Consider the following 57,671-nt stretch of genomic DNA (forward strand, 5'->3'; position numbering starts at 1 on the left):
TTTTTATCGGCGGATGGATACATTATATCGGCGGATCAGCCCGGTATATCGGCGAAATGCCAAATATATCGGCGACCTGGCATTTGTTTGATTGCATTCGCCTTTTACTAAGCAGATTCACTAAATTTTTCAGCCCTCAGCACGGCTTTTCATTCAATAAGATCTTCTTATCGGCGGATGCAGCGCGTATATCGGCGGTTCCTCCACTGATATAAGCGACTTTTCCTTTATATCGGCGGATGGATACATTATATCGGCGAAATGCCGTATATATCGGCGACCTATAAAAACCGGCCTTTTATTAACAAAGGGCCGGTTTTCTGGTCCTCAGCCCTTCAATAAGAGCCGTCCCAACATCCTCAACTCCAAATTGCAAGTTTCAAAGCACAAAAAAACCGAACCCAAAAACAGGTTCGGTCCCCCGCCTTATACATGCGCTCTTCTGGCAAAATCCACGAAACGGAATTTATCGAGACGGTGCCTTGATTCGGTGTATTGAAACAGGCTTGTGTCGTCAAGGAAGATGTAGTTGCGGACAACAACGATGTGCTGGAAGCCGTTGATGTCCAGGTATTCATTATCTTCTTCCGTGCATTCCTCAACGACGATTTCTTTTCTTGCATAGCTGATGTTCAGCTGCAGTTCGTTTTCGATGTATTCAAAGATGCTGTTTTCGCAGATTGTTTTGGATAGGAATGGTACGTATTTTTTGTTCAGATAATCTTTGTCCAGGATGATCCGTTCGCCTTCAATTTCCCTGGCCCGGACTACCTTCCAAATCTCATCTGATGGTTCTGCCTTCATTTTTTCAAGAAGCATGCCATCGGGCTTCATCAGTCCGAATTGATAGACGATGGTTTTGGACGGGTTTCTCATTGCGCCTGACAGTTCTTTGAAGCTGATGAGTCCAGATACAGGGAAGTTAAGTTTTTGGGTTTCAAGAACAATGGATCCCTTCCCTTTCACCTTTTGAATCAGGCCGTTTTGCGACAGGAGATTGAGGGCTTTGCGGACCGTTTCTCTCGATGTTTCAAAGCGTTCGGCAAGGTCGTGCTCAGAGGGAAGCGTTTCTCTTGGAGCAATGCTCCCCTCTTTTATTTCCGCTGCAATTTTTTCATAAACAGATAAATATTTTTTTGTTGTCATGTTCATCACCTGCTAAGATTGTAGCATTATTTTTCAAGGTGATAAACGATCGATTCATAGGGACGAAGCTTGATTTCATTGGCCAATTCCTGAGAATCGCTGTAGTTTGACAGCAGTATTCCAGATTGATGCCCTTCAACTGCAGCCTCATATGGAACTTGGAACACCGTTTCATTGCCATAAAAGTTGCTGATTACAAGAAGTTTTTCATATTGTCCCTGTCTTGTATAAGCGAACACTTCCGGATGTTCTCCGGCAAGAAGCTGGTAGCTGCCTGTTGTGACAAGATCCAGTTCTTTTCTAATAGAAATCAGTTTTTTGTAATGATAAAAAATAGATTCCTGATCCTGAAGAGCGGCCTCAGCGTTAATAGTTGGATAGTTTGCTGCAGCTAAAATCCATGGCGTTCCTTTCGTAAACCCTGCATTCTCTGTGCTGTCCCACTGGACAGGTGTTCTAGAATTATCGCGGGAGCGGTTTTTCAGGATTTCCAGGATCTCTTCCTCGCTTTTCCCTGCCTGCAGGAGAATCTTGTGCATATTCAGAGACTCGACATCCCGGTAATCCTGAATGCGGTCGAATTTGGGATTCGTCATGCCAAATTCCTCGCCCTGGTAAATATAAGGCGTTCCCTGCATCATGTGAATCACTGTGGCAAGCATTTTCGCTGATTGTTTATGATATTTTCCGTCATCACCGTAACGCGAAACAATTCTTGGCTGATCATGGTTGCACCAGAACAAGGCATTCCAGCCGCCGCCTTTATTCATTTCTTTTTGCCACACAGAAAGAATTTGCTTTAAAGCCAGAAAATCAAAGTCAGCCAGCGTCCACTTGTCCCCATTTGGATAGTCAACCTTCAGGTGATGAAAATTGAACGTCATGCTCAGCTCGTTCCGATCAGGGTTTGAGTATTTAATGCAGTTGTCAATTGTTGTGGAAGACATCTCTCCAACAGTCATCGCATCATACTTCGCGAAAACCTCTTTGTTCATTTCCTGCAGGTATTCATGAACCCTCGGACCGTCTGTATAAAATTTTCTTCCGTCGCCAGGCGCAATGGACCCGTCATCATCAGGGAAATCCTGATCTTTTGAAATTAAATTGATTACATCAAGGCGAAAGCCGTCCACCCCTTTTTTAAACCAGTAGTGCATCATCTCATACACGCTGTTTCGGACAGATTCGTTTTCCCAATTCAAGTCTGCCTGTGTCACGTCAAACAGATGAAGATAATATTCGCCTGTTTTTTCATCAAGCTTCCAGGCGCTGCCTCCGAATTTCGAGATCCAGTTGGACGGCTCTCCGTTAGCGCCAGGCTCTTTCCAGATGTAATAATCCCTGTACGGATTGTCTTTGGAAGATGCGGATTCTTTGAACCACTTATGCTCTGTTGATGTATGGTTGACAACAAGGTCCATGATCAGCTTCAACCCTCGCTTATGAGCTTCATCAAGCAGCCGGTCAAAATCCTCCATTGTTCCATAAGGCTCATAAATGCTGTAATAGTCACAGATATCATAGCCGTTATCCTTTTGCGGAGAATCATAAATCGGAGTCAGCCAAATGACATCAATCCCAAGCTCTTTAATATAATCGAGCTTTTCAATGATCCCCTGAATGTCCCCGGTCCCGTTACCAGTTGTATCATTGAAGCTTTTCGGGTAAATCTGATAAACTGCAGATTTTTTCCACCATTGCGTTTCCATATGAGCACCACCATTAAAGTATTAGAAGAACAGCAAAGGGGACAATCACTTGTCCCTTTTGCATTGCTATTAAACCGTTTTTTCGCGTCTTGTTTTCGCCAGTATATACGTTAACACAAATGGCACAACGAGTACGATGGCCATTCCCATGAAGAAAGCAGGCCAGTAATGGCTGTCTATGGACAGGAAGCCAGGAATTCCGCCGACACCGATAGAGAATGCTTTAACGCCCTGAACGCTGATGACAAGACCTGCAATCGCAGAACTGATAATCGCCGCGATGAATGGGAAGCGGTAACGCAGATTCACACCGAACATCGCCGGCTCTGTCACGCCAAGGTAGGCAGAAATAGCTGATGTTAAAGCAAGGCCTTTTTGTTTTTCATCCTTCGCCACAAGCATCATTGCAAGGCTGGCAGAGCCCTGTGCAATGTTTGAAAGAGCAAGCATCGGCCAGAGGAAGGTGCCGCCTTTTGCCGCAAGCTGCAGGTCAACCGCAAGGAACGTATGGTGCATTCCTGTAATAACAAGAACGCCGTAAAGTCCTCCATAAATTAAGCCGCCAAGAGCTGCAAAGTGAGTGAACAGCCAGATCACACCGCCTGTCAGGACGTTGCTGATCGCAAATGTAATAGGTCCAATGACGATAAAGGCTGCAAATCCTGTTATAAGAAGAGTTACCGGCGGCACGATCAGCATTTGGATCGCATCCGGGATTCTCTTTGTTAAAAATACTTCAATTTTAGCAAGCAAATAGGAAGCAGCAAGGATCGGCAATACCTGTCCCTGGTAGCCTACTTTTTGTACAGTCAATCCAAAAATGTTCCATGTATCAGGCTTCGTTTTCCCGATATCCCATGCACTGAGCAATTCCGGGTGAACCAGCATCAATCCAAGAACAATCCCAAGCAGCGGGCTTCCGCCAAACCGCTTGACCGCTGACCAGCCGATTAAGCCGGGCAGGAAGGTAAAGGCTGTATTCGCGATAAGGTTAATAATTCCGGATAGGTCAGCCCATTGAGGATAAACCTCAATCAGCGGCTTTGCAAAAAAGATTCCCGGCCCTGTTAAAAGGTTGTTAATCCCCATCAAGAGACCGGCTGTTACGATAGCCGGCAGGATTGGAATAAAAATATCCGCAAGCATTTTGATCGCTTTTTGCAATGGATTCAAATGCGCTTCAGACGCCTTTTTCACGTCCTCTTTTGAAGCCTCGCCAATTCCTGTTTCAGCTGCCATTTCATTGTAAACCTTGTTGACTGTTCCCTGGCCGATTACAACCTGGAACTGGCCGTTAGTTGAAAAGGATCCTTTCACAAGGTCAATGTTCTCCAGTTTTTCTTTATCGACTTTTCCTTCATCTATAAGTGCAAAGCGAAGCCGTGTTACACAGTGTGTGGCAGCAGAAACATTTTCTTTGCCGCCGATCGCCTCGACTATTTCGCGCGCTGCATCTCTATATTGGCTCACAATTCTTCCCTCCTGATATCGTTTTCATCTAGCTGTAGCATTAATGAATCAGAAACGCTTTATGCCTAAACCGCTTTCAAAAATAAACTTGTCTATACATGTATGGTTATTATAGTACACATGTCTATACAAGTTTGCAAGCGTTTTTATATAAAAATTTAGAGGGTGATTTTGGGAAGCCGCTTATAACATTCAAATTCTGCAAGGAATCTTTTCAAGCTGCATATAAGCAGCTGAACCTGCAAATAAAATTTCAAAACCCGCATGTAAATTTCCAAAACCTGCATATAAAATTCGAAAAGCTGCAAATAAAAACCCGAAACCCGCATATAAAAGGGGTATTTCCCCTGCGTGGACAGCACTTTTTTCTCTCTTCTCTTTAAAAAGAACCAATAATGGAAAAAAATGATTATTTATTGTAAATTCGCCAAGTTTTAAGCGCAATTCAACAAAAAAACAGCCCCTTTTCAGAGACTGCATCAGCAGCAAAAATCATATGGATGATGCGGAAGGCTTTTCGGAATGAACAGCAAAGGGGTTTCCTTCACCAGATTCCAGCCGGCAAGCGCTGCTCCGCAGGCATCAATAGCATGGCTTGAAACTTCATCCCGCCACGGAATATTCATAAGCTTTTCCCGCTGCAGCCAGTTTAAAAGAAAGCGGGCTGCCTGCTCGTCTTTTTTATAAGATAGCCCGTACTTTTTATCATCAGGCTGAAGCCTTGCATACATAGCGGCTCCAGGATGAACCTCCACAATCTGTATCGGCAGGTTCAGCTGTTCAATCATTCTTGTGAGCGCAATGCCTCGCAGTGTAAGGTAAACCATTTTCGTCATGGTCGGCGCCATGATGGATCCGTGGTGCATTCCGATGCTGCTGATGAATTTCCGGAACTGTGCATCAGCAGATCTGTCCCCGCCGCCGTCCTGATAGGAGAGCGGCGCATCGATGGCAAGGACTGCTGGTTCCCTGATGCTGCTGATGATGTCGAGAAGATTCTTGTCCGATAACCCTTCCTCCAGCTGAAGGCACTCCAAATAATCATCTTTCATTTTAAAAAGGGCTGCCGCAGTATCTTTGTGATTAGCTGGCCCTGATAAATCTACACCAATAATTATCAAGCCTGTTCTCTCCCAGCCTTTGTTTCACGGGAAACATTTGTTTGACACTATTCCCCAGGAAATGACCTATTTCAGCTTTTTATACACTTGCTCCTTATAAAAGGCAGAAGGGGAAGAATGAAAGGTATTCCGTTTTTGAAAAAGCTTTTCCAGCTGATGCTCTTTTTCAACCAGCTTCCTCTCCAGGTTATCCCTTTCCTCGCCTGTACATATTTTAAGCAAATCTCTTATGCTCATCATTTCTTTTTTCAATGCGGGCTCATCTGACTGCATGCCTGCATTTTTCATCATCCGGTAAGCCATGCGAAGATTTTCCGGAACGCTTTCCAGTTCATCCTGTGGAAGCGGCTTGCCGGCACCAGGCAAATTATCAAACTCGCCCTCTTTTATGGCCTTTCTAATTCGATCCTCTGAGACAATGTAGGAAAAATCCATCTGTCTGCCTCCTTTAATCAGCTTTCTTCCATTATAGCATGCTTCACTTCTCATTCCGTTTATTGGAAAGCTCCAGGATATAATCCGGATAATTTGAGATCATTCCATCCACGCCGATGCTTTGCAGGTAACTGACTGTTTCCCTGTCATTTGCTGTATAGGGAATGGTTTTCATACCAAGGCGGTGAATTTGCTTGACCAGCTGTTCATTCATCAGTCCTTTGTTCGGATTGACAAAGTCAGCATAGCGGGCGATTTCCTTCAGCTGCCAGCCTGGTATGCCGAGCGGCCTGAATTTAACCAATACACCTGTGGAAACAGAAGGCATGATTTTATGAAAGTTTTTAACAGATCTCTTATCAAAGGATTGCACGATCACCGCATCCTTTGGCTGCCGGTCTAGGTGATATTTCTTCAGCATATCCGCCGTTTCTTCTTCAATGCCTGGATAAACCGCCGGATTTTTCAGCTCAATCAAGAGGTTCACCTTGCCAGCATACCGATTCAGAAGCTCCTCAAAGGAAGGAATCTTTTCATTTGAAAATTCTTCGGAAAACCAGCTGCCTGCATCAAGCTCCTGCAGTTCTTTTAAACTCTTTCCTGAAACAGGGCCTCTCCCGTTCGTGGTTCGGTCTACAGAAGGATCATGGATGACAACCAGCTTCCCGTCTCTTGAGCGCTGGATATCGAACTCTATATAGCCTGCTTTCATTCTAATGGCTTTGTCAAATGAGGCAAAGGTATTTTCGGGTGCATAACCGGATGCTCCCCTGTGCGCAATCGTCAGCAGTTCCTTTTCCTCCCCTTGCGTATATTTGGAGCTCGTGCCCCTTGCCTCATTTATACCCCATAAAAAGACACTGGCTGCTAGAACCAAGAAAATATACCGGTACAAAACGAACCTCTCCTTGCTGTTTTTCTTTCATCATAGCCAGTGTATTTTAATTGAGGATAAATGGGACATGAAGATTTATTAAGAGTTTCCCCTGAAGCCTTTACAGTTTATGAATATGCTGGACACCCTATGCCTGTTCATCCGTATATTCAGCCTCCACGCCGCATAGAATGCAATACATTTGCTGCTTTTAAGGAGGAATCAGTGCATGGACATGCTGGAGGAAATGGCTGCCCGTTTTTTTACGCTTTCAAAAGAGGCGAAAAAGGCTGAAGACGAGCTGAAGAAGCTGAAAAAAGAGTGGAATGATTACTTTGATTCTGAGGCAGGAGCCAATGAAAAAGGGGCCTTACAGGCAGGACCTTATCAAGTGCAGAGAATCATCCGGGTGACAGAATGCTATGAAGAAGAAAAAGCTGTGGCAAGACTTGAGGAAGAAAATTTAAGTGATTGCATTCTTACGATAAAGAAACCGGATAAAGAGAAAATAGAAGCAGCCGTCAAGCTCGGCCTTTTGGAAAAGGATGCGCTGAATGAGTGCACTGTGAGGAAAATCAGCAAAGTAGTGACGGTGAAAGAAAAATGACTCCTGGCTTCAGGAGTTTTTTTATTTCACAGGTTTTAATCTGCCGTAATTCGGTTAAAGAAGGATTACTAGAATATTATTTCAGCATAGAAAGGAACTTTGCGATGAATGAAGCAAACATCTGGTTTACCCTGCTGTCCTGTGCCTTTTTTATGGGACTGGTGGCTTTTATTTCTTATAAAAAATCGAAAGACAGCGTAAATGATTCGAACGGTTATTTTCTTGCCGGCCGCGGTTTGAACGGGACTTTTATTGCCGGCTCTCTCCTATTGACCAACCTTTCTGCTGAACAGCTTGTCGGGCTGAATGGACAAGCTTACAGAACCAACCTCTCCAATATGGCATGGGAGGTCACAGCCGCTCTCCCCATCATTATCATGGCCTTATATTTATTGCCAAAATATCTTGGCGGAAATTTTACAACCCTTCCGGAATTCTTAAGCAAACGTTTTGATCAAAGCGTCCGTTTTTACATCGTTCTCCTGTTTATGCTCGGATATATTTTCGTGACAAGTCCTTCTATGCTCTATTCAGGGGCCATTGCCGTCCTGCAAATGTTCGATGTACCAAGCCTGCTTGGCATCAGCTATGAACAGTCGATCTGGCTTGTTGTCTGGGTAGTCGGCATTATTGGCGCCATTTATGCCATTTTCGGAGGATTAAAAGCAGTAGCGATTTCGGATACGCTAAACGGTATCGGCCTTTTGATTATTGGAGCCCTTGTTCCGATTCTTGCGCTGATTGCTCTTGGCAACGGAAGCTTTCTTGGCGGAGTAACCGAGCTTACAACTGTTCATCCTGAAAAGCTGAACGCAATCGGCACGAACACGGATTCCGTTCCATTTGGGACAATTTTCACCGGCATGCTAATAGCCAATTTGTTTTATTGGGCCTCAAACCAATATGTGATCCAGCGCACGCTTGGAGCCAAAAACTTGGCTGAAGGGCAAAAAGGGGTCATTATATCGGGCTTTTATAAGCTGCTCATTCCCATGTTCATGATGATCCCCGGTGTTATCGCTTTTCACCAATACGGCGATTCCCTAAAATCCGTGGATTTAGCCTATCCGACGTTGATTTCAAATGTCCTGCCTATTTATCTTTCCGGCTTATTCCTGGCTGTTTTGCTTGGTGCGGTTTTCAGCTCCTTTAACTCCCTGCTGAACAGCGCGGCCACGATGTTCGCTCTTGATATTTACAAAGCAAAAATAAATCCAAATGCTGATGATAAAAAAGTGATTATGATCAGTCAGTGGTTCGGTACCGCCTTGGCGCTTATTACCCTTTTTGTGGCGCCGCTTCTTATGTACGCACAGGACGGCCTTTGGGATTTAATCAGGAAATTCACCGGGTTTTTCAATGTCCCGATCATTGCGATTCTGCTCGCAGGAGTTTTGACAAAACGGGTGCCCGCCATTGCCTGCAAAGCGGCTATCTTCTTCCACATTCCTGCTTACTATATGATCATCTGGGGCACTGATCAGCTGTTCAGTGTAAAGTGGGACATTAATTTCATCTATGTTTATGCCATTTTGTTCGTGATTGAAATGGTCATGATGCTCGCATTCGGTTATTTTAAACCAAAGACAGAACCTTTTGAGTTTAAGTCTCAATCAAATGTAGATATGGTGCCATGGAAGCTTGCCCTTCCAGCCTCCATTGTTTTGCTGGCACTTGTTGCGATGACTTATCTAGTCTTTTCCCCAGTTGGACTGGCTTACGAAAGGGCAGCAGTCTCGCCGTATTTCTGGCCAGGCGTCGGTTTGACAGCTCTTATGGCTGCTATTCTTATCTACCTGTCAATCAGGCATTGGAATAAGAAATATAAGAACTACCTGAAACGACAAGAGTTAAATATTGATCGCGTTAAGGGCAGAAAGCACAGGCTGTCTGATATGCAGCCATCCTATATTAAGTATAAGTTTGATTAGAAAAAAACCCGGGATTCCCGGGTTTTTTCTATATTATAAGGTGCTCTCCTTCTTCAGCTCATACAGGGAGTGAGCGACCGGCTTCCGCTTTTTGAATCTTATGCTTGCCACCCCTCTTCCGCCCAGTTATGATGGGATTGTTATGGAAAAAACGGGGGATTAGACATGAGAATTAGAGACTGGGACAGCAATTTAAAAGTTCGCCTTATGGGCGAATCATTGATGAACATAACATACTGGATGTTCTTCCCTTTTTTAGCCATTTATTTTTCAGAGGAGTTTGGAAAAGAACTGGCAGGGCTGCTGCTTATTGTATCACAGCTTTTCTCTGTAATGGCCAACCTGCTTGGCGGCTACAGTGCCGACCGGATCGGCAGAAAGAAAATGATGGTGCTCTCTTCCTGCGGACAGGGCATTGCCTTTTTTACCTTTGCGATGGCAAGCTCGCCATGGTTTGATTTGCCTGTTCTTGCTTTTATCGCCTTCGCTGTTGTCGGAGTGTTCGGTGCACTTTACTGGCCTGCCAGCCAGGCGATGGTGGCTGATGTGGTCGAAGAAAAAGACAGAAGCGATGTGTTTGCGATCTTTTATACCTCACTTAATATTGCTGTCGTGATCGGGCCGATATTGGGAGGCATTTTTTATGTACATTACCGGTTCCAGCTGCTCCTTGCCGCAACAGCTGTCTGCCTTCTGCTCTCTTTTGTTCTTTATAAATGGACACGGGAAACCTCTCCGGCTGTTCTGGCAAAAAGGACGATGCAAACAGAGAAAAAGGAAAAATGGTTTCATTTTCTGGCTGCACAAATTAAGGATTATGGCGTTATTTTCAAGGATACGCCCTTCCTCCTTTATATTCTCGCTGGTATTCTTGCCGGGCAGACATTTATGCAGCTTGACCTCTTGATCCCGGTTTACACGAAAGAAGTATTCGGCACCCAAACCTTTTTCACGTTTGGGGATTTCACTTCAAAGGTGAACGGCGAGCAGGCTTACGGGATTATCCTGTCTGAAAACGGGCTTCTTGTTGCTATTTTTACAATTGCCGTTACAAGGTGGATGAACAAATTCCGCGAACAGCGTGTATTCATGCTGTCTTCCATTCTTTATGGGGGAGCGATCTTCTGGTACGGCAGCGTAAACTCTCTTTGGGGAATGGCAGCTGCAATGGCTGTTTTTACGTTTGCCGAGCTTATGACTGCAGGCCTTCAGCAAAGCTTTATTTCAAGACTGGCGCCGGAAAAAATGCGCGGGCAGTATTTTGCCGCTTCAAGCCTGCGGTTTACATTCAGCAGGACGCTTGCTCCGATCTCCATTCCTTTTACAGTTTGGTTTGGCTACCAGACAACCTTTGCTCTGCTTGGCCTGCTTGCTCTTGGAAGCGCGTTTCTTTACTACATTATGTTCAAAAAGTATGAAACTGCCCGTTACAAGTCAATGCACGGGTAGTCTGAGGGATGTTTCGATTATAATATAAGAAAATGATGGGAGGCTTTAAAATGGCTGAGCTGGAAAAGTGGTTTGCAAAGGGGTTAACGCAGGAGGAATATATCAGGTCGATGGAGCAGCACAAGGAAAATCTTCTTGTTGTGTACAATTCATTCTACCTTGAGGAGGACGAAAGGGTTTATCTGCAGACCCTGCAATCGGAAGGCCTGAGGGCTGTTGTACTGACCGCAGACTGGTGCGGTGACGCGATGGTCAATTTGCCGATTTTCATGCGTATGGCACAGGAATCCTGCCTCGAAGCCCGCTACCTGATCAGGGATGAAAATCTTGAGCTGATGGATCAATATTTAACAAACGGCAGGGCAAGATCCATCCCGATTATCGTCTTTTTCAACCAGCAAGGGGATGAAATTGCCAAATGGGGACCGCGCGCACAGCAGGTAGAAGCCATCGTCGGAGAGATGAAGAAAAATCTCCCTCCAAAAGAATCCCCGGAATTTGAGGCAGCCTTCAAACAATTTGCCGGAGAAATTTCCTCACGCTTTACAACAGATCAAAGCATCTGGGATGCTGTAAAAGACAGCCTCATGGAAAGCTTGAAAAACAGAGTTCAGCAATAGGACAAGCCCCAAAGAGAAGGAGGCATATGCCCATGCATAAGCATATTCTCGTAAAAGGACGCGTTCAGGGAGTCGGTTTCAGATACTTTGTGCAGACGAAAGCCGCACAGCAGAACATCAAAGGCTGGGTAAAGAACCTGCAGGACGGAAATGTTGAAATTGAAGCAGAAGGCTCAGAAAAAGACCTGGAGCTGTTTACAGAAGAAATCCGCAAAGGGAGTCCTTTTTCACACGTGGACTCGCTTGAAACAGCTGAAAAGGAAACCCTTAAAGAATATTCCTCATTTGATATTGTCTATTGAGGGAAAAATCCGGCGAAATGCCGGATTTTTTTTGTTCTTAGGGGATTTAGGACTAGTCATGCAGCCAGATGTCATCAATTCTAAAATATGGTAATATACTCTAGGACAGGCTTTCTTCCGTTCTCTTGCCCCTCGTAAGTTTATAGCCTATTTCGAATGGGTATATTAAGGTGCAGGGATACGGAATAACAGCAAGTAATGCAAAATAAATTTGACGCATGCCGAAAAACGCAGTAAATTATGTAAGTGTATTTTTTTTGGCGGGCATTTTACAAAATGATTAAAAGTCCATTTTGTTTTTGTGTCTATTTTATTAAAACTTCTCTTAAGGGCTTTTACTGACCTGACAAACAAAATATATTTAGAGTCAGGATTAAAACTAAAATTCTTCATCATTACCCGGAATCGATGAAAGGTAAGGAAAAGGGAGAATTATGACAAAACTTAAATCCTTGATTAACAAAGAACTTATTACCAAATATCACATGGAAATCGGCATTATGCTGTGCTTTATGCTTCCTCCGCTCGGCATCCTTTGGCTGACTGTCATCGGGTGGCGGCATCTGAATAAAGTGGTTTACAACCGGGTACCGCTTCACTTTAACACAACAACGTTTTTCTTTATTTGTTTGCTGATTTCGAGCATAGGCGCAAGCATATCCCAGCACAACGGAAAATACCTGCTGATCGTCGCACTGATTGCCGGATATTTAGGGCTTTACCTGTACATCAAAGACATCACAAACTTTGCCAGCATCAAACGGTATAAGTATGTCATGATAGCAGGCGGATTTTATTTATTCCTTTCAGGCACCCTATTCCCGGGATTTTACGGAAAAAGCGAATGGATCGGGTATCTGACAGGCACGCAGTTTATCGGAGGCCCTCCCGGCACTGACGATCCGAGATTATTCGGCAGCGCCTATAATCCGAATTTCACTGCCTTCCTTCTGCTGATGACATTCACCTTTGTCCTCTCAAGCATTATGGAAAAAATGAAAAAAGGCGATAAAGGGTGGCAAAAATTTTACCTGCCTCTTTTACTGATCAATACGATCGGCATTTTTGAGACGGGCTCCCGTTCAGGTGTGGCAGCCATGTTTATTCTCGGTTTGTTTTTCGTTATTAAAAGCTACCCAAAAATCGGGCTTACTTCCATCGCTGCTCTCTTCCTTATTAAAGACCAGATCCTGATGCTGATTCCTAGAAATGACGCAATCAGCCAATCCACCTTTATGAGGAAGGAAATATGGGAAAACAGTATCCGCATCTGGCAGGATCACCCCTTCTTCGGAACAACGCCGATCGGATTTGCTGACGCATACGCGCACTTTGCAAGAGCTGTTCCGCATGCACATAACATCGTGCTTGCTTTCTTTGCGGAATACGGGACAATCGGTGGGCTTGCCTTCCTGCTTCTTGCTCTGTCCGTAATGTATAAATTCTGCTGCATGTACTTTTTAAAAGCCAAGCGGAAAAAGCTTCTGAACTTTTTCCTGCTGTCACTGCCGGTGCTTCTTTTGACGGGAATCTTCGACCACCCTCTCGTCTCGCCGCAGACTGCCCTGCTAACCATTATTCTGCTGGCAAGCTTTGATAAGTACACAGCAACTGTTCCGTTTGTGGAAAAATCTGTCCTTCACTTAAAGCGTGCTCTTCTATGGGTTAGCTTCTGGACAGGCAAGCCGCAGCACATGTCAAAAACACACAAAAATAAGACAAAATTATAAGAGCAAAGCTGGCCCTGATAACGGGGCCAGCTTTTTTATTCTTTGCTTTTTTGAGCAGCGAGCTCATACATATAATCCTCAAGCTTTTCAATGACACCCTTATAACTGAATCTCAGCGCCGTTTCCCGACCGGCGGCAGAGAATGTCCGCCTGAGCTCAGGATCATCCAAGAGCTTTGCAATGCTATCTGTCATCGGCAAAATATCCCGCGGCTCGACCAGAAGCGAATTGTAGCCATTCACTGCAAAATCGGCAATGCCGCCGCACTTTGTAGCCACTACCGGAACACCTGACGCCATCGCTTCAAGCGGAGGCATGCCAAACCCTTCATAATACGAAGGAAAAATCAGCAGATCACTTTTCCGGAAATGCTCCGCCAATGCCGGCTGCAAAGGATGCACAACAAAGTGAATCGGAAAAGGATACCACCTGTACCCCGGCTGGAACTGGCAGATCCAAGTCAGCGTAAACCGGTATCCCCTGTTCCATATATGCGTCAGCGCCATCAAAGCATCATCAAAGCCCTTGAACGTCAAACTCGGATTTCCAACAAGCAAAATGTTGAACTCCGTTTTCTCAAACACCTTATTTTCTTCAGGATAGAAGAAATCCGGATCAATCCCGTTTGGAATCACCTTTGTATCAAGCTGGTACTTAGCCTTCAGCACCTTTGCCACATAACTGGATACACTTGCAACAGGCACCCCTGACTTGTAGCAAACATTTAAGTAATTTCTCAAATTCATCCCTTCATGCAGATTCGGAATATCTCCAAAAAGATACTCATGACCCTGCTCCCAATAAAAAACAGGCTCCTTGCATTGCTTCAGCTCCTCCAGCTGATAAATCCAGCCTGCCACAAGCACATCACACTCATGCGTATAATTTGAAAACGGCTCATGAGCCGGCACTACGATCCCTTTGGTCACCTCCAGATCAAACCAGTTCGGAACCACATTATCTCCTTCAGCGCCCTTTATAAAGGCGTATACCTCATGCCCCTTCGCCCTGAGCTCCTTCATCTGATGAAGCAGCATCTTCAAACCGCCCGTCAAATTCAAATGCGGCAGCAAATAGCCGATCTTCAGCTTTTCCCGCTCCGGCACAGTCTCAATCACTGCAGGAGGAGCACTCGCAGCACCTTCTGCCTCCTGAGGCGGAAACAGCTTAAACAGATTTGCTCCATTGTCCCCGACGCTCATAAACTGATACAAGTAATCAAAATCGGCAAAATCCACAATCGTCCACCGGCTTTTATGCGCCTCAAGCGTATTCCCCAAATACTCCAGCTGCACATCAGGATTCAGCGGCGTTGATAAGATCAGCGACTTATTCGTCTTCTTCAGCAAATCCCGCAGCAGCTGCTTCCCTTCTTCCTTCTCAAAATGCTCCAGCACATCAATCAGCAGAATTGTATCGTAATTTTGCGGCAGCGTATGGACAATGGTCCGGATATCGCCGTAAAAAACCTCATTGTACACATAATCATGAATCGGGTTCTGGTATTTCCTGAACCCCTCCACCCCATCCAGCTTAATAACCCACTGATCCTTCTCATACCTTAAGTAAGGAATATCAAATACTTCCCTAAGCATCACTCCATACTTCCCAAAACCGACCCCAATATCCAGAATCGAACCAGGATGATCCGCTATAACCTGCTGAATAATATTCGGCATTGGATGATACCAGCTTGACGGCATGTCATCTCTCCTTTGTCTCTTCCCGCTTCTTTCAGGAAAACAGATAAATTCAGAATATATATATATAGTCGCCAAGCTGTTCATGCTTTTTTTTGGGTACGGGGGATTATTAGCCTCTGTCCACTTAAGTAAAGGGGAGCTTAGTATAGCGCAGAATTAAAGGGCTGACGCAATGACATTTAAGCTTAGTTCAGGAGATGGGCTCTTCATCCTGAGGCTCTGTCCCCTTTGTACTGGGGTGTCTGTCCCCCAGTACAGTGCACAAATAAAGGACTGACCCCATCTTCTTTAGTCTAAGCTGGACGCGGGTTCTGCTCCCTGAGCCTCTGTCCCCTGCTGCGTTAACGGAACGGGGGCCAGGTTATCAAACAGCTGCTCCTGTCCCCCTCTCCAATGCTTTATTAAAGACCTGTCCCCTTTATAAGAAAGCTTACTGCGGCAAAGGTTTTAAAGCTGCCGTCTATGTCCCCTTCTGCTTTAGCGCAGTTGGGGCCAGGTCACTAGATAAATAGGGGGACAGAGACTCCCCCCTTTAGGATCCCCTCTACAAAAAAAAGCCCCCTCCTCAATGAAAAGGGCACTTCTTCAGCTCCGCTCCATAAGCCTTTTCCTGATAAAAGAAGTTCGGCTTTACAATCCTGTTGTCATATTTGCTGTGAAAAATATGGGTGGAGGCTGGGGATATGGGCGGAATCAGCCATGTCCAGTCACCGGTGATGCTCCTGCCGCTTTCAGCTTCTTTTTCTTCAAAAAGCTGAAATTGGGAGGCTGCTGTGTGGTGGTCAACTATGCTGACGCCGGCTTTTTTGTAAGAATGGAGGACGGCTTCGTTCAGGTCGATGAGAGCTTTATCCTTCCACAGGCTGGCGCTGCGGGATGTGTCGTAGCCAAGCAGCTCAGCGGTTTTCGGCAGCAGGTTGTAGCGGCTGCTGTCTGCAAAGTTTCTGGCTCCGATTTCTGTTTCCATGTACCAGCCGTTAAAGGGAGCTGCATTGTAGCGGATGCCGCCGATTTCAAGCTTCATATCCGAAATGATCGGGACCGCATACCATTTGGCGTTCAGTTCTTCCAGTTCAGGGTGTGCTGGATGCTGAATCGGCACTTCCAGGATGAGGTCTTCCGGGATTTTGTACCATTTTGGTGTTTCTTCTTTATGCTGGATAACGAGCGGGAGAATGTCAAAGTTCCCCTCATTCCCTTTCCATCCAAGCTCCTGGCATGCTTTTGTAAAGGCTATGGATGCCGGGTCGCCGATTGTGCCGTGCGGGGTTTCGTAGCCGGCATAGCGGATGAGCTGATGATTCCAGATTCGGAAGCTGTTTTCAGGTCGGAAGATCGTAATGGCGGGCCGTATTTTGCCTCCGTTGGTTGCGTAGCTGATATGGCGGAACAAAGCCTCTTTTACTTTTTCCGCTTCATTCTCTTTTCTTTCATCAAAAACGGTGATCGAGCTCCAGAAAAGACGGCCGATGCATTTGTTGCTGTTGCGCCACGCCATTTTGGCTCCATGCTCCAGTTCTTCATATGTATGGGTGTAGGTGCCTCTTTTTTTGATTTCGCTATGTATTTCCTGAAGCCTGATATCTGCCTGCCCGGCTGATTTCCCCAATTCGCTAAAGCAAGTCTGAATAAAATCCGCTGCTTCCTGGAAAATTGATTCTTGATTCGTCACTTTGTGCCTCCTATACGCGTCATTCTTGATGCTACCTCTACAATAGAGGATACAAGTTCTTTTCGCAAAGAGAATCTGCTGACCCTGTTTTTCTGATTTTCGGGTAAGGTAAAGAAAAACCATTTTTAAAAAGGAGACGGAGGAATGGGAAAGAAGATTCTTGTGACCGGCTTTACTGGGAATGCCGGTCATCAAGTCGCACTGTCTCTCCTTGATCGGGGATCAGCCTTTCATGCCGCTGTCAGAAATGTGGGAAAAGCCAAGGCAGAGTATGGCGGCCAGTTCCAGTATGTGCCCTTTGATTTGATGGATCCCGCATCATTCGATAAAGCTCTGCAGGGGATAGACAGGGTATTTTTGATGTATCCGCCAAATGCCTGCGGTCCTGAATGGATTAAGGCGTTTGTGGACAACTGCCGGAATAAAGGCGTTCGGCACATTGTGTATCTGTCTGTAAAGGACGTGCAGTATATGCCCTTTCTTCCTCATTATCAAAATGAGAAAGCGATTCAAAAAAGCGGTATTTCTTATACGTTTCTCAGGGCAGGATATTTTATGCAGAATTTTAATCTATTTTTGCTTGATGAAATCCTAAAGAATAACCGCATTTATGTACCGGCTGGCAAAGGAAAAACCAGTTTTGTGGATGTAAGGGATGTGGCAGATGCTGCTGCTCTCGTTTTAAATGACCCGATCGTGCATCGGAATAAAAGCTATACACTGACCGGCAATGAAGCGCTGACGTTTTATGATGCAGCAAAGCTGTTAAGCGCCTATACGGGCCGCGAAATCACATATGCCAGCCCTTCCAGCAAAGAATTTCAGCACTATATGCGGCAGAAAGGCACTGACCCCGATTTTGTAAAAATAGCAGCCAGGCTCCACATGCTGACAAAGTACGGCTTTGCAAAAGGTATAGCAGAAGATTTTCAAAAGCTGATGAATAAAGCAGCAACTTCTCTTGAACAGTATTTTGAAGATTACCGGGAGGATTTTCAAAAGGATCAGGAGTGAAATGTTCCAGCTTAAAGTATATTCTTTGAACTCCTTTGTGCAGGATGATACGGTAGAGTTATCTTAAGCTGCTTAACTAGGAGGCAAAAATAATGGAACCTACTTCTCAAAAACAAATTCAGCTTGCTGAAAGGCCGAAAGGAATGCCTGACAGCAGCACCTTCAAATTTATCGAAACAGATGTGCCAAAGCCTGATCAGGGCCAGGTGATCGTGCGGACGCTTTATCTTTCCGTCGATCCTTACATGAGAGGCAGAATGCAGGATACGAAGTCTTATGTAGAGCCTTTCCCATTAAATGAAGTGATTCAGGGCGGCGTTGTCGGCGAAGTGGTTCAGTCGAATTCCGATTCCTTTGAAAGAGGCGACGTTGTCGTTGGAATGCTTGGCTGGCAGGAGTATTCAGCTGCTTCTGAAAAAGACATCCGGAAGATCGATCCAACGATTGCACCTGTTACTACAGCGCTTGGCATTCTCGGCATGCCCGGTTTGACGGCTTATTTCGGCTTGCTCCATATCGGCCAGCCAAAAGAAGGCGAAACAGTCGTTGTTTCCGGAGCAGCCGGTGCAGTAGGCTCCATTGTCGGCCAGATTGCCAAGATTAAAGGAGCGCGGGTTGTCGGAATCGCAGGCTCTGATGAAAAGATCAGCTATTTAAAAAATGAACTGGGCTTTGATGAAACCATTAATTACAAAACCGAAAATGTAGCAGAAGCTCTTGAAAAAGCATGCCCGAATGGCGTCGATGTATATTTTGACAACGTTGGCGGAGAAATTTCTGACGCTGTTTACAGCATCCTGAACAAATTTGCCCGTGTGCCGATCTGCGGCGCCATCTCTTCCTATAATAAAGAAGATGAAGACCTCGGACCGCGCGTACAGACCAAATTGATTAAATCAAGCGCCTTAATGAAAGGCTTTGTTGTCAGCGACTATGCCAGCCACTTCGGGGAAGGCGCCAAACAGCTTGGCCAATGGGTTCAGGAAGGCAAGCTGAAATATGAAGAAACAATCGTAGAAGGCTTTGACTCCATCCCGGATGCATTCCTTGGATTGTTTAAAGGTGAAAATAAAGGCAAGCAGCTTGTAAAAGTAGCATCACCGCTTTATGCCCAGCTGTAATTGCTAGAGAAAAAGCCAGCCCTAAGATTTTTAGGCTGGCTTTTTTTAATGCTTCTTTTTGTAATAGTCAATATCTCCGCTTTTTCTGGTAATGAAAAACAGAAAAATAGGGAATACAGTAGATATCATGACTAAAGAAAATTTTTGTGAATTTCACTATACGGCGGCACAAACATCCAATAAAATTAGATTGAAATAGCACATTGGGAGTGGAAAGAGTATGAACATGAAACTTGAGGAATTGCAGACACGCATCGGAGCGGAGCATCAGGATCTTTTAAAGTTTGTTCAGCACACATTTGATGAGCTTGACAGAAGAAGCGAGGAACACCGGAAGCTGACTTCTGTTAACGCCCTTGCTGGAATCAAGCCGGAAGGAACTGCAGAAGCAGATTTCTACCGCCATGTGAACGAAATGAAAAATCTTTTAATCGAAATGCTGGAGAAAACAACTCAGGATATTGAACATCTTGGCGATAAGAACTGGGATAAGAACTTCGTTGATGGTGTAGAAGACTAAGCAGCAGAAAGACTTTCCATTTATTGGGGAGTCTTTTTTCCTTTTCTGATCTAAAAAAAGAAACTCCCGTCTTTCCCTCTCAGTTTTCCTTCGTTATAATCGTAGATGTGCATAAAAAATTTCAAATGGATTTCCATTTTAAAAAAGGCTTTGCGATAGAGCCTAATAGAAAGATAAGGTGTTGGCAAATGAGTATCCTTAATGTTAAAAACCTGAGCCACGGTTTTGGCGACCGCGCGATTTTCAACGATGTTTCCTTCCGGCTGCTGAAAGGCGAGCATATCGGCCTGATCGGCGCGAACGGCGAAGGAAAATCAACGTTTATGAACATTATTACCGGAAAGCTTGAGCCTGATGAAGGAAAAGTTGAATGGTCAAGAAAGGTGCGCGTCGGCTACCTTGACCAGCATGCTGTTCTTGAGACAGGGATGACAATGCGTGATGTCCTGCAGGGCGCTTTTCAATATTTGTTTGATCTTGAAGCGGAAATGAATGCCTCATACGATAAAATGGGCAGCGCTGATCCTGATGAGCTTGAGAAGCTTCTCGAAGATGTCGGCATCATTCAAGATACATTAACAACAAACGATTTTTATGTTATTGACTCAAAGGTGGAGGAAATTGCCCGCGGCCTCGGACTGACTGATATCGGCCTTGACCGAGAAGTGCAGGATTTAAGCGGCGGACAGCGGACAAAAGTGCTTCTAGCCAAGCTGCTTCTTGAAAAGCCGGAAATCCTTCTGCTCGATGAGCCGACGAACTATCTGGACGAACAGCACATTGAATGGCTGAAGCGCTACCTGCAGGAATATGAAAATGCATTTATTCTTATTTCGCATGATATTCCCTTCCTGAACAGTGTGATCAACCTGATTTATCACATGGAAAACCAGGAGCTGAACCGCTATGTCGGCGACTATAACAACTTCATGCAAATCTATGAAGTGAAAAAGCAGCAGCTGGAGTCAGCTTATAAAAAGCAGCAGCAGGAAATTGCCGGACTGAAGGACTTTGTTGCCCGAAACAAAGCCCGGGTTTCCACAAGGAACATGGCGATGTCACGCCAGAAAAAGCTCGATAAAATGGATGTCATCGAAATGGCGAAAGAAAAGCCAAAGCCAGAATTCCATTTTAAAGAAGCAAGAGCAGCAGGCAAAGTGATTTTTGAAACAAAAGACCTTGTGATCGGCTATGATGAGCCGCTTTCAAGACCGCTGAACCTCCGCATGGAGCGCGGCCAGAAAATTGCTCTCTACGGTGCCAACGGAATCGGGAAAACGACGCTATTGCGCAGCATCCTTGGCGAAATTAAGCCTGTGTCAGGTGAGGCTATGCTCGGCGATTACCTGGAAATCGGCTATTTTGAACAGGAAATCAAAACAGCCAATCACAATACATGTATTGAAGAAGTATGGCAGGAGTTTCCTTCGCTTAACCAGGCTGAAGTGCGTGCAGCCCTTGCTAAATGCGGACTCACAACAAAGCATATCGAAAGCAAGGTCGAAGTATTGAGCGGCGGAGAGAAAGCGAAAGTCAGACTCTGCAAGCTCATTAACAACGAAAGCAACCTTCTCGTGCTTGACGAGCCGACAAACCATTTGGACGTGGATGCGAAAGAAGAATTGAAGCGCGCTTTGAAAGCCTACAAAGGCAGCGTCCTTCTCATCAGCCATGAACCGGAATTCTACCGCGAAGTCGCAACTGAAACATGGAACTGCGAATCTTGGACTACTAAGGTGTTTTAATGATAAAAAAGCTGGCTGTGCCTCTTGAGGAGGCTGCAGCCGGCTTTTTTTATATTTTTTTTTAAAATTTGGCTGTTGATTTCCGTTCCAGTCGGCCCCCTTCCACTCCAATCAACAGGTGTGTAAAAATCAGCATTCTTCTTTAATATCGCCTTTTACGGCATGCAGCGCACGTAAAGCATTTACTGCGTGCAAACCCCAATGGGTTTGAAAACTAAACTTCAAATGCCAAATTGCTTCGTTAGGCGTATTTTGCTCGAATAATATGATACCTTCTTTAAGGTCTTTATAAATGTCTAAAATATCGTCTGACAGGCTTCCGCACACTGGCTCTTCTAACTTATAGGGGTCAAATACTTCCCAGTAATATTCATATTTGGCGAAATCGGCCTTTGGAAAAGAAATTTCAAATTGTGGTGCTTCTGCATGATCAGGTTCAACTTCAGGAAGTCTTAGTGCCTTTATGTATAATTCTAGAAGTGCAGCAAGGAGTTCGTCCAAACTTTTTTCATTAAAACCATGTAGCGAATCAATCATAGTACAATAATGATTAGCTGAGGAAAGAAAACTCTTAACATCTTCATTTATCATACTTAAATCCTCCGATATTAAAGAATGCCTCTTGTAGAGGGTATTGTCGGATAGAGAATACAGAGCCGTGCTGGCTGGTTTTTGCACGCTATTGAGTGATTTGTTGGCGATTCTGAGCCAAAACGGACACTTTTTACTCCCAAATGCAAGATTTCGCTTTAACAGAGTAAAGAAAAACGCCGAATATATGCGGGTTTGCGAGTTTTATATGCAGGTTTGAGGATTTTATTTGCAGGTTTTGGAATTTTATTTGCGGGTTTTGAAATTTTATATGCAGGCTGCATCCTTTCCTTGCATGTTACAGCGTTTATGTGCGGGTTCAACCCTTTATGTGCAGGTTCAACCCTTTATGTGCTGGTTCAACCCTTTATGTGCAGGTTCAACCCTTTATGTGCTGGTTCAACCCTTTATGTGCAGGTTCAACCCTTTATGTGCAGGTTCAACCCTTTATGTGCGGGTTGAACCCTTTACGTGCGGGTTCTTAACCCTTTACGTGCAGGTTCAACCCTTTATATGCGGGTTCAGGCCTTTATATGCGGGTTCCCTGTTCACTGGTTTCAGAGACAAGGATCTCTCACCTCAAAGCACTCCCCCCAAAAAAACAAAAAAGCTCCTGCCCCAAAAAACAGAAGCTTCCCGTCAGAAGGAAAACAGTTTCTTTATCGCTTTTTTCAGGCTGCTTAACGCTTCGATGTCAAAACGGCTGCCGGTTCTGTGCAGGGCAAAGGCGTGGGCGGGTTTAAGGCCGGAAAAATACGGTTGGATTCCCATCAGCTTGCATTCAGTGAGGAAATCTGCTGCATGGCCAGCTCCTTCGTCCGTTACTTTGCCTACGGCACTGAAGTCAATGATTGCTTTTTCTGCACTGCTGCTGTTCAGGCTGCTGGCAATCCGGCTTCTGTTTTCACCTAGAAGCGCAGAATCAAGGTCGCCAAAAAGCGGAATGAGGACGAGTTTCTCAGAGAGATAGATGACCGGACCCGACAGCTCCGTAATCCGCAAAAGGGATTCTTCCAGCTCTTCCTTTTTGAACAGCAGCTCAAGATCGGTTTCAGCAAGTCTTTTTTGCTGCTGTTCAATTTTCCCAAGCAGATTCTCCATGTGGCTGTCCTGCGGGCTGCAGATCAGGCCAGCTTCAGCGCCATCCCATTTGAAGTTGATTCGAAAGGTGTTTAGGGAGCCGTCTTTCGTGACCATGGCAAGTTCTGTTTCCCCTTTTTGCCGTGTCTGAAGAACGTTTACTGCTTTTCTCCGGCTTCCAGCATCAAGAAGATCCATGAAGCTGCTCTGGATCTCAAACTGTTCTTCCGCTTCCCCTGAGTAGTCCACTATTTCAAATTCCTCTGTGATTTGAAAATAAGGAAGCGGAAAGTTTCTATTAATTTGGGATTTGTTCTTTTCTGCTGAAGCCATAATTTAACCACCCATTTAAATCCTCAAGTGAAGGTATCAATTTTGTATGTTCCGAGCATAGCATTTTAAAATCATGAAGCGGGACAAGCCTTCCGCCGAGCAGCACCGTTGGCCTGTGGTCCAATGCTTCCAGCTGTTCAATATATCCGGCAAGGGAGCTGACTCTGTAGGCGGTTGTAAAGGAGAGTCCAATCACATCCGGCTTCCACTTTTCAGCCGCGGACACGGCATATTCCAAGGGAAGATTGCACCCGAGAAATTTGGTTGTCCAGCCTTTTTCTTTAAACAGCAAATCAATCATTTTTAAGCCCAGGTAATGATTTTCATCCTGCACGCAGAGGAACAGGGCTTTGCGGCCGTTCTGCGGATCTTTCCGTTTTTGCGTCACATCATGCTGGTAGCGGGAAAGCACAAAGTCACATGTCGAGGTGGCCAGATGCTCATCAGCAACAGTAATGGAATTGTCTTCCCACATCTCTCCGATTACCCCCATTGCTGGTGTAAAAAGTTCTTCAAAAATTTCCATCGTGTTTTTGCCGGCTGCGAGATCTTCTTTGACAATTTCCCAGGCTGAGGCGTGGTCTCCGTCCAAAAAGAAAAAAGCCAGTTTTTTATGCACTTCTGTCATTTCTTTCACTCCCATCTTCTCTTCTGATGCAAGCTAAAAGGAGGGTTCTGTCCGGACTCAAGCCTTGGACTTTTCAATCTCTTCCACAAGGAGGGAAAGCTCTGTCCAGCGGTCCATCGTCCGTTCAAGCTCTGCTTCTGTTTCCTTTTGCTTTTCAAGAAGCTGATGAATTTCACCATAATCGCTGCCGGCTGCTTCAATTCCAGCCCCGATTTCAGCGAGTTTCTCTTCAAGCTCAGTAATCACTTCTTCAATGGTTTCCCATTCCTGCTGATCTTTGTATGACAGCTTTTTGCGGGGCTCCTTTACCTTTGAGGCCTGCTCCACTGCCTTAGAAGCTTCTTTCTTTTCCGCCGTCTCCTGTACCATCTTCGCTGCCATGTACTCGGAATAGCTGCCATTAAAGCGGGAAATAACGCCATTTCCTTTAAAAATAAACAGGTGGTCAATCACGCGGTCCAGAAAATACCTGTCATGGGATACGGTAATCACAACGCCTGGAAACTGATCAAGGTATTCCTCGAGCACTGAAAGCGTCTGCGTATCCAGATCATTTGTCGGCTCATCAAGGAAGAGGACATTCGGTTCTCCCATCAGTACACGAAGAAGATAAAGCCTTCTTCTCTCACCGCCTGAGAGCTTGCGGATCAGGTTCCATTGGGCTGATCTCGGGAACAAAAAGCGCTCCAGCATCTGCTCTGCCGTAATGGTGACACCTTCTGTCGTCTGGACAACCTCTGCAGCTTCTTTAATGTAATCAATGATTCTCAAGCTTTCGTTCATTTCCAGGTTTTCCTGCGTATAATAGCCGATCCGGACGGTTTCACCTGTTTCAATGATGCCGGCATCCGGTTGAACTCTCCCGGCCATCATATTTAAAAGGGTCGATTTCCCCGTACCGTTCGGCCCGATCATGCCAATTCGGTCGCCAGGAACAACGAGATAGCTGAAATCCTGAACAAGCTGCTTTTCCCCGTAGGATTTTGCAACACCCTCAAGCTCCATGACTTTTTTGCCAAGTCTGACAGAGCCCAGGGCAAAATCAAGCTCCCCGGCAGGGCCATCGAATGTTTGCTCCTGCAGTGCTTCAGCTCTTTGAATTCTTGCCTTTTGCTTTGTTGTTCTCGCTTTGGCGCCTCTTCTCAGCCACGCAAGCTCTCTGCGGAGCAGATTTTGCCTTTTAGATTCGCTTTGAACGGCCTGTTCTTCTCTTTCTGCCTTTTTTTCTAGAAAGCTCTCATAATTTCCTTCATAAAAGTAAAGTTTTCCCTTATCAAGCTCATACATCTGATTGGTTACTCTGTTCAGAAAATATCTGTCATGCGTCACAATCACAAAAGAGCCTTTGAACTGGGCAAGGAAGCCTTCCAGCCACTCAATTGTTTCCTGATCCAAATGGTTGGTCGGTTCGTCCAATATCAGGAGATCACTTGGCTGTATGAGGGCTTTTGCAATTGCGACCCGTTTTTTTTGGCCGCCAGAAAGCAATTTTACCTTATCTGAAAAACCTGTAATGCCAAGTTTAGTCAGTACGGTTTTGGCTGATGTACCGGCATCCCAGGCATCGTGCTCATCCATTTTCTGCTGCATGCTCATTAAGCGGGCAAGCTTTTTTTCATCTTCAGGAGCCGATTCCAAGTCAGCCTGCGCCTGTTCGTATTCGCGGAGAACGGTCATCACCTTTGAATCCCCGTAATAAATCTGCTCAAGCACAGTCAGGTCCTCATCTAAATCTGGCGACTGCGGCAAATACTCCAGCTGAAAATCATTGGCGTGCGTCACTTTGCCTGACTCTGCCGACTCGATGCCAGCTATAAATTTCAATAATGTGGATTTACCTGTGCCATTTACGCCGACAAGACCAATATGCTGCTTTTCGGCGATTGAAAAGGAGATATGATCAAACAGGACTTTTTCACCGTATGTTTTATATAAATCTTCAACTGATAATATGCTCATTTGCTTCCCAACCCTTATTCAGGTATTTACCCTCTTTTTCTATAAAAAGACATGGAAACATATACATGTCAAAAAAAAGAACATTTCCTTCTATTGTAATTCATTTTTGCAAACTAAATAAAGTGAACCGTATTGGCTCACTTTATTTACCCTTATTCTACAATATTTTGAGCTCCTAGTGGGAAATGACTGTTTTCTGGGAACTATTGGCAGGAACTGTGATTTCTGCTTCCATCTGTACCATGCCGTCATTCTCTTCTATCATTTTAAGCTCACCCGCTGTTGCCTGATAGGAGCCGGCTGTTAAGAAAAGGGGAACATGATACGTAACAGCCCTGTTCAGCCGGTTGGTCAGCGTTACGGTCTGTGAATCTCCCGTCCCGTCATTCGGCCCTGCATAATCTGCCTGCGCTGACATGACCCCTGCTGCCGTATCGCCATTTTGGTAGACGGGTACTGAATTCTCAGTTCCGCTGTAAATATAGGAAGGATCCATGCTGCCATTCTTCATCTGGAAAGTTCTGTAGCCAACCCATGGATCACCGGTCAGCTCAACAGAAGTCGTCGTCGCAAAAATGGAGCTGTCTCTTTCATCAATTCGATCTTCGTGTGTATGTCCATGAACGCCAAGCTTGATGCTGTACTGTTTCATCAAAACAAGGATCTCCTTGGAGCCTTCCCCGTGCCAGAGCTGATCATATTTAATTCCAAGTTTTTCGCCAAGCAGGAGGTTGGAAAGGGTCTGCGGGTTATGCTGCTCGTCATAGTTTTTCCAGTAGCGCACCACTTCAGGGTCTGAGGATGGCCAAATATCTCTGTCATGATGAAGCGGGTTGTTGTGGGACATCAGAATTTTCATTTGCTCCGGACTTGTCTTTTTCTCATTTTCAGCCAGATCATTTTTCAGCCAGTTCATCTGTTCTTCCCTGACCTGCCCTCCCCATGTTCTGACGGAAACCGTGCCGCTTCCGGTGCGGTCCTTCTTATCCCAGTCAAAGGAGTTCAATGCAGCGATGTGGGCATAAGGGCCGTAATCAAATGAAAAGTAAGTCGGACCGAACGTTTCATTCCAGTATTTTAATCCATCTGAGAGGGAAAGGTCCTGCGCATAGCCGTCATGATTGCCAGGTACTATGTAGACTGGTACCTGCAGCTGCTGCAGCACACGGAAGACCTCCTTGTATTCATAAGAGTATTCTCCGGGATTCAGCTGTCCAAAAACAAGGTCGCCTGATAAAAGAACAAAATCCGGTTTTTGCAGGTTAATTTCCTGAATTGTTTTGTTTAAGTAAAGCCAGCGCTTGCTCTCATCCGGATTCCAAATGCCAGCCTCTTTCGCATAGGAAAGCTTCACAAGGTTACGAGGCGAGCCGACATGGATATCCGTTAAATGAATAAAGGAAAAGTCCTTTTTAAACTCCTTTACAACCTTTACCGAATGATGCTGCACATCTGTTTGTTTTTCACCGTCTGCCTTATAGGAGACAGCAAGATCGTAAAGATTTTCGGGCACATCCTCTGGTATCTGAACGGTAACATCATAAACCGTCCCATCCTTTTTCCAGTAGGAAGATCCCTTTTCAGCTGAAACCGTCTGAAGGGAATAAGCTGCTTTGATCGGTGATTGTTCAGGACTCTGAATCTTGACCTGCCAATCTTCAGGGGCCTTGCCATGTGTATCCACTTTCACAGTCAGCGTTTGTCCCTGCTTCTTGATGGCAGGTGTTGAAAAAAGCGGATAGATAATATCATTGATTTCTTTCTTGTTAAGAATCGAAAATTCGCTGTGCTCTGCTGCTTCCCCGATTCCCCCGTCCTTTGCTTCAGGTGATGCAGCTTGAGTCTGAACAGGTAGAATCATCATAAAAGCGGCATACAAAACAATTAAACCGGCATTTATAGGATGTTTCTTCATTACTTTCCCCTCGCTTTCCTGCTTGCTTCAGCTTCAGTATAGCGAGTAAACGTTAAGGGCTGGTGAAGAAATGATGTCAACCATTTCATTCCAGAAACGTTCATTTATTGATTGTGTTAAGAAGGATTTTACATATACCTTTTTCTGCTGGGTTTCCAATAAAAAAAGCGAACCAGGATCCTCACCCGGTTCGCTTTCCCATTATTTATCCATTTTCAGCTTTGCGAGTGCCTCTGCAAGAGCCGGATTGGAGAAGTCGTCGTTTTGCTTATTCATGTAGCTTGCGACTTCACGCTTGGAAACATTTTTGTTTTTGCTGTTTTTGCGTCTTTCGTTAAACGAGGACATTTTTTCCCTGTGCCCGCATTTGCAGACAAAGATCTGGCCCTCTCCTTCGCCGCGAAGCTCAAGCTTTTTATGGCAGTTTGGACATCTGGCGTTTGTGACCTTTGCAATGTTTTTGCGGTGGCCGCATTCCCTGTCCTGGCAGACAAGCATTTTGCCTTTTTTGCCGTTCACTTCAAGCATGAGCTTGCCGCAATCAGGGCATTTTGTGCCTGTCATGTTGTCATGCTTAAAGGTGTCCTTGCTGTTTTTAATTTCCTGCACAACCTGCTTTGCATAGCTTCTCATCTCACCGATAAAGGCGTCCTTTTTCAGCTTGCCTTTCGCGATGGAGGAAAGCTTCAGCTCCCACTCGGCTGTAAGGGTTGGTGATTTCAATTCCTCAGGCACCAGCTCAAGCAGCTGCTTTGCTTTTGAGGTAATAAAAATTTCCTGTCCTTTTTTCTCGATCATAAAGCTGTTAAACAGCTTTTCAATAATATCCGCTCTTGTCGCTACTGTACCAAGACCGCCGGTTTCCCCGATGGTTTTGATCAGTTCCTTGTCCTCTCCTGCCATATAGCGGGCAGGATTTTCCATCGCAGTCAGAAGCGTGGCTTCGTTAAATCGTTCAGGCGCCTTTGTTTTGCCTTCTGTCAGCTTCAGTGCGACAGATGCAAAAGCATCGCCTTTTTGGACTGCCGGCAGAATCTGGTCGGCTACACCATCAGATTCTTCTTCATCCTGATACTTGCCGTAAATTTCCTTCCAGCCCTGGGCTGTGATCCGCTTGCCTCTGGCGAAAAATTCTTCGCCTCCGATTTCAGCAGAAACGGTTGTCTGCTCATATTCAAACGGCGGATAAAGAACAGACAGGAACCGCTTGACAACCAAATCATAAATTTTCCGTTCCTGCTCGCTGAGCGCGCCAGGCACAGCATGCTGCTCCGTCGGGATGATCGCGTGGTGGTCGCTGACCTTGCTGTTGTCAACAAAGGCTTTGCTCGTTTGAATCGGCTTGGACAGGATTCTGGAAGCGAACTTGGCATATGGCTGCACATTGCACGCTTCTACGCGGTCTTTCAGCGTATCCACCATGTCTGTTGACAGGTAGCGGGAATCTGTCCGCGGATAGGTGAGCACTTTGTGCTGCTCATACAGCTTCTGCATCACAGACAGTGTTTGTTTCGCGGAGAAGCCGAACATTTTGTTGGCATCGCGCTGAAGCTCGGTCAAATCATAAAGCCGTGGGGCAAAGCTTTTCTTTGCTGTTTTCGCCACATCTGTTACAAGCGCCTTTTTCCCTTTTAAAGCAGATAGAAGACCTTCTGCTTTTTCTTTTGAAAAGGTTCTCGTTTCTTTTGATTTCCGGTCGCGCCAAGTGAGCTTCAAGCCCTCCGCCGTTCCGGTCAGGCCATAAAACGGTTTCGGCTGGAAGCTTTTGATTTCTTCCTCGCGCTTCGCAATGATCGCAACAGTCGGTGTCTGCACCCTCCCTGCTGAAAGCTGGGCATTGTATTTCGTTGTCAGCGCGCGGGTCGCATTGATGCCGACAAACCAGTCAGCCTCAGACCGCGCAACGGCTGAGTGATACAGATTTTCATACTCTTTGCCGTTTTTCAGATTTTTAAAGCCGTCCTTGATCGCTTTATCGGTCACAGAGGAAATCCAAAGCCGCTTGACAGGCTTTTTCACATGAGCTTTTTCAATGATCCAGCGCGCCACAAGCTCGCCCTCGCGTCCGGCATCTGTGCCGATGACAATTTCAGCTACATCCTTCCGGTTCATCTGGGCCTTTACCGTATGAAACTGCTTGCTGCTTTGCCTGATCACTGTCAGCTTCAGCCTGTCAGGCAAAATCGGCAGCTCTTCAAGCGACCAATTTTTTAAATTTTCCCCATATGCTTCAGGATCAGCCAATGTCACAAGGTGCCCGAGGGCCCATGTCACAATGTATTTGTCTCCTTCAAAAAAGCCATTTCCCTTTTTCCCGCAATTCAGTACGCGTGCTATATCTCTTCCGACAGATGGTTTTTCTGCCAGTACCAGCGTTTTACTCAAAGTAACACCTTCTTATCTTCTTTTTCCAAAATTCGCCCGTTCTTCTTCGCTCATAATCTCGCCGTGATAAATCAGCTTTTTCTGAAGCTCAACGCCGAGCTCTCTTGCATATTTTTTCAATTCGCGCTCTTCTCTTTCCGTCACAAGCGACACGACAAGCCCTGTTCCCTCGGAACCGAGGCGGCCTGTGCGGCCGGACCTGTGCACGTACTGATCCATATCAGCAGGGAAGTCCGCATGAATGACCTGCTGCAATTCTTTGATATCTAGACCTCTTGCCGCAACATCTGTTGCCAGCAGAAGGGAATGCTTGCCGCTTCTGAAGCCCTTCAGCGCTGCTTCGCGGTCCTGCTTGCCGGAATCGCTGTGCAGGACGCCGGCAGGAATCCGGTCATACTCCAGTTTCTCAGAGGCAACGGTCAAATTGCCAATATCACGCATAAACGCAAGCGTCTTGACCGGATTTGCCCTTACAACCCTTTCAAGCATGGAGAGCTTATCCCTCTGCTCGCAGACGAAATAAATGTGCTCTGCCTGTGATTTTGGGGCATCCTCTGCTCTCACCACAACAGGATCCTTCATCAGCTCTTTCGCTGCTGTTTCTGTTGCTTCAGGAAGCGTCGCTGAGAAGAGTGCCATCTGGCGCTCGCTCAAAGTCGATTTGATAATCTGCTGCACAGTCGGCAGATGAGCAGGCACAAGAAGCTGATCGCCTTCATCGATAATAATTGTTTTGACCTGGTGCATTTTCATTTTCTTCATTTTAATTAATTCGTGAATGCGTCCAGGGGTGCCGGCAGCAATCTGCGGCGGCTTTTTGAGCTTTTCAACCTGACGCTTGATATTGGCGCCTCCGATAAAGGATGCTCCCTTATATTCGCTGCCTGCTGTCCACTTTTGGATTTCTTCCGTGATTTGCATCACCAGTTCATGCGAAGAGGCTAAAATGACGGCCTGCAGCTGTTTAATAGAAGGATCCAGCCGTTCAAGGATCGGCAAAAGATACGCTAGTGTTTTTCCTGTCCCTGTCGGGGACTGTCCAATCACATCTTTCCCTTCCAAAAGAAGCGGGATCGCTTTTTCCTGAATCGGCGTGAGATCGGCAAAGCCTGCCTTTTCCCATGCCTGCTGTAAAAATGGGCTTAATTTCTTTATTTCTGTCATAGTAAACTCCTTTATTTATCCATTCGGAATGTCTGCTGCCGGAAGCTTGATGGTCACGGCTGTTCCAATTCCTTTTTCACTGTCAATATGAATGGTTCCTTTATGGCGCGAAACGATCGTAAAGCAGACAGCCAGGCCAAGGCCTGTCCCCTTTTCCTTCGTTGAGTAAAAAGGCTGGCCGAGCAGGCTCATAAGCTCCGGATCAATGCCTGAGCCGTTATCCTTCAAAAGGATGACGGCCTGGTCTTCCTCCCTTTTTACATGCACAAGAATTTCACCGTTTCCTTCAATGGCCTCTATGCCATTTTTAATCAGGTTTAGAAAGACCTGCTTCAGCTGATTGGCATCGCCATAAACATACAGCCCTCTTTCAAGCTCTTCCTCTAATACAAGGGAAACATTATCAAGATGGGCCTGGGCTTCAAGCAGCACAAAGACCTGCTTCAAAATTTCCGAAAGATTTTCCACTTGAAACCGGACTTCCTGTTTTTTGCCGAGAATGAGCATTTCACCTGCTATCAGGTTGATGCGGTCCACTTCTGACATCATAATGTCCAGATGTGTGTCATCAACCTCTTTTGTTGCCTGCATGAGCTGAATAAACCCCTTCAATGATGTTAAAGGATTTCGGATTTCATGCGCAACTGCCGCAGCAAGCTGGCCAATGACAGACATCTTTTCAGATGAAATCATCAGTTCCTCGCTTTTCCGCACTTCTGTAATATCACGCGCCACTCCGAATACTCCGCTCACCTGCTTTTCAACCACAATCGGAAGGAGTGAGCAGCGCAAGATCAGCTTTTCCTGCTTTCGGTTAACAATGACTGTTTCAAATTTCTGTGGGTGGCCCTGCAGCACCTGTTGGAAAGCCTGTTTTGATGCTTCCCATTCCTCTGCTGCAATATAATGATCCACACGGCAGCCCTTGACGTCCTTTTGCCCGCTGCCGATCATTTTTTCGCCTTCCACATTCAGGTTCACGATATTCCCTGCTTTGTCCATTTCAAAAACGGCATCCGGATTGTTTGTATACAGGGACTGGTAATGTTCATTGCTTCTCCGCAGTTCCTCTTCTTTAAGAATCAGGGCATTTCTTGATTGTATCAAGCTTTTTGTTCTTTTAAAAATAAGGATATACAATACGATACCAGTCAGGAACACAAACAGCCAGCCTTTTGAGTGCTGATAAACATTATACAGCTCCAGCTGATTTTGTGCCAAAACCATGGAAATCCAGTCGCTGACCAGAATCCAGAGCAGACCTGATATTATATAGTAGAAAGAAATTCTCAGGGCAATGCGATGTGACTGTTCCATATCCGCTTTCCGCCTTTGTCTCAAAGTGCCTCATCTAAACTTCTTGAGGGATTTCGCTCTCTTATCATTTTAACTTCCAAACGAGGAAAATAATAAAAAATCTTGCTGGAAAATCCAGCAAGATTTTAAGCGCCCGGCATCAGGAGGGCATCTCTATAAGATTCAAGCGATTGATTCACAATGGTTTGAAAAAATTCAGGGTCTGCTTCAGGCAAAAGCTTTTCAGCATACTCCCAGGCGTTTTCTTCGATTTTTAAAGCAATGCGCTTTTTTTCGGAATCGCTCGCTGAAGGATTTTCCAGCCTTTCCGCCAGACCTTCAAGCTCAAGATCCTCTGCATGTCCGATTTCATGGGCGCATACAGCCTCCAGATATTCCGCATATCTTTCAAGCGAATGAAACATTTGCATGCATTGTCTTTTGATCGTTTCTGTATAAATCGTAATGGTATGAGAGCCAAGATTATACTTTCCGCCAATCAGGCGTCCATCCGGAAAAAATGTATCAATGATCATGTCCGCTGCACTGCCGGACTTTAAGAGAAGAGCATCTGTCATCTGTTTGATCTGTTCGTTTTTCACTTGCTGTTCTACTTTCTCCTTTTTAAAAAGGCAACATGGTGTTTACCCTCTTCTTTTGCTGGTAAAACCTCTTTTGGAAATAAACTCAGTTTATTATATGGCAAAAACACTGTCAATAGAACCCGTTTAAAAATAAAGCAGGGAATGCCTCGTTTGAATAGAAAGGTAAGGAAAAGGAGGTGAAAAAGATAACTGTTTCAATGAAGCCATTCAAAACAACTAGAGGATGGCCCTTCCCATTCCTTCCCCCTAACGGTATTTGCTGAAAGGACCAAAGTATTCATTTCGCATGATAGATGGGCTGCCTGATTGAAAGAACACCCAAATCGGCGCGGCATCCAATTCAGGACACCAGGAAAACAGTTGCCTGTCCCCGTACCGGATGGCCCCAAGGGCAAGCGGAAGCTCTTTTACAAAAATGGCATTTCTTTTTTCTGAAACTCCAGGCTGATACACGTCATCCACATGCACATATGCCTGAAACACAATCCTTCTATTTCTATACAGCCACAATCCGAGTACTTCATCCCGCATGCTCGTAATTTTCTCATAAGCATACTCTCTTCGGATCATAAGAAACAATTGACCTGTCTGATCGGAGTGCGTCAGCGTATATTTTCGTCCCTCTGCCGGCCCGTACAGGGAAAGACCGCATTCAAAGGATACAGACAGTTTGCCAGGGTTTAATTTTTCCATTGCAGCCTCCTTTGGGTTTTGGGCATATGTATATAGAAGCTTTAAAAACAGATTACTCCGTTTCTTTTTATAAAAAAGAGGGAAATAATCCAATATATGCAGAAAGGAGGGATATAGAATGGAACGAAACGCTGTCTTTCCTGATCACGAGCATTTGGATAAAATCACGTACAGTTATGACCCTTCCGGCGACCTGACCGTTTCCTCATATACGACACCTGCCTTTTGCATTTACTGCAAATCACAAATCGACGGTTTCTTCCCTTTTCGCGACAATGACCACAAAGCTTCCATTACATGCAATCATTGCGGCGAAACAAATTATTTTCTAATTGGCGACCAAGATACAGCAGAACTTTATATGAGTTCGCATCACATCTTTCATGACCTGGGGCCAGATGGCAGCCAGACAATCAGCAGAATGCCGATCGTTTTAAAGGATATTTACTTTTTAAATGAAGGCATGCTTGAAAAAGTCCAGGAATGCACCGGAATTAACTTCTTTTTTGAAACACAGGAAATAGAATTGAGTAAATTAATTAAAAAAGTATGCAGCGAAACGGGGATTTCCTATGAGGACTTATCCGAAAAAGATTTAGGACTCCACCCCCTATTCCCAACCCTGCCTCCGCTCGTCAACAAATGGCTTCATTTATTGACGAAGATTGAATGTATCTAGAAAAGCGGAAGCCGCTCGTTCAGCCCCGACAAGCATAAGACGGACAGCCGGAGAAAGGCGACTTTTCCTTTCTCTGGATGACCGGCTTATGACCTCGAGGGGCTAGCGGCTGGAGCTGGACAATCTAGAAATGCGGAAGCCGCTCGTTCAGCCCCGACAAGCATAAGACGGGCAGCCGGAGAAAGGCGACTTTTCCTTTCTCTGGATGACCGGCTTATGACCTCGAGGGGCTAGCGGCTGGAGCTGGACAATCTAGAAATGCGGAAGCCGCTCGTTCAGCCCCGACAAGCGCTGGTGCTGAACATCTGAAAATTATCCTCAAAAAAAAAGCCGGGCTAAGCAGCCCGGCTTTCCTTATGCATTATTTCGCAAACACGTGGTTTCCGATTGTTTCAACTTTTACTTTTCCATCCATGAAGCCTGAGCCTGAACCGTTAGGGTTATAGAAATATAGCGGTCCATCACTGTCCGCACCTTTGTCCAGTGCTTCTTCTACTGCATTCTCTGCATCTTTTGTTGCAGCATCGTTGATTGCTCCATTGGCAACTGGTGAGAATTGTCCTTTTTCATAGATAACATCCTTCACAGTGTCAGGGAATTTGCTGCTTTCCATTCTGTTCAAGATAACAGAAGCAACTGCTACTTTCCCTTCATGAGGCTCGCCTTTTGCTTCAGCGTCAACGAGTCGCGAGAGCAAATCTTTATCACCGTAGGAAAGATCCTGAGATGAAGCAGCTTTCACTGTCTCTTTTGCTGCCGCCTTTACATTTTCGCCAGGAATCTCAAGGTTTTCTCCAGCGTATATCATATCACTTGTTCTATTGTTCGCTTCTTTAATAGATGAAATGGATACATCATATCGCTGCCCAAGGCCGTACAAGGTGTCACCTTTATGTACGTTAATTTCCTTTGCGCTTGCGCTCGCTTGTCCTGCAAATGTTAGAGCCCCAACTGCTACCGCTGAGGATAGTACTAGATTTTTCATTTTCATGTTCTAAGTTCCTCCCTTTGTAGTTGCTCCTGTACTACCCTAACAGAATAGAAAACTCTTTTCAAAGATTTGCGCTCCCCCTCAGCCCCTCTTATACATCATCAGCTTTACTGAGGAGAATTTAAGAAGAATTTCCTCTGTTTTCCTGACTTTCTCAGCCTTTTTGGCGGGTCTTTCATAAAACAGGCAAAGAAAAACTATTTTGATTGGGGCGTAAGACGGGATTCTGATGCCGGAATATAAGTGATGGAAGTCCCAGCAAATAGTTTTGTGAATCACTTGAAAAAAGCAAGGTTATCCTTTATTATTTACCTAGGTAACCAATTAGGAGAATGATAATGAACAATCAATTAATTATTCATGAATTTTTTCAAAAATACCGCTGCATCACAAAGCAGGCAAACAGCCGCCTGCAGCAGCATGATTTGTATAATGCCCAGTGGTCCATTCTTTACATATTGGACCGTTTCGGCCCTTTAAGCCAGACAGATATATGGCGCTACTTGAATGTAGAAGCTCCTACTATTACAAGAACGCTGACAAGAATGGAAGACTGCGGCTGGATTACCCGGACGACAGGCGCTGACAAGCGGGAGAGGATCATTCAGCTGACAGAAAAAGCAAAAATCCTCATTCCTGAAGTAAAGGAAACAACCGATAAATTTGAACAGGATATGCTGCAGAATCTCTCACAGGAAGAAAAAGAAATGCTGTTTCATTTGCTGAAAAAAATGGGCAGCACACAACATTCACATCAATTGGAGGAACATAATGAGCAGTGAAAATAGAACACCGATTTGGACAAAAAGTTTTGTGAGTGTCTTTCTCATAAACTTTTTTATTTTTTTGGCATTTTACGGCCTTTTAACAGGCCTGCCGGTTTACGTGCTTGATACGCTTCACAGATCTGATACAGAAGCAGGGCTTGTCGTAACCGCCTTTTTGCTTTCCGCTATTCTTGTCCGCCCTTTTTCGGGCAAGCTGCTGCAGGATTTCGGCAAAAAAAAATTATTGATCATCGGCATGATTCTCTTTATGCTGACAACCTTTGTTTATATGCTGGCATCAGGATTTATAACCCTGTTAATTCTTCGTTTTATTCACGGCATTTGGTTCAGCGTGATTACAACAGCTACAGGCGCGATCGCAGCTGATGTTATTCCTGTAAAACGAAGAGGCGAGGGACTCGGGTACTTTGGAATGTCTATGAATCTCGCCGTTGTTTGCGGACCTTTTATTGCTCTGAGCATGCTGCAGTTTGTTAGTTTTCAAACGCTGTTTGTTATTTTTGGTCTCATTTTAGCCGTTGGGGTTCTCTTCACCTTCTTCATTAAAGTACCTGTGCATGAACATGCTGTTCCTGCTAAAAAGAAGCTTTCCATACATGATTTATTCGAAACAAAAGCACTTCCTGTCGCCCTTACGGCAAGCATTGTTGCCTTTTCTTACGCAAGTGTTATTTCGTTTATTTCGATTTACGCAAAACAGCTTGGGCTGATGAGCACGGCAAGCTACTTCTTTGTCATTTTTGCCGTTGTGATGCTGATCTCCCGTCCGTTTGTCGGAAGGCTGTTTGACACAGCAGGCGCCAAGGTCGTTATTCTGCCGGCCTTCGTTTTCTTTGCAGCAGGAATGGTTTGCTTAAGCTTTACTCATTCCGCTTTTATGCTGCTTTTCTCAGGAGCTTTAATCGGGCTTGGCTACGGGACGCTCGTGCCATGCTTTCAGACGCTCGCCATTCAGTCGGCTGATCATAAAAGAAGCGGCCATGCGACAGCAACTTATTTTACGCTGTTTGATACAGGGATCGCGGCCGGCTCTTATGTTCTTGGCATCTTTGCCGCCGCTTTCGGCTATAACAGGCTGTACTTCTTCGCGGCCATTCTCATTCTGCTCGCCCTCTTTGTCTACACAAGGGTAAGCAAAGCGAAGAGAGCACAGACAGCATACGAACCGGGAAGGCAACTGTAAATAACCTGCTTATTAAAGAAGAGATGCCCTGTAAACTTAGAGGGCATCTCTTCTTTTTTTGTTAGGCTATGTTTAAGAAGATTGTTTATTTTTACACACCTGTTGATTGGAGTGGCAGGCGGGAGACTCCTGCGGGAGCAGCGGGACAGATGAGACCCCGCAGGCGCAAAAGCGCCGAGGAGGCTCAGCGCCCGCCCCGCGGAAAGCGGACGCCTGAAACGGAAATCAACAGCCAAATTAACAGAGCCTTTTGTAAACGCTTTGGAGGAGTTATGCTTCACCCGATCACTTCCGCACTAACCCATCCTGTATAAGCTGCTGCTTTTGATCCGTCAGCGTTGTTTCCAGTGAGTGGTATCTTATGCCGAGTTCTTTCTTGCTCCTTGTATTATCAAACTTCAGCGGCAATCCAACATTCTTAGAAACATACTGTCTTGTCAATCCAAGAGAAGGTGCAAGCAGCCAAATTAACGGCTTCGGTACTTCTCTTTTCGGAAGAGCATACTGACCATTGCTGTTTTTCCCAAGTACTTTGGCAAAATCCAAGAGGCTCGCAGCCTGATTGGATAAGATGTACCTGCCTGAAGCATTTGGCTTAAAGGCTGCGTAAAGATGGGCGATGGCCGCATCCCGCACATCCACCGTGTCATTAAGCAAGTTTGGAACCCCTGTTTTGTATTTCCCATTAAGCAAATCCAAAACGGTTGCAATGCTTGTAGAATCGACACGTTTTGCCAGTGAAGGTCCAAGAAGGAATCCAGGGTTAATTGTGACAAGGTCCCATCTATTCTGTTCGGCGTTTATTTTCCAGGCTTCCTTTTCAGCAATCGTTTTGGAATAGCTGTAAGGCTGATGGCCGGCTGAACTAGTGGTATTCCAATCCTTTTCTGTGAAAAATTCTTTTCCTTTCATATCTATGCTGTCTCCATAGATCGCTACCACGCTGCTGGTGAGAATGACGCGCTTCACGGAATCCGCCTTATTAACAGAATTCAGCACGTTACGGGTACCTTCCAGTGCCGGCTCAACCAAATCCTTTTCAGCATCCTTAATGCCGCTGATGATAAATGGGGAGGCTGTGTGAAACACGTACTCTGCCCCCTCAGCCGCTTCATCAAAGCTTCCTCTTTTCAAAAGGTCGGCTTCAAATACCTGCAATGTCCCTGGTGAAGCTGCTTCGATTTCAAGAAGATGAGCATACTTTTCCTGCTGATTCTTATTGCGGGCAGTCATCCGGACTGTGTGTCCTTCTTCCAGCAGATACTTTATGATCCAGGATGCCAGATATCCTGTTCCTCCTGTGACTAATACTGTGGTTGGGTTCATTTTTATATCCTCCCTTAATTTGTTTATATGTTTAAGTGTTTAAGTGTTTAAACATATAATATAAGAGAAGCTGCCGCTTGTCAATACGGCAGTTTCTGCCGGAGGAATCTCCGGCTATCTATCAATCTTTTGCTGTCTGCAGCTGCTGGCTTGCAAGCTTTCTGTACAGCGGATGCGTGTGATACAGCTCTTCATGTGTTCCCTGTCCTGTTATAGCCCCTTTTTCCAGCACAAGAATCTGATCAGAATCCACAACAGTGGAAAGCCTGTGGGCGATGACAAATGTGGTTCTTCCCTTCATCAGGTTGCCAAGGGCTTCCTGCACAAGGCCTTCTGATTCACTGTCAAGGCTTGAAGTCGCTTCATCCAAAAGCAAAAACGACGGATTTCTTAAGATCGCCCTGGCAATGGCAATTCTTTGCCGCTGTCCTCCTGAAAGTTTAATGCCCCTCTCCCCTACTTCCGTCTGATAGCTGTCAGGCAGCTTTTCAATAAAGTCGGCGGCATTGGCCATTTTGGCAGCATGCCTGATTTCCTCTTCAGAAGCTTCTCTTCCAAGACCATAGCAAATATTGTCCGTGATCGTACCTGACATCACAGGGCTTTCCTGTGACACATAGCCAATCTGCTTCCGCCAGGACAGAAGGCTCTCTTCCTTAATATCCTTGCCGCCTATTTTTATTTTTCCTGAGACAGGACTGTAAAACCGCTCGATCAAAGAAAAAATAGTAGTTTTACCGCTCCCGCTCGGACCGACAAGGGCGACGGTTTTACCTGAAGGAACACTGAAAGAAACATCCTGCAGGATTGGTTTTTCATTTTGATAGGAAAAAGAAACATTTTCAAAATGGAGGTCTTTGCTCACCAGCTTTTCCTCACCCGCTTTGTCCTCTTCCTTATTCATCTGAAAGAGCTCGTGGATCCGTTCTGTTGCTCCCATGGCTTTTTGAAAGGCTGTGAAAAAGGAGGCGAGCTGCGTAAACGGAACGATAATTTGAAACATATAGATAATAATGGCGACGAGCGCACCTGCTGTCAGCTCTCCTGAAGCAACACGGACTCCGCCGTAGCCGATCAGCACAACGAGCGCAAGCATCATAATTGTGGTGATAAATGGAGAAATAATCGCCTGAATTCTTGCTTCTCTCAGTCCAAACCGGAAGAGATTCTGCACGCCTTCCCGGCCCTTTTCTCCTTCTGCTTCTTCCCCGCTGTAGGATTTCACCAGCCGGATTTCTCCAAGCACCCGGCCGAGATTGCCGCTGAACGAAGCCATTTCATCCTGTGTCATCTTAGAAATCTTATACATCTTCCGCCCGATCGGCATTAAGATCAGCAGCGACAGCGGAACAACCGTCAGCATAATAGACGTCATTTTCCAGTCCAGCATGAGCAGAAAAATAATAGAACCTATGATAGAGATGATGCCTGAAACAAACGTGACAAGATGGTTTGTGATAAGGGTTTTGATCGTGTTCGTATCCTGTGTGATCCTGCTCATCGTTTCCCCTGACTGATGCTTGTCAAAATAGGAAATCGGGAGCTTCAGAATGTGTGCCCAAAGGCTTGTCCTGATGCCCTTCACTATCGTTTCGCCTATGTAGGACAGCAAATAATACAGCACACCTCCCGAAATTGTCTGCAGCACAAAAGCGGAAACTAAAAGAACGATAATATTCGGCTTAAGCCCTGCTCCTGATACTTGATCGACCAGCTGCTTTGTAAAAAGCGGGACAATCAGGCTTGCCCCTGTTTCAAGCAGGCTCAGCAAAAAGACGGTCACCACCATGGAAACCGGCGGCTTCTCCAGCTTTAAAAGCTGAATAAATGAAGAAAGCTGATTTTTGCCTTTCATACTTTTTCTCCTTCTCTCTTTCTATAGAAAGTTCTTTGATGTAAAATAGATGAAAATCCATATAGAGGTGATAGTCATGAGCAAAAGTTCAGCTCACAAAAAACGGCTGCACAGCATCCGAAACGGTGCCAGCAATCCTGAGATGCTTAGAGGCGCAGATTCCGGCTTAAGTCTGCACGTCAGAAAAACGAAAACAAAAGCCGATAAAGTGAAAAAAGAAGCATTCAAACACAAAAAGCGATTCCTTTCCGAAAAACGGGATGAAGGGAATCGCTTTTATTATACCTTTTCAGATGCCAAAAGTATTGCCTCCGTTAACAGACAGGCTCTGGCCTGTGATAAACGAAGACTCGTCTGAAGCAAGAAACACGCAGGCACTGCCGATATCAGCCGGGATTCCCATCCTTCCGAGCGGGACATTCTTCTGATACGCCATCAGGGCATCCTGTCCGACACCTTCATGCCGCTCGACCGGCACAAACCCCGGGTTCAGTAAATTGACTCTGATTCCATATGCCCCAAGCTCGCTCGCCCACGAACGCGTCATTCCAAGCATCGCTGATTTCGCTGTTACATAATTTGAAAAGGAAGAGTTGCCAAGCTGAACAACCTCACTGCCAATGTTAATAACAGATCCGCCACTTTCTTTCATGTCAGGCAGCACCGCCTTCATCAGCAATAAAGGCGCTTTGACGAAAAACACCAGCTGATCCTCATAATCCTTCCATGAAGCCTCTTCAAGGCTCAGCTCCGGCTGCGGGCCTGTTGCATTGTTTACTAAAATATCAACTGGCTGCTGCAGAAGCTGTTTTGACTCAGCAATAAGGGAAGCTGCCCCTTTCTCATCTGTTACATCTCCTTTAACGGCAAAAGCAGTGCCGCCCTGCTGTCTGATTTCTTCTGCCGCATCATTAGCCTGGCTGCTGTTATGAAAATAATTGATGATCACCTTTGCCCCTTCTGCTGCAAGAGAAGCGCAAACGGCTTTCCCAAGCCCTCTTGATCCGCCAGTTACAAGGGCTGTTTTACCCTTAAGCCTCATCACTTTTCACCTTCATTCCGCACCTGCCATTTCTTTTCTAAAACAGGTGTTTCGTAATCCGCCATGTACTGTATCAGTTCTGCCGGATCTTCAGTTGCATGCAGCAGGCTGAGGGGCGAATTTTTCGCAAAGCCTTCCTCTGCGCTATGATGAACGAGCGCCAGCAGCGGGTCATAATAGCCTCTTACATTGTAGAGCCCGATCGGCTTTTCATGAATGCCGATCTGCGACCAGCACAGCACCTCAAAAAGCTCCTCAAACGTCCCGAGCCCGCCAGGCAAAGCAATGAACCCATCCGCAAGACTCGCCATTTTCGCCTTTCGCTCATGCATGCTGTCCACTTCAATCAGCTCAGTCAGCTCCGCATGAACAATCTCCCCGCGTAAAAGACCTGAAGGCATAATACCGGTGACTTCCCCGTTATGACTCAGAACCTCATTCGCCACCTCGCCCATCAGGCCCGTCTTTGAACCTCCATATATGAGCCGAATGTTCCGCTCAGCCAAGAACCGGCCAAGCTCCTTCGCTTTCATCCGATATTCTTCATGATTGCCGGCACTGGAGCCGGCAAAAATACAAATCGATTTCATTCTTTCAACTCCAGACTTTGATTCTCTTACTACTATTCTACTTCACTATTCCCGCAGAAAATGTGGAAAAAAACCGAAAAATTGACCAGTAAATAAATTCCATTTCCCATGATATAATAGTGGGGACAAAACAGAGGGGGAAAGGAATGAAAAAAGCACTCTTCAGTTTATTGATTCTTGTCCTGTTTCTCTCAGGCTGCGGCGCTTCTGCAGGGTCCATCATCAGCTATAAAAAATCGAGCTATGGAAATGTACCGAGCGAGATTGGCGATACGAGCAGGGTGAAGGGCATTAATCTTCAAGCCTTCGACACAAAGCTTCAGAAAACCGAATATATACCTGCTACTGGAAAATGGCTTAGCTTTTCCGGCAAGGGAAAAGGAAAAATCGGCGGGTCCATCACAAATGGCTATCAGCTCCCCGGGTCAGAGGTGGCATTCACTTTAAATTCAAGACCAAAGGGCATGAACATCCGTTTTCAGCTGACGGAACGGGATATAAATTTAAAGAGGATTTCCTTAATCAAAGAGCAAGTATCCGGCAAATTGAGCTTTAAAGCGATCCTTCCCAGGAAAGAAAATGCTTTTTATCTGTTAAGCTGCGAGATACTAAGCAAAGCGGGTAAAGCCGAAGATGCGGCGCTGTTTTCCGTTTATGCCATAACACCCGAAATCAATGCCAAGTTTTCTCCCAGTAAAAAAGTTTATCAAACAAATGAAGCTGTGAAGCTGACGTATGTAAGCTTTGGACCGCTCCCTCTCATGACAGGCGCGGGCTATATCGTTGAGAAATACCGCCATAACCGCTGGGAAGAGATCATTTATCCTCATCAGGCTGCTTCAGCCGTTGGTATTCTTATTACCCCTGAACATCCTTTCAATATAGATGCCGGTCCGCTTGAAAGAGGTAAGTACCGGGTTATTAAGAGTGTTGATGTAAGCGGATTTGATTTAAAGCAGAACCTTGCTGCTTATTTTGAAGTTAAATAGTGTTGGCAAAACACTGGTTCGAGAAGCCCGAAAGCAATGGGGCTTCTCATTTTTTGTTTAGAAAATTTGACCACTTTCAAAGCAAACACCAAAAAAGCTGCCACAAAGCAGCTCCTTATTACAATTCACTATTACGCTCCCCCATAGGAGTGATTTGCCAGCTTACGCCAAACTTGTCTTTCAGCCATCCGTAACCCTGCTTTTCCCCTCCTGCCGAAAGTTCCTCCCATAAACGATCTGCTTCCTCCTGAGTTTCACATGAGACATAAAGAGAAATACCATTGCTAAATGTAAAATAAGTTCCCCCATTTGATGCCATTAATTCCTGTCCATCAAGATAAAAGCTAACAGTTCTAGTAGTTCCCTCTGTTCCATGTTCTCCCTTGCTAAACCTCGTAACATTCATGATTTTGGAGTTTTTGAAAATAGAAACATAAAAATTGACTGCCTCTTAAGCTTGGTGCTCAAAACACAAATGGGGTGTTATTTTTTGCATAGAAATGTTCATCTCTTCCTCCTCATTTTTTAGCAGGTCCATGCGATGCTTTATTCGCTTAGCAGCATATAAAACCTTTCAGGGTGTGACTATAAAAAAACGTGCAGAAACCAAATTCCGCACGCTTCCTTTTATCTTTCTGTAAATTCCTTCAAAATCCCATCATAACTAAGCAGCTCTGTACCAGTATAAACCACATCCGCTTTATGAAGCGTTTCTTCCGACCCCACGCCAACCGCAAACATCCCGGCTCCCTTAATGGAATCCACACCTGCTGCTGCATCCTCAACTCCAATGCAGGCAGATGCTTCCACATTCAAAAGCTTTGCTGCTGTAAGGAAAATTTCGGGATCGGGCTTTCCTTTTTGAATTTTCGCCGCATCCACAATTACATCAAACTCTTCCTTTAAACCAAGAGATTCCATCACAGCAAACGCATTTTTGCTGACAGAGGCAAGCCCGAGCTTCAGTCCGTGCTTTTTGATCTCTTCCAATAACGGCTCTATGCCAGGAAGAATATCAGCTGGTGTAATCGTTTCAATCAGTTTTACATAGTGCTCGTTTTTCTTCGCGGCAAGCTGTTCTTTTTCTTCCTGTGAAAAATCCTTTTCCCTGCCGCCAAGCTTTAAGATGAGCTCCAGCGATTCCATCCGGGAAATTCCCTTCAGCTGCTCGTTATCTTCCTTTGTAAAGGTAATGCCGATTTCTTCAGCAAGGCCCTTCCAGGCTAAGTAGTGATATTCTGCGGTATCTGTAATAACTCCGTCCAGGTCAAAGATAAATGCTTCGATTTTGCCCATCATTCAAGCCTCCGGTAAAGGGGGGAATCCCCCCTTCTTCATTATTGTACAACTGCACTGTTAATCGCTGCGGAAAGTTTCCCGTTCTCTGGAAGAACAGCATCTTCGCCATAGAGCTTCAGCGAAAGCTCAGGTCCTTCCTGTGAAAGGTGTACATTTGTTCCTTCTGCCTTAACTGTAATCAAGTGATCGCGGTACACAATTTTAAATGTGTAGCTTTTCCACGCTTTTGGAATAAACGGAGCAAACGACAGTGTTTCATTGAATGTTCTCATGCCGGCAAAGCCCTGCACGATGGATAGCCATGAGCCTGTCATGCTTGTGATATGCAGGCCGTCCTCTGTGTCGTTGTTATAGTTATCCAGATCAAGTCTTGCTGTTCTGTTGTACATTTCATATGCTTTTTCTTCCATGCCGAGCTCTGCCGCAAGGATGGAGTGAACACATGGTGAAAGGGAAGATTCATGAACGGTCATCGGCTCATAAAATTCAAAGTTGCGGCGCTTTTCTTCTTCTGTAAATTGGTCATTCAAGAAGTACATTCCCTGCAGCACATCTGCCTGCTTGATAAAGCAGCTTCTTAAAATTTTATCCCATGACCAGTTCTGGTTGATTGGACGGTCTTCCGGCTTCAGCTCATCAGCAGGCATCAGCTCTTTATCAAGGAACGTATCATGCTGAACGAAAACCTGCTGCTCCTCATCATAAGGAAGGTACATGTTCGCCGCAATATCCTGCCACTTTTCGATCTCTTCGCTTGTGATTCCGAGCTCATCGATTTTGTCAGCATGACCGTTTTCTTTTAAATACTGGACTGTTTTCATCGTATAATTCAGCGTCCACTGAGCCATTACATTCGTATACCAGTTGTTGTTAACATTGTTGTCGTACTCGTTCGGACCTGTGACACCGTGCATCATATAGACCGCTTTTTTTGCATGATAATGCACGCGGTCTGCCCAGAAGCGGGAAATGCCAGTCAGGACTTCAAGGCCGTATTCATGGAGATACGCTTTGTCGCCGGTGTAATTGACATAGTTATAAATCGCATAGGCAATCGCCCCATTGCGGTGAATTTCTTCAAATGTAATTTCCCATTCATTATGGCACTCAACCCCTGTAAAGGTCACCATCGGGTAGAGAGCGCCTTTCAGCCCCTGCTGGCGGGCATTATGGTAAGCCCCTTCAAGCTGGTTGTGCCTGTACACGGTAAGATTTCTCGCAATGGCCGGCTTCGCTGTTGATAAGTACAAAGGAAGTGCGTAAGCCTCTGTATCCCAGTAAGTTGCCCCGCCATATTTTTCTCCTGTAAAGCCCTTAGGACCAATGTTCAGGCGGGCATCTTCACCATAATATGTGCTGAACAGCTGGAACAGATTAAAGCGGATTCCCTGCTGGGCTTCTGCATCGCCTTCAATTTCCACATCCGCCATTTCCCAGCGCTTCAGCCAGCCTGCTTTATGCTCTTCAAGCAAAGCAGCATAGCCTTTTTCCGTCTGCTCTGCTAAAACCGCTTTTCCTTTCGCAATCAGCGCATCCTTTGGATGATCCCTGTCTGTTGTCACAGCAGCGTACTTATAAAGAACAGAGGCTTTTCCCTTCTCTGCTTTCATTGTAATGATGTTGTCAGCATACTCGCTTTTTTGGTTCGGCGAAACAGAAACAACGTCACCCTCTGCTTCAATTTTCATCGCAGCGCTTACGGTGAAAACTGGCGCACCAAACGGATTTCCTTTAGTTTTCATGACAAGTGCTGCTTCGTATTCCCCTGTTTCAATGCTTTCCTCTTGCCAGAAATCCTCCTCATAGTTCGAGTCCTCATTCCGGATATCACCGTCAAGGTAAGGAATAAACGTAATCTCGCCATCATAGTTCACAGGTACTGCGGAATATTTGATGACAGCCAATTGGCTCTCAGCAACAGACAAGAAGCGGACAACATGAAAAGCTGTTTCTTTTTCATCTTTCACAACCGTGAATTTCCGCTCCAGCACGCCATGCTGCATATCAAGCTCACGGCTGTACTCCTTCACCTCGTCCTTGAAAAGATCCACTTCCTCGCCGTCAACCAGCACACGGATGCCTAGGTAGTTGATCGAATTGATGACCTTGCCGAAATATTGCGGATAGCCGTTTTTCCACCAGCCGACTCTTGTCTTATCTGGAAACCAAACGCCTGCAATATAAGAACCTCTATGAAAATCTCCGGAATACATCTCTTCAAAATTTCCGCGCATCCCCATGTGGCCGTTGCCGATGCTCATCATGCTTTCAGCCAATCGGAATTCGTCTTTATGAAGCTCTGATTCAATGATCTTCCAGTTATCTACCTCAAATAATCTTTTCATCACTTTCACCCTTTTCTCCAGCTCATTGTGCAACCGTTTTCACAACAGCGGAAAAATTTTTTAATCCGCTTTCATTATACTATCATTTTCCTATTATAGATAACTATTATTTGAATTAATTTGAAAAAAGAAAAGCGGAGGCCGCTTGTTCAGCCCTGACAAGCATAAGACGATCAGCCGGGGAAAGGCGATCTTTCCTTTCCCTGGATGAGCGGCTTATGACCTCGAGGGGCTAGCGGCCGGAGCTGGACAATAAGAAAAGCGCAAGCGGCTCGTTCAGCCCCGACAAGCGCTGGAGGAAAATCCCGAAAAGTCCGGTCTTAGACTTTTTGGGATTTTTCGAAGTGACTCGAGGGGCTAGCCGCTGGAGCTGGACAGAGAAAAGCGGAGGCCGCTTGTTCAGCCCCGACAAGCATAAGACTATCAGCCGGGGAAAGGCGATCTTTCCTTTCCCTGGATGAGCGGCTTATGACCTCGAGGGGCTAGCGGCCGGAGCTGGACAATAAGAAAAGCGCAAGCGGCTCGTTCAGCCCCGACAAGCGCTGGAAGAAAAAACCGAAAAGTCCGCACTTAGACTTTTTGTTTTTTTATGAAGCGACTCGAGGGGCTAGCTGCTGGAGCTGGACAGAGAAAAGCGGAGGCCGCTCGTTCAGCCCTGACAAGCGCTGGTTATACATACTGATATTAATAGGAAAGCAGGCCCGCTGCAGCCAGGCCTTCTCTTTATTCCGCTTTCACCAAACGATCCTCCTGCACATCCGTCCTCTCCTTTAACCCAGGCAGAATCACCATGTATATAAAAATGCCGCTTGCCCCGATTGCTGTAATGAAAAGCGAGGAAACAAAGCTTGAAAAGAATCCGCTCAACGTGACGGTGATGGAGCAGATGAGCATCCCCAGGTTAAAATTCAGGCCGGATACCGCCATATAGGAGCTTCTGGCATCCTCAGGCGGGAGGCTTGCCGTATAGTGCTGCTGAATCGGCGTCTTCATCACCTCTGCAACAGTAGCGAATGCCATAGCTGCAAAAAGCACCCATATATTAAGAGAGTAGGAGATTACACCGTAGCCTGCGGTAAAAACAATGCACCCGGCGATCAGAACCGTGCTTTCTTTCATTTTGGATGCCAGGCGCACAGCAAATAAAGCTAGAATTACGACTAGAATCGTATTTTCTGTCCTAAGGAACCCAACCATCTCCGTCCCTCCGAAAGCCCAGCCGAAAACATGTTGCATCGGCAAATCATTGCTCAAGCGGATGCTGATATAGTTTGTCAGCTGAAACTCCATCGAGAGGACAAGCACACCTGAAACGACGAAGAGAACAAACACTCTGTCCTTCAATACTGTTCCATAGCTTTTCAAAAGACCAGCCGCATGCTGTGCGGCTGACTTTGCCGCGCTTTCCTTCGGAGTATGGCTTTCGCTGATAAAAAACACAATCAGGACCCATGCGCAAAAAGCGGCAGCCGACATAGCTGCAAAAAGCTCGAACAAATAATGCTCAAACAAGAGGCCTCCAGCTATCCCGCCAATCGCTACAGAAAGATTACTCGTCCAATATAATATCGTGTACATCAGCTTCCGTTCCTCCGTCCTGCTCACATCAATCAGCATTGCCTGATTGGCAGGCCCTGCAAGCCCCCAGCAGATGCTGTTCAGCGACATCATGCAAAACGTAAGCACCGGTGAAAAAAACCACGGAGAGTTTGAGAGCATCATTACCGTAAAAGCAAGAAACCGCAATGACTCGGCCAGCACAATTGTCTTCTTTCTCCCAAACTGATCGGAAATATATCCGCCGATAAAATTAAAAAAGATACCGATGAAAACATTCACTAAAAGCAGCAGTCCCGTCGTTTTCAGCCCAAAATAATGAGATAAATAAATAGCCATGAAAGGATAAACCATACTGCCGACGGTCGAACTGATAAATGATTCCGCCAGCCGGATTTTAATCGTCGGGTGAAACTGCCGCAATTCCTTCATCCCTTCTCCCTCCTCTAAAGCATTTCTTGTTAAATAGTACCATTTCCCAATTCCTAAATGAATAGGAAAAGACTGAACAAATTTTCTTTCATTTACTGAAGCATCTTTGGTATGGTAAGAAGGAATCCATTCCATCCTGGAAAGTGCATACTGCTTAGAAAGAAGGGAAATCTTGAAAAACAAGCAAACCTACCTCATCCTAATCGGCATCATGCTGTTATGGGGGTTTAACGTCTCTTTTCTTAAAATTATTGTCACAAGCTTTATGCCTGTCACCATGACCTCCTTCCGCATTTTTACAGCAGGCATCACCGTTCTGACGATACTCGCTATCATCAAGCAGCTCAGAAAGCCGACATTGCAGGAAATTAAATTTATCGTATTTGGCGGCCTTCTGAATGTCGTCGGCCATCATTACTTTCTTTCTACAGGACTAGCCAAAACCACTGCCGCAAACGGCGGCCTGATTCTCGGTCTCGGACCAGTGCTTACAGCCATCTTTTCGATTATTTTTCTAAATAAAAAATTAACCCCCCTCAAGCTCGCAGGCTTTCTGCTCGGCTTTGCAGGGGTCACCTTTACTGTTCTTGCCGGCGGAAAAGGAATCACCTCCATCAACATCGGCGACCTGGACATTTTCATCTGCATCATCAGCCAGGCAGCGAGCTTCATGATTGTCAGCAAAGCCGCTAAAATCATGGACCCGCGCCTGCTGACTGGCTATATGCTAATCTTCGGGTCTTTCATTCTCTTTGGCCTCGGCCTCTGGACAGAACCCGGCGGACTCGCCAGCATGGCAACCGGCTCCCTGACCGTCTGGGCCTGCTTTTTCGCATCAGCCGTCTTTGCCACAGCTGTCGGCCACATGACCTACAACAGCGTCATCGGCAAAGCAGGAGCAGCGGAAGCATCCATCTTTATGAACCTGAACACCTTTTTCGCCCTGCTCGGCTCTGCCCTCCTGCTCGGCGAAAAAATTCTTCCCGCTCACTTCATAGGCCTCCTGCTCATCATCGGAGGCGTGCTCCTCGGATCTGGAGCCATTGAAGAGCTCAGAACGAGAAGCAGAAACCGAAGACAGCGGCAAGAAGAACAAGCAAAATTACATGGCTAAATAATAGATAAAAACCCGAATCACTAGACACTGTGAATCGGGTTTTTCCTTTTGCCATGGATGATACTGAGCATAACAGCACAGCTTACAACAGCAAAAACTGTTAGGTAAGCGGACTTAAAAAGGAGTACTGTAATAAAAGCCAGAAGTATACAAGGAAGAATAATACGTATCATGACAGAGTATTTCCTACGGAAAAAAACTAACAGCCATGAAATACCCAGCCCCACGAAAGATAACCAGGAAAAAAAGTAGGTGCCATAAAAAAAGATCGTTATATTTTCTGCCTTGGAAGGATTGTTGTTGCTTATTGCAATTAGAAATAAATTAAAAATGACAATAAAGGCAAGAATTCCAATAATATGTCTCTTAATGATCGCCATTCCCTCCATTCGCTCTGCTGCCTCTATTATAGAAAAAAAATCCAAAATTGTAACTGCTAAGCTAGCAAAAAAGCAGCTAATCTGCTTAGCTGCTTTTTTATCCTTTGAGCCCCGATCTCCTATGATCAGGGGTTTTAACTTTTTACAAAAACAGTTTATGGCTGGAACCTTAAACTATTTTTTCACCTCCAATAAAAAGGTTAAGCCTGCGCAGTTGGCCGGACAACAATCTCGTTTACATCAACATCTGATGGCTGTTCAATCGCAAACGCAATCGCCCGGGCTATCGCTTCCGGAGACATAGCGATTCTTTCAAAATCCTTGAGCTTCTCTCTTGCAGCAGGATTTGATATGGAAGCCATATCGAATGTTCTGGTCATGCCAGGTGAAATAATCGTTACCCTAATCTCATCACCAGCCTCTTGCCTCAGCCCTTCTGAAATGGCCCGTACAGCATATTTTGTAGCGGAATAGACGGCTTGTGTCGGTACAGTCTTATGTCCAGCTGTTGATGCAATATTAATAAAATGGCCTGATTTCTGCTTTCGGAAAATAGGCAGCGCGGCTGCTATGCCATACAGAACACCCTTGATATTAACATCAATCATATTTTCCCAATCCCGAACGAACAAGTCATCAAGGAGAGAGATAGGCATAACCCCAGCGTTATTTATCACAACATCCACTTTTCCGAAAGTATCTGCAGCATGCTTGACCAGATTTTCAACATCATTTCGCTTTGTCACATCCGTCACCTGAAAACTTGCAGTGCCTCCCTTGGAATGAATGTTTGCGGTCAATTCTTCAAGCTCCTTTTCTCTTCGTGCACCAGCAACTACTATTGCTCCTCGCTCTGCCAGCAAAACTGCAGCCGTTCTTCCCATTCCGCTGCTTGCACCAGTAATAACGATTACCTTATCTTTAATATTCGACATTATTATTCCCCCCGCACTGCCATATTTGATTGGAACCATCATTCCACTGTTAACTTCGCTCATCAACAATGCTTCTTCAGAATAGCTTGTTGCAGTAACAATAAGTCAAGCTTGAATATCCCTGTAAAATAATGCATAGTAAAATAAGAATTCTTATCCTTAATCTTCATTATTTTTTCACCTTTAACCTATTGTTACTATAAGCAAAAGGAGCTAAAAACCTTATGGCATATTCAATGAAATATATCGAGGAACATTTAAATGTGACTGCCAATACACTTAGATATTATGAAAAGGAAGGGCTATTAAAAAATATATCCCGTGATCCCAGAGGACACAGATTATATACTGATCAAAACGTTGAAAGCTTATCTTTTATCCGCACACTTAGAGCCACTAGCATGCCTATTTCCGAAATCAAGCGGTATCTGGATTTATATGATATGGGAGATGCGACTCTTTCTCAACGGAAGGAAATAATGATGCAGCATAAAGTAAAGGTGCAAAACAAAATTAATGAGGATTTAAAACATCTGGAAGCGATTAGTTATAAAGCAGCTATGTATGAAATTAAAGAAAATGAAAGGAATCAGTAAAAGAAGAAAAGCTTTCCCGGGGAGGGAAAGCTTTTCTCATACTATTTAAGCCTCTTCTTTAATATTAAAATCTGCACTGTTCGTCTTAATTTCCTTCAAATCCATATGCTTGCTCGCATAGAACCTGTATACCAGGTAGCAAACAATAATGAACGGAATTCCGCAATACAGCGCCATCCGCTGGTCTGGTATAAAAGCAAGACTGATAATAACCGCCACGTTAAATACGAGAGCAAGAATTGGAACAATCGGATACAGCGGTGTTTTAAACTTCAGGTCCTTCACATTGCCGCCTTCGGCCAAAAACTTCTTCCGTGCCAGCAGGTTGGATAAAGCAATCGATGCCCAGACAAGCACCGCACCAAATCCTGCAATGGATGTCAGCCATAAGTAAACAGTAGTTGGTGCTTTAAATCCACTTATCAGTGAAAGGCAGCCGACAAGCATGCTGACGCTAAGCGCATTAATCGGAACGCCTCTTTTGTTCAGCCTGCCGAAAAACTTCGGAATCATGCCGTTATTGGACATGGACCACAGCATTCTGGACGTTGCGTAAAGCCCTGAGTTCGCTACAGATAAAACAGCTGTAATAATAACAAAGTTCATAATATCAGCCGCATACGGAATCCCGATTTTATCAAACACCACCACAAACGGGCTTTCTACCTTGTCCGCATTTTCCCATGGAAACAAACCAGCGAGCACGAACACTGCGAGTCCAAAGAACACCAGAATCCGCCATACTGTATTGTTGATCGCCTTTGGAATGGTCTTTTCAGGATGCTCGCTCTCTCCAGCCGTAATTCCCACCAGCTCTGTTCCCTGAAAAGAAAAATTCACCACAATCATCGTTGTCAGGATCGCTAAAAATCCATTCGGAAAAAGACCGCCATGTGATGTGTAGTTGGCAAGAAATGGTGCAGGATCCCCCTTCATCGGCATAAATCCGAACATCGCCGCACCGCCAAGCAAGATAAACACAATAATTGTTGCAACCTTAATGAATGAAAACCAGAACTCCACTTCCCCGAAGCTCTTTGTAGAAAGGGCATTAATACTGAAAAGCAGAACCGCAAACACAATACACCAAATCCATGTCGGTACATCCGGAAACCACCGTTCCATCAAGAGGCTCACCGTCAAAAGCTCAAGCCCGACCGTCACAGCCCAGTTCAGCCAGGCGATCCAGCCAATCATATAACCGGTTCCAGGCGAAATAAACTTCGTTGCGTACGTCTGATAGGAACCAACATCAGGCAAAGCCACGGCAAGCTCCCCAAGGCAAAGCATCGTCAAATACATTACAAACCCGCCAAACAAATAAGCAGCCAGCGCCCCGCCCGGACCTGCTTCATGAATGGTTACGCTTGTCCCCAAAAACAAGCCTGTTCCAATCACGCCCCCAAGCGCAATCATCAGGACATGTCTTCCTTTCAGCTCTCTCTTTAAAGATTGATTGTTTCCCTGACTCATGGACATTTCCCCTTCGGTAAAATATGTAAGCGCTTAAAAAATAAGATTATAGCTTTCCTGCAATACTAAAAACATGTACACTTTTGGATTTTTTCACCAATTAATACAGTATAATTGCACGCTTTTCACTAGTTTACTATTTCTTAATAATATAATCCACAAATAGTATAAAAAATTCGAAATGGGTAAAATTTTCCGATAATATGGCAAATGCACAGAGAATAACCTTTCCACATAACCTAACTATATAATCAAAATACAAAGGTGAAAAAAGTGAGAAAAAAACTAATCAGCACAAGCGCAAAAGGACTCGCAGCTGACTCCTTCCCGATGCAGCTGTACCAAAAAGCCAAAAAATTCGGCACATGGAATCCAGCGGACATCGACTTCTCAAAGGACCAAGAAGACTGGCACTCCCTTTCAGAGGGGCAGAGAGAATGGGCAATCAAGCTCCTCGCCCAGTTTCAGGGCGGAGAAGAAGCCGTCACACTGGACCTGCTTCCCCTTCTGATGGTCACAGCCAGAGAAGGCCGTCTCGAAGAAGAAATCTACCTGACCACCTTCTTATATGATGAGGCCAAGCACACTGAATTCTTCCGCCTCGTTCTTAATGCTGTCGGCGAACACGGGGACCTCTCCCACCATCATTCAGAAGCCTATAAAAAAATCTTCTACGAGCTTCTTCCGGAAGTGATGGAAAAGCTCTGGCATGACCAATCACCAGAAGCCATCGCAGACGCCTCCTGCGTCTACAACATGTTTGCCGAAGGCGTCCTCGCCGAAACAGGCTACAAAGCCTTTCACGACGGCCTTCAAACCATCGGCAAAATGCCGGGCCTGCTTAAAGGCATCGAACACCTGAAACGCGACGAAGCCAGACACATCAGCTACGGCACCTACCTCCTCCAGCGCCTGATCTCAGAACACCCGCACCTCTACCCGCTCATCCTGAAAAGACTCACAGAGCTCGCACCCATAGCAGCAGAGCTCAACGCAGAAGGCATGGTTCTCAGACAGAAAGACAGCGGAAAACAAGCAGCTGCCATTCAGGATATTCAGCAATTTTCGGCGAAGCAGCTCAGGGTGCGGATGGAGATTTTGGGGAGGGCGCGCGGGCGGACGGTGGAGGAGATTTTTAGAGGGGATGGCGGGGAGTGAGTGAGGGGATGGGGGCAGTCTCTGCCCCTACAAACCTGCTGCTCCTGTCCCCCACCAGGCTAGTGTATTAAAGGCCTGACCCCAAACCTTTAATCCCTTCTCTCCCAAGGGATTCTTCAAATCTCCCCTGTCCCCTATCAATTTAACGGATCAAGGGACAAGTGCCCCCTATATGACACCTGTCCCCCGCTCCTTTAATACACAAAAGACCTGTCCCCCATCTTCTTAACCCTTGCTGCTGTAGAAAAACGGCATGCTGTATCTGTCGTTCAACACTTTAACGCATCAAGGGACAGGGGCACCATTAAAGTGGGGTCAGGTGTTTTTGCCTTCGCTCAACATCTTTGTGTTTGGCTAAAAGTCCCTGTCCCCCTTTTCTGGCTGTCTCTGTCCCCCGCTTCGCTAGTGTATGAAAGACCTGTCCCCAACTGCTGGATCCCTTTTCTATCGAGGCCTTACAGAGCAAAGCACCTGTCCCCTGTCGAATTAACGCAAATGGGGACAGGCTGCTTATATGAAGCGCCTGTCCCTCAGCACTTTAATAAACTAAAGCCCTGTCCCCACTATAAGTAATCCAGCATTCTACAAGGGCTTAAAGATCAGTTCACCTGTCCTGTTATCCGCTAACGTATTGAGGGACAGGTTCGCTTTAAGAGGGGGAGGGAGCTTTCCACCCTTAGCCTTTTCCTTCCATACCCAACCCCCCCAAAAAGCCCACTCTAACCCATCCCCCCTCGCCACTCCTCAGGCAGCAAACCATAATACCCCCACTGCAAATACCGGTCATCCACCAGCACGATCACGCCTTCATCCTCTTCCGTCCGGATCAGCCGTCCTCCTGCCTGGAGGACTTTGTTTATGCCCGGGTAGACATAGGCATAGTCATAGCCATTTTTGCCTGCGGATTGGAAATAGTCTTTGATGATGTTTCGTTCAAAGCTGATTTGCGGCAGGCCGACGCCGACGATGACGACGCCTGTGAGGCGGTTTCCTTTCAGGTCGATGCCTTCGGAGAAGACGCCGCCGAGGACGGCGAAGCCGACTTTGCTTCTTTTTTTGTGTTCTTCAAAGAAGGCGAGGAAGGCTTCGCGTTCTTGTTCGGCCATGCCTGAGGATTGGATGATGTGATCAGCGTCAGGCAGGTCTTCAGCGTAGGCCTCATAGGTTTCGTTCATGTATTTGTAGGAGGGGAAAAAGAATAGGTAGTTCCCCGGCCGTTCTTCGAGCAGATTGTACAGCGTGTGGACAAGCTGCGGTTTTGTCCGTTCTCTGTCTTTGAATCTGGTGGAGAGCGGATGAATGTGAACCTGCAGCTGCTCTTTGAAAAAGGGCGAAGGAATTTTGACGCTGTAGTCTTCGTCCCGGTTTCCGCCAAGCATGTCCATGAAATATCCTGCTGGCGACAGGGTGGCGGAAAAGTAGACGATGGATTTGTAGGCTTTTCCTGCCTGTCTGAGAAGATGGGATGGGTCAAGACAGAAGAGCCTGATTCTGACTTCGCTTTTTTCGGTTTCTAACAGGATTTTGTATCTTTCATCAAAGAGCTTGAAGATTCTCAAGAAGCCTGCTGTTTCAAAGAAGCATTCCAGAAGAGGCTCGTCTCCTCCTCCTGACAATAGCTCTTGTTCGGCTTGAAGCTGAAACTGCTCAAGCATGGCGATCAGCTCTTCAGGCACTTCTTCAAGCAGCCGTTCGCTGCCTGAACCGTCTTTTTTCAGCTGCAGCAGATAGTCATTCAGCTTCTTTGCTGCATCCTGCAGGGGCGGGTTCTTCGTTTTCCATTCTCTTTTCAGGTTAAGGAACCGGCTTTTCTTGATTTCAGCAGAGTACATGCTTCTTGCTCTGTCAACGAGGTTATGAGCTTCGTCAACGAGCAGCACAGTTTGCTTTTTTTGTTCGTCCAGGAGCCGTTTCAGCGAGACCTTTGGATCGAAAATATAATTGTAGTCGCAGATGACGGCATCTGCCGTGTAGGCTAAATCAAGGGAAAATTCAAATGGACAAAGCTTGTGCTTGAGCGCGTACGCTTCTATTGCGGTTCTGTCCAGTGCTGACTCATTTTTTAATAGATCAAGCATGCCTTCGTTTACTCTGTCATAGTAGCCGTCTCTGAACTCACAGTACTCCTTTGTACAGCTGCCGCAGTCTGTAAAGCAGATTTTATCTTTTGCGGTTATGGTGACGGTTTTGAGAGCCAGCCCTTTTTCTCTCATCTGTCCGAAGGCTTCCTGTGCCGCCGTTCTTGTAATGGTTTTGGCTGTCAGATAAAAGATGCGCTGGGTGAGTCCTTCTCCCATTGCTTTTACAGACGGGAAAATGGTTGAAATGGTTTTGCCCGTCCCTGTGGGCGCATTTGCGAACAAAGCCTGCTTGTCTGAGATGGCTTTATAAACAGAGCCGGCAAATTGCTTCTGCCCCTGTCTGTAAGAAGCAAACGGAAAGGACAGTTCTTTTATGGAGTGATCCCTCTGTTCTCGGTGGCGGGCCATGAGTGCAGCAAAGGGTTCATAGCCTTCAAGCATTTTATAGAAAAAAGCTTCCAGCTCCTTGAGGGGAGCTGTTTCTCTGAATCTTTTCTTTTCGCCTGTTTCCTTTTGCACATAGGTGAGCTGAACATCGATTTCAGAGAGGCTGCTGTCTCTCGCATAGATCCAGGCGTACACCCTGGCCTGGGCCCAGTGAACAGCTGCGCCCTCTGAAATATCAGCAAGCGGCTTTGCCGTTGATTTGATTTCATCAATCACCATTTTTCCGTCTTCTGAAAGGAGGCCGTCGCATCTTCCTTCTACAAAGAATAAGAGATCCTTATACGGCACCTCTGCTTTTAAATAGACTTCCTTCAGATCCAATTCTCCATATTCCTTCTGTATCCCCTGATGAATCCGGGTTCCTTCCTGCATAGCGGTGCTGGAACGGAACCCGGATTCGATGCTTCCTGATTTGCAGACATACTCAACAAGATGCCTTACAGATATTTTTACTTCCTTTGCCATTTGCTCCGCTCCTCTGTTATTTCCTTCTCTATAGTTTAAACCGGTTAGGCAGTTTAGACAAAATCGGCATCCATTGAGCAACTGTTTTAGGCACTTTGTTATATTTCTCAATTTTCAGAAAAATA

General features: G+C 45.6%; 47 protein-coding genes and 1 pseudogene. 17 read left to right on the forward strand and 31 right to left on the reverse strand.

Going from position 1 to position 57,671, the window contains the following annotated elements:
• Positions 1–426: 426 nt before the first annotated feature.
• The 7 genes from treR to LRR81_RS19790 all read right to left on the reverse strand — a co-directional run bounded on the left by treR (position 427) and on the right by LRR81_RS19790 (position 6,776).
• The gene (treR, locus tag LRR81_RS19760) at positions 427–1,146 is read right to left on the reverse strand and encodes a trehalose operon repressor (RefSeq protein ID WP_231791139.1); all 720 of its coding nucleotides are present in this window, start codon (positions 1,144–1,146) and stop codon (positions 427–429) included.
• Between the two features lie 26 nt (positions 1,147–1,172).
• Complete coding sequence (treC, locus tag LRR81_RS19765; RefSeq protein WP_231791140.1) at positions 1,173–2,855, reverse strand: alpha,alpha-phosphotrehalase; 1,683 nt, start codon at positions 2,853–2,855, stop codon at positions 1,173–1,175.
• A gap of 69 nt (positions 2,856–2,924) precedes the next feature.
• Positions 2,925–4,325: a PTS system trehalose-specific EIIBC component gene (gene treP / locus LRR81_RS19770; RefSeq protein ID WP_231791141.1), complete on the reverse strand. Its 1,401-nt coding sequence runs from the start codon at positions 4,323–4,325 to the stop codon at positions 2,925–2,927.
• Positions 4,326–4,517: 192 nt separating this feature from the next.
• Positions 4,518–4,805 (reverse strand): hypothetical protein, encoded by a 288-nt coding sequence (locus tag LRR81_RS19775; protein WP_231791142.1) that lies wholly within the window; start codon positions 4,803–4,805, stop codon positions 4,518–4,520.
• On the reverse strand, positions 4,805–5,446 hold the full coding sequence (locus LRR81_RS19780) for a DUF429 domain-containing protein (RefSeq protein ID WP_231791143.1): 642 nt from the start codon (positions 5,444–5,446) through the stop codon (positions 4,805–4,807). Before LRR81_RS19780 ends, LRR81_RS19775 begins: the two co-directional genes overlap by 1 nt.
• A 66-nt stretch (positions 5,447–5,512) precedes the next feature.
• Positions 5,513–5,881: a DnaJ family domain-containing protein gene (locus LRR81_RS19785; protein WP_231791144.1), complete on the reverse strand. Its 369-nt coding sequence runs from the start codon at positions 5,879–5,881 to the stop codon at positions 5,513–5,515.
• A gap of 43 nt (positions 5,882–5,924) precedes the next feature.
• Positions 5,925–6,776 carry a glycerophosphodiester phosphodiesterase gene (locus tag LRR81_RS19790; protein ID WP_231791145.1) on the reverse strand — a complete coding sequence of 284 codons (852 nt, stop codon included), beginning with the start codon at positions 6,774–6,776 and terminating at the stop codon, positions 5,925–5,927.
• 208 nt (positions 6,777–6,984) lie between these two features.
• On the opposite strand from LRR81_RS19790, the gene LRR81_RS19795 reads away from it, so the two are divergent.
• The 6 genes from LRR81_RS19795 to LRR81_RS19820 all read left to right on the forward strand — a co-directional run bounded on the left by LRR81_RS19795 (position 6,985) and on the right by LRR81_RS19820 (position 13,394).
• Positions 6,985–7,362 (forward strand): hypothetical protein, encoded by a 378-nt coding sequence (locus LRR81_RS19795; protein ID WP_231791146.1) that lies wholly within the window; start codon positions 6,985–6,987, stop codon positions 7,360–7,362.
• A 104-nt stretch (positions 7,363–7,466) separates the two neighbouring features.
• Positions 7,467–9,293 (forward strand): solute:sodium symporter family transporter, encoded by a 1,827-nt coding sequence (locus LRR81_RS19800; RefSeq protein ID WP_231791147.1) that lies wholly within the window; start codon positions 7,467–7,469, stop codon positions 9,291–9,293.
• Between the two features lie 165 nt (positions 9,294–9,458).
• Positions 9,459–10,742, forward strand: coding sequence for an MDR family MFS transporter (locus tag LRR81_RS19805; RefSeq protein ID WP_231791148.1), 1,284 nt, complete (start codon positions 9,459–9,461; stop codon positions 10,740–10,742).
• A 50-nt stretch (positions 10,743–10,792) separates the two neighbouring features.
• Complete coding sequence (locus tag LRR81_RS19810; RefSeq protein WP_231791149.1) at positions 10,793–11,362, forward strand: thioredoxin family protein; 570 nt, start codon at positions 10,793–10,795, stop codon at positions 11,360–11,362.
• 32 nt (positions 11,363–11,394) lie between these two features.
• Positions 11,395–11,664: an acylphosphatase gene (locus LRR81_RS19815; protein ID WP_231791150.1), complete on the forward strand. Its 270-nt coding sequence runs from the start codon at positions 11,395–11,397 to the stop codon at positions 11,662–11,664.
• A 434-nt stretch (positions 11,665–12,098) separates the two neighbouring features.
• On the forward strand, positions 12,099–13,394 hold the full coding sequence (locus LRR81_RS19820) for an O-antigen ligase family protein (protein ID WP_231791151.1): 1,296 nt from the start codon (positions 12,099–12,101) through the stop codon (positions 13,392–13,394).
• Positions 13,395–13,429: 35 nt separating this feature from the next.
• Here the strand turns inward: LRR81_RS19820 and LRR81_RS19825 are convergent, their stop codons facing one another.
• On the reverse strand, positions 13,430–15,097 hold the full coding sequence (locus tag LRR81_RS19825) for a glycosyltransferase (protein WP_231791152.1): 1,668 nt from the start codon (positions 15,095–15,097) through the stop codon (positions 13,430–13,432).
• 565 nt (positions 15,098–15,662) lie between these two features.
• Positions 15,663–16,769, reverse strand: coding sequence for a nitric oxide synthase oxygenase (locus LRR81_RS19830; RefSeq protein WP_231791153.1), 1,107 nt, complete (start codon positions 16,767–16,769; stop codon positions 15,663–15,665).
• A gap of 144 nt (positions 16,770–16,913) precedes the next feature.
• Between LRR81_RS19830 and LRR81_RS19835 the strand changes: the two genes are divergently transcribed.
• The 4 genes from LRR81_RS19835 (at position 16,914) to LRR81_RS19850 (ending at position 21,169) form a co-directional block, all read left to right on the forward strand.
• On the forward strand, positions 16,914–17,783 hold the full coding sequence (locus LRR81_RS19835) for an SDR family oxidoreductase (protein WP_231791154.1): 870 nt from the start codon (positions 16,914–16,916) through the stop codon (positions 17,781–17,783).
• Positions 17,784–17,875: 92 nt separating this feature from the next.
• Positions 17,876–18,904, forward strand: coding sequence for an NADP-dependent oxidoreductase (locus LRR81_RS19840; RefSeq protein ID WP_231791155.1), 1,029 nt, complete (start codon positions 17,876–17,878; stop codon positions 18,902–18,904).
• A gap of 220 nt (positions 18,905–19,124) precedes the next feature.
• Positions 19,125–19,424 (forward strand): hypothetical protein, encoded by a 300-nt coding sequence (locus LRR81_RS19845; protein ID WP_231791156.1) that lies wholly within the window; start codon positions 19,125–19,127, stop codon positions 19,422–19,424.
• 188 nt (positions 19,425–19,612) lie between these two features.
• Positions 19,613–21,169 carry an ABC-F family ATP-binding cassette domain-containing protein gene (locus tag LRR81_RS19850; protein ID WP_231791157.1) on the forward strand — a complete coding sequence of 519 codons (1,557 nt, stop codon included), beginning with the start codon at positions 19,613–19,615 and terminating at the stop codon, positions 21,167–21,169.
• A gap of 129 nt (positions 21,170–21,298) precedes the next feature.
• Here LRR81_RS19850 and LRR81_RS19855 read toward each other — a convergent pair whose 3' ends face one another.
• The 10 genes from LRR81_RS19855 to LRR81_RS19900 form a co-directional block, all read right to left on the reverse strand.
• Positions 21,299–21,760, reverse strand: a complete 462-nt coding sequence (locus LRR81_RS19855) for a DUF5063 domain-containing protein (protein WP_231791158.1) — start codon at positions 21,758–21,760, stop codon at positions 21,299–21,301.
• Between the two features lie 639 nt (positions 21,761–22,399).
• Positions 22,400–23,173, reverse strand: a complete 774-nt coding sequence (locus LRR81_RS19860; protein WP_231791159.1) for an STAS domain-containing protein — start codon at positions 23,171–23,173, stop codon at positions 22,400–22,402.
• Positions 23,139–23,801, reverse strand: coding sequence for a cobalamin B12-binding domain-containing protein (locus tag LRR81_RS19865; RefSeq protein ID WP_231791160.1), 663 nt, complete (start codon positions 23,799–23,801; stop codon positions 23,139–23,141). Before LRR81_RS19865 ends, LRR81_RS19860 begins: the two co-directional genes overlap by 35 nt.
• 57 nt (positions 23,802–23,858) lie before the next feature.
• On the reverse strand, positions 23,859–25,760 hold the full coding sequence (locus tag LRR81_RS19870) for an ABC-F family ATP-binding cassette domain-containing protein (RefSeq protein ID WP_231791161.1): 1,902 nt from the start codon (positions 25,758–25,760) through the stop codon (positions 23,859–23,861).
• A gap of 175 nt (positions 25,761–25,935) precedes the next feature.
• Entirely contained in the window at positions 25,936–27,675 is a 1,740-nt protein-coding gene (locus LRR81_RS19875) for a metallophosphoesterase family protein (RefSeq protein WP_231791162.1), read from the reverse strand.
• 201 nt (positions 27,676–27,876) lie between these two features.
• Positions 27,877–30,060 carry a DNA topoisomerase III gene (locus LRR81_RS19880; RefSeq protein ID WP_231791163.1) on the reverse strand — a complete coding sequence of 728 codons (2,184 nt, stop codon included), beginning with the start codon at positions 30,058–30,060 and terminating at the stop codon, positions 27,877–27,879.
• 12 nt (positions 30,061–30,072) lie between these two features.
• The gene (locus LRR81_RS19885; protein ID WP_231791164.1) at positions 30,073–31,224 is read right to left on the reverse strand and encodes a DEAD/DEAH box helicase; all 1,152 of its coding nucleotides are present in this window, start codon (positions 31,222–31,224) and stop codon (positions 30,073–30,075) included.
• Between the two features lie 15 nt (positions 31,225–31,239).
• Entirely contained in the window at positions 31,240–32,541 is a 1,302-nt protein-coding gene (locus tag LRR81_RS19890; protein WP_231791165.1) for an ATP-binding protein, read from the reverse strand.
• A gap of 125 nt (positions 32,542–32,666) precedes the next feature.
• Positions 32,667–33,122, reverse strand: coding sequence for a hypothetical protein (locus LRR81_RS19895; protein WP_231791166.1), 456 nt, complete (start codon positions 33,120–33,122; stop codon positions 32,667–32,669).
• A gap of 249 nt (positions 33,123–33,371) precedes the next feature.
• Entirely contained in the window at positions 33,372–33,818 is a 447-nt protein-coding gene (locus tag LRR81_RS19900) for a staygreen family protein (protein WP_231791167.1), read from the reverse strand.
• Positions 33,819–33,936: 118 nt separating this feature from the next.
• Between LRR81_RS19900 and LRR81_RS19905 the strand changes: the two genes are divergently transcribed.
• Positions 33,937–34,497, forward strand: coding sequence for a hypothetical protein (locus LRR81_RS19905; protein WP_231791168.1), 561 nt, complete (start codon positions 33,937–33,939; stop codon positions 34,495–34,497).
• Positions 34,498–34,858: 361 nt separating this feature from the next.
• On the opposite strand, the gene LRR81_RS19910 is transcribed toward LRR81_RS19905, so the two are convergent.
• Positions 34,859–35,488: a cell wall hydrolase gene (locus LRR81_RS19910; RefSeq protein WP_231791169.1), complete on the reverse strand. Its 630-nt coding sequence runs from the start codon at positions 35,486–35,488 to the stop codon at positions 34,859–34,861.
• A 338-nt stretch (positions 35,489–35,826) separates the two neighbouring features.
• Between LRR81_RS19910 and LRR81_RS19915 the strand changes: the two genes are divergently transcribed.
• Positions 35,827–36,270: a MarR family winged helix-turn-helix transcriptional regulator gene (locus LRR81_RS19915; RefSeq protein ID WP_231791170.1), complete on the forward strand. Its 444-nt coding sequence runs from the start codon at positions 35,827–35,829 to the stop codon at positions 36,268–36,270.
• Positions 36,260–37,459 (forward strand): MFS transporter, encoded by a 1,200-nt coding sequence (locus LRR81_RS19920; protein WP_231791171.1) that lies wholly within the window; start codon positions 36,260–36,262, stop codon positions 37,457–37,459. Before LRR81_RS19915 ends, LRR81_RS19920 begins: the two co-directional genes overlap by 11 nt.
• Before the next feature lie 285 nt (positions 37,460–37,744).
• On the opposite strand, the gene LRR81_RS19930 is transcribed toward LRR81_RS19920, so the two are convergent.
• The 4 genes from LRR81_RS19930 to LRR81_RS19945 all read right to left on the reverse strand — a co-directional run bounded on the left by LRR81_RS19930 (position 37,745) and on the right by LRR81_RS19945 (position 42,272).
• The gene (locus LRR81_RS19930; RefSeq protein ID WP_231791172.1) at positions 37,745–38,785 is read right to left on the reverse strand and encodes an SDR family oxidoreductase; all 1,041 of its coding nucleotides are present in this window, start codon (positions 38,783–38,785) and stop codon (positions 37,745–37,747) included.
• Positions 38,786–38,906: 121 nt separating this feature from the next.
• Positions 38,907–40,640: an ABC transporter ATP-binding protein gene (locus LRR81_RS19935; protein WP_231791173.1), complete on the reverse strand. Its 1,734-nt coding sequence runs from the start codon at positions 40,638–40,640 to the stop codon at positions 38,907–38,909.
• Between the two features lie 289 nt (positions 40,641–40,929).
• Positions 40,930–41,682: an SDR family oxidoreductase gene (locus LRR81_RS19940; protein WP_231791174.1), complete on the reverse strand. Its 753-nt coding sequence runs from the start codon at positions 41,680–41,682 to the stop codon at positions 40,930–40,932.
• Complete coding sequence (locus LRR81_RS19945; protein WP_231791175.1) at positions 41,682–42,272, reverse strand: LOG family protein; 591 nt, start codon at positions 42,270–42,272, stop codon at positions 41,682–41,684. Before LRR81_RS19945 ends, LRR81_RS19940 begins: the two co-directional genes overlap by 1 nt.
• A gap of 146 nt (positions 42,273–42,418) precedes the next feature.
• On the opposite strand from LRR81_RS19945, the gene LRR81_RS19950 reads away from it, so the two are divergent.
• Entirely contained in the window at positions 42,419–43,261 is an 843-nt protein-coding gene (locus LRR81_RS19950; protein ID WP_231791176.1) for an immunoglobulin-like domain-containing protein, read from the forward strand.
• Between the two features lie 118 nt (positions 43,262–43,379).
• Here the strand turns inward: LRR81_RS19950 and LRR81_RS19955 are convergent.
• From LRR81_RS19955 to LRR81_RS19970, 4 genes and pseudogenes are all read right to left on the reverse strand, one after another.
• Positions 43,380–43,700, reverse strand: a pseudogene (locus tag LRR81_RS19955) (VOC family protein); the annotation flags it as partial.
• Positions 43,701–43,888: 188 nt separating this feature from the next.
• Positions 43,889–44,560, reverse strand: coding sequence for a beta-phosphoglucomutase (gene pgmB, locus LRR81_RS19960; RefSeq protein WP_231791178.1), 672 nt, complete (start codon positions 44,558–44,560; stop codon positions 43,889–43,891).
• Between the two features lie 38 nt (positions 44,561–44,598).
• Complete coding sequence (locus LRR81_RS19965; protein WP_231791179.1) at positions 44,599–46,905, reverse strand: glycoside hydrolase family 65 protein; 2,307 nt, start codon at positions 46,903–46,905, stop codon at positions 44,599–44,601.
• A gap of 723 nt (positions 46,906–47,628) precedes the next feature.
• Entirely contained in the window at positions 47,629–48,894 is a 1,266-nt protein-coding gene (locus LRR81_RS19970; RefSeq protein ID WP_231791180.1) for an MDR family MFS transporter, read from the reverse strand.
• Between the two features lie 172 nt (positions 48,895–49,066).
• Between LRR81_RS19970 and LRR81_RS19975 the strand changes: the two genes are divergently transcribed.
• A complete protein-coding gene (locus tag LRR81_RS19975; protein WP_231791181.1) occupies positions 49,067–50,008 on the forward strand; it encodes a DMT family transporter in 942 nt (313 codons plus the stop codon).
• Between the two features lie 583 nt (positions 50,009–50,591).
• On the opposite strand, the gene LRR81_RS19980 is transcribed toward LRR81_RS19975, so the two are convergent.
• A complete protein-coding gene (locus tag LRR81_RS19980; protein ID WP_231791182.1) occupies positions 50,592–51,326 on the reverse strand; it encodes an SDR family oxidoreductase in 735 nt (244 codons plus the stop codon).
• Between the two features lie 224 nt (positions 51,327–51,550).
• Between LRR81_RS19980 and LRR81_RS19985 the strand changes: the two genes are divergently transcribed.
• A complete protein-coding gene (locus LRR81_RS19985; protein ID WP_231791183.1) occupies positions 51,551–51,922 on the forward strand; it encodes a MerR family transcriptional regulator in 372 nt (123 codons plus the stop codon).
• Positions 51,923–51,967: 45 nt separating this feature from the next.
• Here LRR81_RS19985 and LRR81_RS19990 read toward each other — a convergent pair whose 3' ends face one another.
• A complete protein-coding gene (locus LRR81_RS19990) occupies positions 51,968–53,395 on the reverse strand; it encodes an amino acid permease (protein WP_231791184.1) in 1,428 nt (475 codons plus the stop codon).
• Positions 53,396–53,659: 264 nt separating this feature from the next.
• On the opposite strand from LRR81_RS19990, the gene LRR81_RS19995 reads away from it, so the two are divergent.
• Positions 53,660–54,553 carry a R2-like ligand-binding oxidase gene (locus tag LRR81_RS19995; RefSeq protein ID WP_331716364.1) on the forward strand — a complete coding sequence of 298 codons (894 nt, stop codon included), beginning with the start codon at positions 53,660–53,662 and terminating at the stop codon, positions 54,551–54,553.
• Positions 54,554–55,272: 719 nt separating this feature from the next.
• Here LRR81_RS19995 and LRR81_RS20000 read toward each other — a convergent pair.
• Positions 55,273–57,546: an ATP-dependent DNA helicase gene (locus LRR81_RS20000; protein WP_231791186.1), complete on the reverse strand. Its 2,274-nt coding sequence runs from the start codon at positions 57,544–57,546 to the stop codon at positions 55,273–55,275.
• Between the last annotated feature and the right edge of the window lie 125 nt (positions 57,547–57,671).

Source organism: Metabacillus kandeliae, assembly GCF_021166585.1.
Taxonomy (GTDB): Bacteria; Bacillota; Bacilli; order Bacillales; family Bacillaceae; genus Metabacillus_B; species Metabacillus_B kandeliae.

Coding starts and splice junctions, on each gene's coding strand:
- treR (WP_231791139.1), bottom strand. CDS start 1,146: ATGACAACAAAAAAATATTTATCTGTTTATGAAAAAATTGCAGCGGAA.
- treC (WP_231791140.1), bottom strand. CDS start 2,855: ATGGAAACGCAATGGTGGAAAAAATCTGCAGTTTATCAGATTTACCCG.
- LRR81_RS19775 (WP_231791142.1), bottom strand. CDS start 4,805: ATGCAGTCTCTGAAAAGGGGCTGTTTTTTTGTTGAATTGCGCTTAAAA.
- LRR81_RS19785 (WP_231791144.1), bottom strand. CDS start 5,881: ATGGATTTTTCCTACATTGTCTCAGAGGATCGAATTAGAAAGGCCATA.
- LRR81_RS19795 (WP_231791146.1), top strand. CDS start 6,985: ATGGACATGCTGGAGGAAATGGCTGCCCGTTTTTTTACGCTTTCAAAA.
- LRR81_RS19800 (WP_231791147.1), top strand. CDS start 7,467: ATGAATGAAGCAAACATCTGGTTTACCCTGCTGTCCTGTGCCTTTTTT.
- LRR81_RS19805 (WP_231791148.1), top strand. CDS start 9,459: ATGAGAATTAGAGACTGGGACAGCAATTTAAAAGTTCGCCTTATGGGC.
- LRR81_RS19810 (WP_231791149.1), top strand. CDS start 10,793: ATGGCTGAGCTGGAAAAGTGGTTTGCAAAGGGGTTAACGCAGGAGGAA.
- LRR81_RS19815 (WP_231791150.1), top strand. CDS start 11,395: ATGCATAAGCATATTCTCGTAAAAGGACGCGTTCAGGGAGTCGGTTTC.
- LRR81_RS19820 (WP_231791151.1), top strand. CDS start 12,099: ATGACAAAACTTAAATCCTTGATTAACAAAGAACTTATTACCAAATAT.
- LRR81_RS19825 (WP_231791152.1), bottom strand. CDS start 15,097: ATGCCGTCAAGCTGGTATCATCCAATGCCGAATATTATTCAGCAGGTT.
- LRR81_RS19835 (WP_231791154.1), top strand. CDS start 16,914: ATGGGAAAGAAGATTCTTGTGACCGGCTTTACTGGGAATGCCGGTCAT.
- LRR81_RS19840 (WP_231791155.1), top strand. CDS start 17,876: ATGGAACCTACTTCTCAAAAACAAATTCAGCTTGCTGAAAGGCCGAAA.
- LRR81_RS19845 (WP_231791156.1), top strand. CDS start 19,125: ATGAACATGAAACTTGAGGAATTGCAGACACGCATCGGAGCGGAGCAT.
- LRR81_RS19850 (WP_231791157.1), top strand. CDS start 19,613: ATGAGTATCCTTAATGTTAAAAACCTGAGCCACGGTTTTGGCGACCGC.
- LRR81_RS19855 (WP_231791158.1), bottom strand. CDS start 21,760: ATGATAAATGAAGATGTTAAGAGTTTTCTTTCCTCAGCTAATCATTAT.
- LRR81_RS19860 (WP_231791159.1), bottom strand. CDS start 23,173: ATGGCTTCAGCAGAAAAGAACAAATCCCAAATTAATAGAAACTTTCCG.
- LRR81_RS19865 (WP_231791160.1), bottom strand. CDS start 23,801: ATGACAGAAGTGCATAAAAAACTGGCTTTTTTCTTTTTGGACGGAGAC.
- LRR81_RS19870 (WP_231791161.1), bottom strand. CDS start 25,760: ATGAGCATATTATCAGTTGAAGATTTATATAAAACATACGGTGAAAAA.
- LRR81_RS19875 (WP_231791162.1), bottom strand. CDS start 27,675: ATGAAGAAACATCCTATAAATGCCGGTTTAATTGTTTTGTATGCCGCT.
- LRR81_RS19885 (WP_231791164.1), bottom strand. CDS start 31,224: ATGACAGAAATAAAGAAATTAAGCCCATTTTTACAGCAGGCATGGGAA.
- LRR81_RS19890 (WP_231791165.1), bottom strand. CDS start 32,541: ATGGAACAGTCACATCGCATTGCCCTGAGAATTTCTTTCTACTATATA.
- LRR81_RS19900 (WP_231791167.1), bottom strand. CDS start 33,818: ATGGAAAAATTAAACCCTGGCAAACTGTCTGTATCCTTTGAATGCGGT.
- LRR81_RS19905 (WP_231791168.1), top strand. CDS start 33,937: ATGGAACGAAACGCTGTCTTTCCTGATCACGAGCATTTGGATAAAATC.
- LRR81_RS19910 (WP_231791169.1), bottom strand. CDS start 35,488: ATGAAAATGAAAAATCTAGTACTATCCTCAGCGGTAGCAGTTGGGGCT.
- LRR81_RS19915 (WP_231791170.1), top strand. CDS start 35,827: ATGAACAATCAATTAATTATTCATGAATTTTTTCAAAAATACCGCTGC.
- LRR81_RS19920 (WP_231791171.1), top strand. CDS start 36,260: ATGAGCAGTGAAAATAGAACACCGATTTGGACAAAAAGTTTTGTGAGT.
- LRR81_RS19930 (WP_231791172.1), bottom strand. CDS start 38,785: ATGAACCCAACCACAGTATTAGTCACAGGAGGAACAGGATATCTGGCA.
- LRR81_RS19935 (WP_231791173.1), bottom strand. CDS start 40,640: ATGAAAGGCAAAAATCAGCTTTCTTCATTTATTCAGCTTTTAAAGCTG.
- LRR81_RS19940 (WP_231791174.1), bottom strand. CDS start 41,682: ATGAGGCTTAAGGGTAAAACAGCCCTTGTAACTGGCGGATCAAGAGGG.
- LRR81_RS19945 (WP_231791175.1), bottom strand. CDS start 42,272: ATGAAATCGATTTGTATTTTTGCCGGCTCCAGTGCCGGCAATCATGAA.
- LRR81_RS19950 (WP_231791176.1), top strand. CDS start 42,419: ATGAAAAAAGCACTCTTCAGTTTATTGATTCTTGTCCTGTTTCTCTCA.
- pgmB (WP_231791178.1), bottom strand. CDS start 44,560: ATGATGGGCAAAATCGAAGCATTTATCTTTGACCTGGACGGAGTTATT.
- LRR81_RS19965 (WP_231791179.1), bottom strand. CDS start 46,905: ATGAAAAGATTATTTGAGGTAGATAACTGGAAGATCATTGAATCAGAG.
- LRR81_RS19970 (WP_231791180.1), bottom strand. CDS start 48,894: ATGAAGGAATTGCGGCAGTTTCACCCGACGATTAAAATCCGGCTGGCG.
- LRR81_RS19980 (WP_231791182.1), bottom strand. CDS start 51,326: ATGTCGAATATTAAAGATAAGGTAATCGTTATTACTGGTGCAAGCAGC.
- LRR81_RS19985 (WP_231791183.1), top strand. CDS start 51,551: ATGGCATATTCAATGAAATATATCGAGGAACATTTAAATGTGACTGCC.
- LRR81_RS19990 (WP_231791184.1), bottom strand. CDS start 53,395: ATGAGTCAGGGAAACAATCAATCTTTAAAGAGAGAGCTGAAAGGAAGA.
- LRR81_RS20000 (WP_231791186.1), bottom strand. CDS start 57,546: ATGGCAAAGGAAGTAAAAATATCTGTAAGGCATCTTGTTGAGTATGTC.